59 protein-coding genes and 2 pseudogenes (2 of these 61 cut by a window edge) are annotated in these 55540 nt (G+C 61.8%); 28 read left to right on the top strand and 33 right to left on the bottom strand.

The window, feature by feature from the left end; translation table 11 throughout:
- Positions 1-193, top strand: the final stretch of a protein-coding gene (locus tag RGV59_RS00275; RefSeq protein ID WP_017847767.1) for a PAS domain S-box protein. Its footprint begins 275 nt before the window's first position; 193 of the gene's 468 nt are visible here — the last part of the coding sequence; its start codon lies beyond the left edge, outside the window; it ends in the stop codon at positions 191-193.
- A gap of 60 nt (positions 194-253) precedes the next feature.
- Entirely contained in the window at positions 254-859 is a 606-nt protein-coding gene (locus RGV59_RS00280; RefSeq protein WP_046488172.1) for a hypothetical protein, read from the top strand.
- A gap of 3 nt (positions 860-862) precedes the next feature.
- Here the strand turns inward: RGV59_RS00280 and RGV59_RS00285 are convergent, their stop codons facing one another.
- Entirely contained in the window at positions 863-1822 is a 960-nt protein-coding gene (locus tag RGV59_RS00285) for a MerR family transcriptional regulator (protein WP_126586656.1), read from the bottom strand.
- Between the two features lie 216 nt (positions 1823-2038).
- Here RGV59_RS00285 and RGV59_RS00290 point away from each other — a divergent pair, with 216 nt between their 5' ends.
- The 6 genes from RGV59_RS00290 to RGV59_RS00315 are packed head-to-tail and all read left to right on the top strand — an operon-like array spanning position 2039 to position 4971.
- Positions 2039-2599 (top strand): antibiotic biosynthesis monooxygenase, encoded by a 561-nt coding sequence (locus RGV59_RS00290; RefSeq protein WP_017847764.1) that lies wholly within the window; start codon positions 2039-2041, stop codon positions 2597-2599.
- 56 nt (positions 2600-2655) lie between these two features.
- On the top strand, positions 2656-3366 hold the full coding sequence (gene folM / locus RGV59_RS00295) for a dihydromonapterin reductase (RefSeq protein ID WP_017847763.1): 711 nt from the start codon (positions 2656-2658) through the stop codon (positions 3364-3366).
- 20 nt (positions 3367-3386) lie between these two features.
- Positions 3387-3947 carry a GTP cyclohydrolase I FolE gene (gene folE / locus RGV59_RS00300; protein ID WP_017847762.1) on the top strand — a complete coding sequence of 187 codons (561 nt, stop codon included), beginning with the start codon at positions 3387-3389 and terminating at the stop codon, positions 3945-3947.
- Positions 3948-3949: 2 nt separating this feature from the next.
- Entirely contained in the window at positions 3950-4321 is a 372-nt protein-coding gene (folX, locus tag RGV59_RS00305; RefSeq protein ID WP_026140129.1) for a dihydroneopterin triphosphate 2'-epimerase, read from the top strand.
- 22 nt (positions 4322-4343) lie between these two features.
- Positions 4344-4640, top strand: a complete 297-nt coding sequence (locus RGV59_RS00310) for a DUF1244 domain-containing protein (RefSeq protein WP_017847760.1) — start codon at positions 4344-4346, stop codon at positions 4638-4640.
- On the top strand, positions 4633-4971 hold the full coding sequence (locus tag RGV59_RS00315; protein WP_017847759.1) for a HopJ type III effector protein: 339 nt from the start codon (positions 4633-4635) through the stop codon (positions 4969-4971). Before RGV59_RS00310 ends, RGV59_RS00315 begins: the two co-directional genes overlap by 8 nt.
- Positions 4972-5180: 209 nt before the next feature.
- Here the strand turns inward: RGV59_RS00315 and trxB are convergent, their stop codons facing one another.
- Entirely contained in the window at positions 5181-6137 is a 957-nt protein-coding gene (gene trxB / locus RGV59_RS00320; protein WP_017847758.1) for a thioredoxin-disulfide reductase, read from the bottom strand.
- Between the two features lie 292 nt (positions 6138-6429).
- Between trxB and cysZ the strand changes: the two genes are divergently transcribed.
- The 4 genes from cysZ to RGV59_RS00340 all read left to right on the top strand — a co-directional run bounded on the left by cysZ (position 6430) and on the right by RGV59_RS00340 (position 10251).
- Positions 6430-7185, top strand: a complete 756-nt coding sequence (gene cysZ, locus RGV59_RS00325; protein WP_017847757.1) for a sulfate transporter CysZ — start codon at positions 6430-6432, stop codon at positions 7183-7185.
- Between the two features lie 680 nt (positions 7186-7865).
- On the top strand, positions 7866-9044 hold the full coding sequence (locus RGV59_RS00330) for a glycosyltransferase family 4 protein (protein ID WP_017847755.1): 1179 nt from the start codon (positions 7866-7868) through the stop codon (positions 9042-9044).
- 264 nt (positions 9045-9308) lie between these two features.
- Positions 9309-9830, top strand: coding sequence for a hypothetical protein (locus RGV59_RS00335; protein WP_108524594.1), 522 nt, complete (start codon positions 9309-9311; stop codon positions 9828-9830).
- A 241-nt stretch (positions 9831-10071) separates the two neighbouring features.
- Positions 10072-10251: a hypothetical protein gene (locus RGV59_RS00340; protein WP_032804636.1), complete on the top strand. Its 180-nt coding sequence runs from the start codon at positions 10072-10074 to the stop codon at positions 10249-10251.
- Positions 10252-10300: 49 nt separating this feature from the next.
- Here the strand turns inward: RGV59_RS00340 and RGV59_RS00345 are convergent, their stop codons facing one another.
- The 7 genes from RGV59_RS00345 to rplU all read right to left on the bottom strand — a co-directional run bounded on the left by RGV59_RS00345 (position 10301) and on the right by rplU (position 15988).
- Positions 10301-11404, bottom strand: coding sequence for an NADH:flavin oxidoreductase (locus RGV59_RS00345; RefSeq protein ID WP_057005287.1), 1104 nt, complete (start codon positions 11402-11404; stop codon positions 10301-10303).
- 219 nt (positions 11405-11623) lie between these two features.
- A complete protein-coding gene (locus tag RGV59_RS00350; RefSeq protein WP_017847752.1) occupies positions 11624-12106 on the bottom strand; it encodes a glutathione peroxidase in 483 nt (160 codons plus the stop codon).
- Between the two features lie 101 nt (positions 12107-12207).
- Complete coding sequence (locus RGV59_RS00355; protein WP_017847751.1) at positions 12208-12672, bottom strand: CreA family protein; 465 nt, start codon at positions 12670-12672, stop codon at positions 12208-12210.
- 16 nt (positions 12673-12688) lie between these two features.
- Positions 12689-13807, bottom strand: coding sequence for a glutamate 5-kinase (gene proB / locus RGV59_RS00360; protein ID WP_057005288.1), 1119 nt, complete (start codon positions 13805-13807; stop codon positions 12689-12691).
- 139 nt (positions 13808-13946) lie between these two features.
- Complete coding sequence (gene cgtA / locus RGV59_RS00365) at positions 13947-15170, bottom strand: Obg family GTPase CgtA (RefSeq protein ID WP_017847749.1); 1224 nt, start codon at positions 15168-15170, stop codon at positions 13947-13949.
- Between the two features lie 193 nt (positions 15171-15363).
- The gene (gene rpmA, locus RGV59_RS00370) at positions 15364-15639 is read right to left on the bottom strand and encodes a 50S ribosomal protein L27 (RefSeq protein WP_007901871.1); all 276 of its coding nucleotides are present in this window, start codon (positions 15637-15639) and stop codon (positions 15364-15366) included.
- A gap of 34 nt (positions 15640-15673) precedes the next feature.
- Positions 15674-15988: a 50S ribosomal protein L21 gene (gene rplU, locus RGV59_RS00375; protein WP_017847748.1), complete on the bottom strand. Its 315-nt coding sequence runs from the start codon at positions 15986-15988 to the stop codon at positions 15674-15676.
- A 239-nt stretch (positions 15989-16227) separates the two neighbouring features.
- Between rplU and RGV59_RS00380 the strand changes: the two genes are divergently transcribed.
- From RGV59_RS00380 to RGV59_RS00390, 3 genes are all read left to right on the top strand, one after another.
- Complete coding sequence (locus RGV59_RS00380; RefSeq protein WP_017847747.1) at positions 16228-17196, top strand: polyprenyl synthetase family protein; 969 nt, start codon at positions 16228-16230, stop codon at positions 17194-17196.
- Between the two features lie 196 nt (positions 17197-17392).
- The gene (locus RGV59_RS00385; protein ID WP_017847746.1) at positions 17393-17734 is read left to right on the top strand and encodes a zinc ribbon domain-containing protein YjdM; all 342 of its coding nucleotides are present in this window, start codon (positions 17393-17395) and stop codon (positions 17732-17734) included.
- A 158-nt stretch (positions 17735-17892) separates the two neighbouring features.
- A complete protein-coding gene (locus tag RGV59_RS00390) occupies positions 17893-18150 on the top strand; it encodes a hypothetical protein (protein ID WP_003194088.1) in 258 nt (85 codons plus the stop codon).
- 135 nt (positions 18151-18285) lie between these two features.
- Here RGV59_RS00390 and RGV59_RS00395 read toward each other — a convergent pair whose 3' ends face one another.
- Positions 18286-18903 (bottom strand): FKBP-type peptidyl-prolyl cis-trans isomerase, encoded by a 618-nt coding sequence (locus tag RGV59_RS00395; RefSeq protein WP_017847745.1) that lies wholly within the window; start codon positions 18901-18903, stop codon positions 18286-18288.
- Positions 18904-19182: 279 nt separating this feature from the next.
- Between RGV59_RS00395 and RGV59_RS31635 the strand changes: the two are divergent.
- Positions 19183-20247: pseudogene (locus RGV59_RS31635) on the top strand (methyl-accepting chemotaxis protein); the annotation flags it as partial.
- Positions 20248-20505: 258 nt separating this feature from the next.
- Positions 20506-21102, top strand: a pseudogene (locus tag RGV59_RS31640) (methyl-accepting chemotaxis protein); the annotation flags it as partial.
- Positions 21103-21742: 640 nt separating this feature from the next.
- Here RGV59_RS31640 and RGV59_RS00405 read toward each other — a convergent pair.
- Genes RGV59_RS00405 through RGV59_RS00420 form a run of 4 tightly spaced genes read right to left on the bottom strand, consistent with a single transcriptional unit; the run spans position 21743 to position 25828 of the window.
- Positions 21743-22111 carry a glyoxalase superfamily protein gene (locus tag RGV59_RS00405; RefSeq protein ID WP_017847743.1) on the bottom strand — a complete coding sequence of 123 codons (369 nt, stop codon included), beginning with the start codon at positions 22109-22111 and terminating at the stop codon, positions 21743-21745.
- A gap of 29 nt (positions 22112-22140) precedes the next feature.
- On the bottom strand, positions 22141-23604 hold the full coding sequence (locus RGV59_RS00410; protein WP_126586658.1) for an N-acyl-D-amino-acid deacylase family protein: 1464 nt from the start codon (positions 23602-23604) through the stop codon (positions 22141-22143).
- A gap of 1 nt (position 23605) precedes the next feature.
- Positions 23606-24466, bottom strand: coding sequence for a MurR/RpiR family transcriptional regulator (locus tag RGV59_RS00415; protein ID WP_046488199.1), 861 nt, complete (start codon positions 24464-24466; stop codon positions 23606-23608).
- A gap of 12 nt (positions 24467-24478) precedes the next feature.
- Positions 24479-25828 (bottom strand): gluconate:H+ symporter, encoded by a 1350-nt coding sequence (locus RGV59_RS00420; protein ID WP_198718519.1) that lies wholly within the window; start codon positions 25826-25828, stop codon positions 24479-24481.
- 248 nt (positions 25829-26076) lie between these two features.
- Between RGV59_RS00420 and RGV59_RS00425 the strand changes: the two genes are divergently transcribed.
- Entirely contained in the window at positions 26077-26457 is a 381-nt protein-coding gene (locus RGV59_RS00425; protein ID WP_017847739.1) for a lysozyme inhibitor LprI family protein, read from the top strand.
- 132 nt (positions 26458-26589) lie between these two features.
- On the opposite strand, the gene RGV59_RS00430 is transcribed toward RGV59_RS00425, so the two are convergent.
- The 5 genes from RGV59_RS00430 to RGV59_RS00450 all read right to left on the bottom strand — a co-directional run bounded on the left by RGV59_RS00430 (position 26590) and on the right by RGV59_RS00450 (position 31654).
- Complete coding sequence (locus RGV59_RS00430) at positions 26590-28035, bottom strand: SulP family inorganic anion transporter (protein WP_079444687.1); 1446 nt, start codon at positions 28033-28035, stop codon at positions 26590-26592.
- Positions 28036-28250: 215 nt separating this feature from the next.
- Entirely contained in the window at positions 28251-29144 is an 894-nt protein-coding gene (locus RGV59_RS00435) for an NAD-dependent epimerase/dehydratase family protein (RefSeq protein ID WP_126586660.1), read from the bottom strand.
- Positions 29145-29247: 103 nt separating this feature from the next.
- Positions 29248-30144, bottom strand: a complete 897-nt coding sequence (locus RGV59_RS00440; protein ID WP_126586662.1) for a LysR family transcriptional regulator — start codon at positions 30142-30144, stop codon at positions 29248-29250.
- A 30-nt stretch (positions 30145-30174) separates the two neighbouring features.
- Positions 30175-30765 carry an NAD(P)H-dependent oxidoreductase gene (locus RGV59_RS00445; RefSeq protein WP_017847735.1) on the bottom strand — a complete coding sequence of 197 codons (591 nt, stop codon included), beginning with the start codon at positions 30763-30765 and terminating at the stop codon, positions 30175-30177.
- 124 nt (positions 30766-30889) lie between these two features.
- The gene (locus RGV59_RS00450; RefSeq protein ID WP_126586664.1) at positions 30890-31654 is read right to left on the bottom strand and encodes a sulfite exporter TauE/SafE family protein; all 765 of its coding nucleotides are present in this window, start codon (positions 31652-31654) and stop codon (positions 30890-30892) included.
- A 184-nt stretch (positions 31655-31838) separates the two neighbouring features.
- On the opposite strand from RGV59_RS00450, the gene RGV59_RS00455 reads away from it, so the two are divergent.
- The gene (locus tag RGV59_RS00455; protein ID WP_126586666.1) at positions 31839-32735 is read left to right on the top strand and encodes a LysR substrate-binding domain-containing protein; all 897 of its coding nucleotides are present in this window, start codon (positions 31839-31841) and stop codon (positions 32733-32735) included.
- On the opposite strand, the gene RGV59_RS00460 is transcribed toward RGV59_RS00455, so the two are convergent.
- Complete coding sequence (locus RGV59_RS00460) at positions 32681-34087, bottom strand: amino acid permease (RefSeq protein ID WP_126586668.1); 1407 nt, start codon at positions 34085-34087, stop codon at positions 32681-32683. The genes RGV59_RS00455 and RGV59_RS00460 overlap by 55 nt on opposite strands.
- A 521-nt stretch (positions 34088-34608) precedes the next feature.
- Positions 34609-35859, bottom strand: a complete 1251-nt coding sequence (gene kynU, locus RGV59_RS00465; RefSeq protein ID WP_126586670.1) for a kynureninase — start codon at positions 35857-35859, stop codon at positions 34609-34611.
- A gap of 144 nt (positions 35860-36003) precedes the next feature.
- On the opposite strand from kynU, the gene RGV59_RS00470 reads away from it, so the two are divergent.
- A complete protein-coding gene (locus tag RGV59_RS00470) occupies positions 36004-36477 on the top strand; it encodes an Lrp/AsnC family transcriptional regulator (RefSeq protein WP_017849466.1) in 474 nt (157 codons plus the stop codon).
- 127 nt (positions 36478-36604) lie between these two features.
- On the opposite strand, the gene catA is transcribed toward RGV59_RS00470, so the two are convergent.
- The 3 genes from catA to RGV59_RS00485 are packed head-to-tail and all read right to left on the bottom strand — an operon-like array spanning position 36605 to position 39006.
- The gene (gene catA / locus RGV59_RS00475) at positions 36605-37534 is read right to left on the bottom strand and encodes a catechol 1,2-dioxygenase (protein WP_126586672.1); all 930 of its coding nucleotides are present in this window, start codon (positions 37532-37534) and stop codon (positions 36605-36607) included.
- 41 nt (positions 37535-37575) lie between these two features.
- Positions 37576-37866, bottom strand: coding sequence for a muconolactone Delta-isomerase (gene catC / locus RGV59_RS00480; RefSeq protein ID WP_017849468.1), 291 nt, complete (start codon positions 37864-37866; stop codon positions 37576-37578).
- Positions 37867-37878: 12 nt separating this feature from the next.
- A complete protein-coding gene (locus tag RGV59_RS00485) occupies positions 37879-39006 on the bottom strand; it encodes a muconate cycloisomerase family protein (protein ID WP_126586674.1) in 1128 nt (375 codons plus the stop codon).
- A gap of 114 nt (positions 39007-39120) precedes the next feature.
- Here RGV59_RS00485 and RGV59_RS00490 point away from each other — a divergent pair, with 114 nt between their 5' ends.
- A complete protein-coding gene (locus tag RGV59_RS00490; RefSeq protein WP_046488219.1) occupies positions 39121-39996 on the top strand; it encodes a LysR family transcriptional regulator in 876 nt (291 codons plus the stop codon).
- Positions 39997-40129: 133 nt separating this feature from the next.
- Here the strand turns inward: RGV59_RS00490 and RGV59_RS00495 are convergent, their stop codons facing one another.
- Positions 40130-41122 carry an AraC family transcriptional regulator gene (locus tag RGV59_RS00495; RefSeq protein WP_046382074.1) on the bottom strand — a complete coding sequence of 331 codons (993 nt, stop codon included), beginning with the start codon at positions 41120-41122 and terminating at the stop codon, positions 40130-40132.
- A 312-nt stretch (positions 41123-41434) separates the two neighbouring features.
- On the opposite strand from RGV59_RS00495, the gene antA reads away from it, so the two are divergent.
- The 4 genes from antA to RGV59_RS00515 all read left to right on the top strand — a co-directional run bounded on the left by antA (position 41435) and on the right by RGV59_RS00515 (position 45950).
- Entirely contained in the window at positions 41435-42826 is a 1392-nt protein-coding gene (gene antA / locus RGV59_RS00500) for an anthranilate 1,2-dioxygenase large subunit (RefSeq protein ID WP_126586676.1), read from the top strand.
- On the top strand, positions 42826-43317 hold the full coding sequence (gene antB, locus RGV59_RS00505; RefSeq protein ID WP_017849473.1) for an anthranilate 1,2-dioxygenase small subunit: 492 nt from the start codon (positions 42826-42828) through the stop codon (positions 43315-43317). Before antA ends, antB begins: the two co-directional genes overlap by 1 nt.
- Before the next feature lie 151 nt (positions 43318-43468).
- Positions 43469-44476 (top strand): anthranilate 1,2-dioxygenase electron transfer component AntC, encoded by a 1008-nt coding sequence (gene antC / locus RGV59_RS00510; RefSeq protein ID WP_126586678.1) that lies wholly within the window; start codon positions 43469-43471, stop codon positions 44474-44476.
- Between the two features lie 73 nt (positions 44477-44549).
- Positions 44550-45950: an amino acid permease gene (locus tag RGV59_RS00515; protein WP_046488225.1), complete on the top strand. Its 1401-nt coding sequence runs from the start codon at positions 44550-44552 to the stop codon at positions 45948-45950.
- A gap of 144 nt (positions 45951-46094) precedes the next feature.
- Here the strand turns inward: RGV59_RS00515 and kynA are convergent, their stop codons facing one another.
- Both kynA and kynB read right to left on the bottom strand, forming a co-directional pair.
- A complete protein-coding gene (gene kynA, locus RGV59_RS00520) occupies positions 46095-46967 on the bottom strand; it encodes a tryptophan 2,3-dioxygenase (protein WP_017849477.1) in 873 nt (290 codons plus the stop codon).
- The gene (kynB, locus tag RGV59_RS00525) at positions 46964-47614 is read right to left on the bottom strand and encodes an arylformamidase (protein WP_104904462.1); all 651 of its coding nucleotides are present in this window, start codon (positions 47612-47614) and stop codon (positions 46964-46966) included. The genes kynA and kynB overlap by 4 nt, the downstream gene beginning before the upstream one ends.
- 384 nt (positions 47615-47998) lie before the next feature.
- Here kynB and RGV59_RS00530 point away from each other — a divergent pair, with 384 nt between their 5' ends.
- Complete coding sequence (locus RGV59_RS00530; protein WP_010566207.1) at positions 47999-48343, top strand: cupin domain-containing protein; 345 nt, start codon at positions 47999-48001, stop codon at positions 48341-48343.
- 50 nt (positions 48344-48393) lie between these two features.
- Here the strand turns inward: RGV59_RS00530 and mmsB are convergent, their stop codons facing one another.
- Positions 48394-49281: a 3-hydroxyisobutyrate dehydrogenase gene (gene mmsB / locus RGV59_RS00535; protein ID WP_017849480.1), complete on the bottom strand. Its 888-nt coding sequence runs from the start codon at positions 49279-49281 to the stop codon at positions 48394-48396.
- Between the two features lie 15 nt (positions 49282-49296).
- Positions 49297-50814, bottom strand: a complete 1518-nt coding sequence (locus RGV59_RS00540) for a CoA-acylating methylmalonate-semialdehyde dehydrogenase (RefSeq protein WP_017849481.1) — start codon at positions 50812-50814, stop codon at positions 49297-49299.
- A gap of 131 nt (positions 50815-50945) precedes the next feature.
- Here RGV59_RS00540 and RGV59_RS00545 point away from each other — a divergent pair, with 131 nt between their 5' ends.
- Both RGV59_RS00545 and RGV59_RS00550 read left to right on the top strand, forming a co-directional pair.
- Positions 50946-51893: a LysR family transcriptional regulator gene (locus tag RGV59_RS00545; RefSeq protein ID WP_046382067.1), complete on the top strand. Its 948-nt coding sequence runs from the start codon at positions 50946-50948 to the stop codon at positions 51891-51893.
- Positions 51894-52226: 333 nt separating this feature from the next.
- Positions 52227-52517 carry a DUF3077 domain-containing protein gene (locus tag RGV59_RS00550; RefSeq protein WP_017849488.1) on the top strand — a complete coding sequence of 97 codons (291 nt, stop codon included), beginning with the start codon at positions 52227-52229 and terminating at the stop codon, positions 52515-52517.
- A 143-nt stretch (positions 52518-52660) separates the two neighbouring features.
- On the opposite strand, the gene RGV59_RS00555 is transcribed toward RGV59_RS00550, so the two are convergent.
- From RGV59_RS00555 to recD, 4 genes are all read right to left on the bottom strand, one after another.
- The gene (locus tag RGV59_RS00555) at positions 52661-53152 is read right to left on the bottom strand and encodes an OmpA family protein (protein WP_126586680.1); all 492 of its coding nucleotides are present in this window, start codon (positions 53150-53152) and stop codon (positions 52661-52663) included.
- 4 nt (positions 53153-53156) lie between these two features.
- Complete coding sequence (locus RGV59_RS00560) at positions 53157-54419, bottom strand: diguanylate cyclase domain-containing protein (RefSeq protein WP_046382064.1); 1263 nt, start codon at positions 54417-54419, stop codon at positions 53157-53159.
- A complete protein-coding gene (locus RGV59_RS00565) occupies positions 54416-54991 on the bottom strand; it encodes a YfiR family protein (protein WP_026140348.1) in 576 nt (191 codons plus the stop codon). The genes RGV59_RS00560 and RGV59_RS00565 overlap by 4 nt, the downstream gene beginning before the upstream one ends.
- Before the next feature lie 143 nt (positions 54992-55134).
- Positions 55135-55540 carry the 3' portion of an exodeoxyribonuclease V subunit alpha gene (gene recD, locus RGV59_RS00570; RefSeq protein WP_046488236.1) on the bottom strand. The gene runs 1664 nt beyond the window's last position, so 406 of the gene's 2070 nt are visible here — the last part of the coding sequence; the start codon falls outside the window, past its right edge; its stop codon occupies positions 55135-55137.

Consider the following 55540-nt stretch of genomic DNA (forward strand, 5'->3'; position numbering starts at 1 on the left):
CTTCTGGAACGAACTGTCGCTTTCAACGGTGTACAACCATGCCGACAAGCAGACCTATTTCGTCGGCGTGCAAAAGGACGTGACCTTGCAGGTCAAGGCCCAGCAGCGCGTCGCGCAATTGGAGGCGGAGTTGGCGCAGGTCAAGGCCGAGCTGGCAGCGATCAAGGCGACGAGCGGGTCTAACAAAACTTAGAAAATGCTGTCATTAGAGCGGATAATGGCGTTTTAACACTCTCCACCTTGAGCAAGATCAATGCAACGCGACGCGCTTCTGACTCAGGACGAGTTGGATTTCATTCAGGACATGCAGCACAACCCCCAGCTCAACCTGCGGGATGCATCGTCGAGCCTGACCGTCAACGGCGCTGCGCAGCTTCGCGATTTGCTCACTCGGCTGGCCGCCCACGATCACGTCACCCTCCAGGCGCAATTCGACAACCAGCAACTCACCTTCCCGCTGCAGTTGGTGGAAGACGAGTTTCATGCCGTGCATTTACGCCTGGGCGTGCCGAGCATTTTTGAAGACGGGCCGATGATTCGTCCGTGGCGCCTGGCTCTTGAAACGCCGGTGGCGCTGGAAAATGTCAGGGGCAACCCGAGTGCGCTGTGGGTGCATGAGGTTTCGTTCAAGGGCGTGCTGGTGGAGATCCGTGGCCGGATCAAGACGCCGAAGACCTTTGCCCTGTGGTTCAGCCCTTCCGGCTATGAACGCATTGCGCTACGCGGCACGCTGGAGCGGGAAACCGCACGGGGACTATTTGCCTATCGCCTGGGCCAGAGCAACCCGGATGAGACCGAGCGCCTGCGCCAATTCATCCTGCACCAGCACCGCCTGGTACATCCGCAGATGCACGCCTGACCTTCAGGTATCCAGGTTACCGCTGAGAAATTGCTGCAAGCGCCGTTGCATCAAGCGTCCTTCATTGCCCAGGCAGCCAACGGCGGAGCCCGTCAGATCGGCCTGGGCCAAGTCCGACGCGGCACCGGCAAGAAACAGCGGGCAATCGAGGGTCAACGCCAGGCGGTTCAAACGCCCGGCCAACGCTTGGGTGTGTGAGTAATTGGAGAAGAGGACCAGCGCCTCGGGTTGCGTCTTTTCACACACCAGCGTCAATTCATCGAAAGGCTGCCCCATCCCCAGCACCTTCACGGCCAGATCGTCTCGACCGATCAACAGCCCCGCCACCAGCAATTCCAATTTACGGCACTCGCCGGGAATGGCCGCGAGCAACACCCGTGGCGCCGCTGACGCACACGCCAGTTGCAAACGCTGCAACACCCGCACCCGCAGGAAGTTGTCGAAGAACAGCCATTCACTGGCTTGGCCGAAGCGCCCCTGATGACGCAACAGGTCGTTCCAAAGAGGCATCAGGATGTCCTGGAACGCCACGTTGAGCGGGTAGGTGGCGATCACCTGGTTGTACAGTTGCTCCAGTTGACGATCATCGAACGCGCCCACGGCCAGCACCAGGCGCGCCTGCCATTGCGGCCATTCGCCTTGCTCGACCGTGTCGTGCTCGACACGCACGGCGGCGGCCTGCTGATCGTCACGCGCAAGGATCTTGCCCACTTTGCTCACGGCCACGCCACGTTCGATCCAATCGACAATGCGATGAACCGTTTGAATATCGGCCCTGGAGTACAGACGATGCCCGCTTTCGGTGCGCGTGGGTTGAATCAGGCCGTAACGCCGCTCCCAGGCGCGCAGGGTGACCGGGTTGATGCCCGTCAATCTCGACACGTCACGAATCGGAAACAACTCATCGGAATCGGCAGGGCTGGGGGCGGTAGATTCGCGAACAGGAGCAGTGATTTCGGGCATCAGAGGTCATGAACGTCCGTTTGAAAGTGAGTCCCATTTAACGCCTTTACCGCGATGTATATCAAGGTGTGTGCCTATCGGACCGATGTCGCTGGCGTATTTCTGCAAAACAGGAATAATCCTTGCTTACCGATAAAGCGTCGCTGCAACACCCCCGCAGCGTCGTCTGTGCGCCACCTACCCGGTTCAGCGCACCCGTCTATTTGGAGATACACAATGTCTACCTCACCCGTCACCCTGATGGTTGCGCGCCGCGTGGCCAAGGGCCGCTATGAAGAGCTGATGGCCTGGCTGCGCGAAGGCGAGCGACTGGCCACTGACTTCCCCGGCTACCTGGGCTCCGGCGTCCTCGCACCACCGCCCCTTGATGATGAATTTCAGATTATTTTCCGCTTTGCCGACGAAAAAACCCTGCATGCCTGGGAATTTTCCGCGTCACGCAGCGCGTGGCTGAGCCGTGGCAGCGAGCTGTTTGCCGACCCGTCCGAGCATCGCGTGCGCGGCATCGATGGCTGGTTCGGTGCAGTAGGTACACGGCCGCCGCGCTGGAAACAGGCGGTGGCGATCTGGCTGGCGTTTTTCCCGGTGTCGTTGCTGTTCAACTTCGGCCTGGGACCATTGCTCGGCGGGCTGGACCTGTTCAGCCGCGTGCTGGTCAGCACCTTGGCGCTCACTCCGCTGATGGTCTACTTGTTCATTCCACTCTCGACCCACCTGCTGGCCAACTGGTTGCACCCTTCGCCGCCACGCGCCAAGGCCAGCGAAGCCGCGGCGTGAGTACAGGGGGGCTCGTCACTGGTATGATTTGACCCTGCCAGCGACTCGAGCCTCCCATGACTGCAACGAACGCCCCGATCCTGATCACCGGCGCCGGCCAGCGCGTCGGCCTGCATTGTGCCGAACGCCTGCTCGACGAGGGCCACTCGGTGCTTTTCAGCTACCGCAGCGAACGCCCCGGCGTGCAGGCGCTACGCGAGCGTGGCGCGATCGGCGTGTTTGCCGACTTCTCCAGCGAAGCCGGGATTCTTGCGTTTATCGCCGAGTTGAAGCGTCATACCCAAAGCCTGCGCGCGATCATCCACAACGCTTCGGCCTGGATCGCGGAAACCCCGGGCGACGAAAGCCGTGCCTTTACCGACATGTTCAGCGTACACATGCTTGCGCCGTACCTGATCAACCTGCATTGTTCACCCTTGCTGCATCGCTCTTCACCCGCCGACATCGTGCATATCAGCGATGATGTGGTGCGCAAGGGCAGCCGCCAGCACATCGCCTACTGCGCCACCAAGGCCGGGCTCGACAGCCTCACGCTGTCGTTTGCCGCGCAGTTTGCGCCGCTGATCAAAGTCAACGGCATCGCCCCGGCGATGGTGATGTTCAACGAAGGCGACGACGCGGCCTACCGTGCCCAGGTACTGGCCAAGTCGGCACTGGGCATCGAGCCCGGGCCCGAGGTGATTTACCAGAGCGTGCGTTACCTGCTGGACAACCCCTACGTCACCGGTACCACCCTGACCGTCAACGGTGGGCGGCATATCAAGTAAGCCGTTTGTGAGGATGTTGTATGACCTTATCCCTGCCCCACCACTATCGCGAGATCCTTAAAGGCCTGGGTGAAGACCCGGAACGCGAAGGCCTGCTCGACACCCCCAAGCGTGCCGCCAAAGCCATGCAATACCTGTGTCATGGCTACGAGCAAAACCTCGAAGAGATCGTCAACGGTGCGCTGTTCGCCTCCGACAATGACGAGATGGTGATCCTCAAGGACATCGAACTGTACTCGCTGTGCGAGCACCACCTGCTGCCCTTTATCGGCAAGGCTCATGTGGCCTATATTCCGACCGGCAGGGTGCTGGGCCTGTCGAAGCTGGCGCGCATCGTCGACATGTTCGCGCGGCGCCTGCAGATCCAGGAAAACCTCACGCGGCAAATCGCCGACGCCATCCAGGACGTGACCCAGGCCTCCGGCGTGGCGGTGGTGATCGAAGCCAAGCACATGTGCATGATGATGCGCGGCGTGGAAAAACAGAATTCAACCATGAACACCTCGGTGATGCTCGGCGCGTTCCGCGAGTCGAACACCACGCGCATGGAGTTCCTGCAACTGATTGGACGGAGCAAGTAGCAATGCCACAACTTCAACCAGGCATGGCGCGCATCCGGGTCAAGGACCTGTGCCTGCGCACCTATATCGGCATCAACGAGGATGAAATCCTCAACAAGCAGGATGTGCTGATCAACCTGACCATCCTGTATGCCGCCCAGGACGCCGTGCGCGACAACGATATCGACCACGCGTTGAATTACCGCACCATCACCAAGGCGATCATTGCCCACGTCGAAGGCAACCGCTTCGCCCTGCTGGAGCGCCTGACCCAGGAACTGCTGGACCTGGTGATGAGCAACGAGTCGGTGCTGTATGCCGAAGTCGAAGTGGACAAGCCCCACGCGCTGCGCTTTGCCGAATCGGTTTCGATTACCCTGGCGGCCAGCCGCTAACCCCTGGATTTACGTGAGCCCTATGACCGATCAACAACGCCTCGAACTCGAAGCCGCCGCCTTTCGGCGGCTGGTCGCACACCTGGACAGCCGCAAGGATGTACAGAATATCGACCTGATGAACCTCGCCGGCTTCTGCCGCAACTGCCTGTCCAAGTGGTACAAGGCCGAGGCCGACGAGCGCCAGATCGCGCTGAGCCTCGATGACGCGCGTGAAGTGGTGTACGGCATGCCGTATGCCGAGTGGAAAGCCCAATACCAGCAAGAAGCCAGCGCCGAACAACAGGCGGCGTTCGCCAAAGGAAAACCCCATGACTGACCTGAACACCCTGCGCGCCAGCCTCGACAGCGGCGAACATCTCTTCGCCGACACCTTGGCCTTCGTTGCCGCCGGTTACGACTACCAGCCGCAAGCCTTCACCAACGGCACCGTGGAAAACGCCGCCGGGCAGAACGAAGGTTCGTGCAAGACCCTGGGCCTGGCCTTGCTGGAAGGGTTGAGCGACCAGCACGCCTTGTTGGCGTTTGGCGAGCATTACCGTTCGGTGGTCGCCACGCCTGAGGGCAGTGACCATGGCAATATTCGGGCGTTGATCGCGCACGGGTTGGCGGGTGTGAAGTTTGACCAGCAACCACTGACTCGCCGCTGATCCAACGTGCAAACCCGATTTAATGTGGGAGCTGGCTTACCTGCGATGGCGGCGGTAAATCCTGCATAGACGTTGGCTGACACACCGCTATCGCAGGCAAGCCAGCTCCCACAGTGATTGGATTACCAAATTGAGATAGCGATGGATCATCAAATCCCGCGCAAAAAAAACCGGCTTTCGCCGGTTTTTTCATTTCAGCGGGTTCAGACCTAAGCGTTCTGCAAACCGTCGAGGTAACGCTCGGCATCCAGGGCCGCCATGCAACCGGCGCCGGCCGAGGTGATGGCCTGGCGGTACACGTGGTCAGCCACGTCACCGGCGGCGAAGATGCCTTCGATGTTGGTCGCCGTGGCATTGCCTTCGCGACCGCCCTGCACCACCAGGTAACCGTCTTTGGCGTCCAGCACGCCTTCGAACAGCGAAGTGTTCGGCGTGTGGCCGATGGCGATGAACACGCCGTCGACTGTCAGCTCGTCGAAGCTGCCGTCGTTGTTTTTCAGGCGCGCACCGGTCACGCCCATGTTGTCGCCGAGGACTTCATCCAGGGTGGCGTTGAGCTTGAGGATGATCTTGCCTTCAGCGACACGCGCGTGCAGCTTGTCGATCAGGATCTTCTCGGCGCGGAAGGTCTCGCGACGGTGAATCAGGGTCACGGTGCTGGCGATGTTGGCCAGGTACAGCGCCTCTTCCACGGCCGTGTTGCCACCGCCGACCACGGCGACCGGCTTGTTGCGGTAGAAGAAACCGTCGCACGTCGCGCAGGCGGACACGCCCTTGCCCATGAACGCTTCTTCCGACGGCAGGCCCAGGTAACGGGCGCTGGCGCCGGTCGCGATGATCAGCGCGTCACAGGTGTAGACGCCGCTGTCGCCGGTCAGGCTGTAAGGCTTTTTCGAGAAGTCGACCTGGTTGATGTGGTCAAACACGATCTCGGTTTCGAAGCGCTCGGCGTGCTCTTTCATACGCTCCATCAGCACCGGGCCGGTCAGACCGTGGACGTCGCCCGGCCAGTTGTCGACTTCAGTGGTGGTGGTCAACTGACCGCCCGCCTGCATGCCGGTGATCAGCAGTGGCTTGAGGTTGGCTCGGGCAGCGTAGACGGCAGCGCTGTAACCGGCAGGGCCGGAACCGAGAATAATCACTCGCGAATGACGGGTATCAGACATGACTCGCTCCTGTCGACCGCCCGGACAACAAGGCGGCTGGAATAAAAAAGGACCGCGAAGCACTTGGGGAAGGCTTGAACTCGCAGATCCTGAAAATAATGGGTGCAGCGTATAGAGGGGGGCAAGATTAAGGAAATACGGAATAACAATCCAGCTCATAGGCAGTATCTATGCAGCAGGCCCAGTTGATCGACGCGTTTGTTTCTGCTGATGTCCTGGCATTGCGCATGCTTTCGTCCTGAAGGCAAAGCCGGTAAGGTCGGCGCGTTCGTCATTCTGCTCGGAGTTCTCCATGCCCGCCCCTGTTCTTTCCGGTCCGCAATACCTGCGTGAAGGCCTCAAACTGGTGTTGAGCCCCGGCCTGCGCCTGTTTGTGCTGCTGCCGCTGGCGATCAACCTGGTGCTGTTCGTCGGCCTGATCTATTTCGCCGGCCATCAGTTCAGCCTGTGGGTCGACGCGTTGATGCCGACGCTGCCCGGCTGGCTGAGTTTCCTCAGCTATATCCTGTGGCCGCTGTTCGTGGTGCTGGTGGTGTTGATGGTGTTTTTCACCTTCACCATGCTCGCCAATGTCATCGCTGCGCCGTTCAACGGTTTTCTCGCGGAGAAAGTTGAAGTGGTGGTGCGTGGCACCGACGATTTCCCGCCGTTCAGTTGGGCCGAGCTGGTGGCGATGGTCCCGCGCACCCTGGCGCGGGAGATGCGCAAGCTGGGCTACTTCCTGCCGCGGGCCATCGGCCTGTTTATCCTGTCGTTCATTCCGGTGGTCAACCTGATCGCCGCGCCGTTGTGGCTGCTGTTCGGCGTGTGGATGATGGCGATCCAATACATCGACTACCCGGCCGACAACCACAAGCTGGGCTGGAACGAAATGCTCGCCTGGCTGCGCCAGAAACGCTGGCAGAGCATGAGCTTCGGCGGCAGCGTCTACCTGGTGCTGCTGGTGCCGGTGGTCAACCTGCTGATGATGCCGGCGGCGGTGGCCGGGGCGACGTTGTTCTGGGTGCGCGAGCAAGGTGCCGAGACGGCGTTGAACACACCGCGATAACGGTACGCTGGCCGGTCGACCGTTGCCGGAACTGATTGTTTTTTGAGGCCACACAACCTGAGCCGACCTTGGGGCAACCGAGGTCGGCAACCAAACCCGTGACAACAGGAGCCTCACAATGATCAGCACGCTTCCCAACCTGCCAACAAACACAGGACTCAGGATCGACCCGCCTCCCATCGGGCCATCCCCCACCCCGCCAACAAACCCAGCACCCAGGCCCGGCCAGCGTCCCAAATGGCAGCCATCCCGCCCCCGTCAAGAAACCCAGCACCCAGGCCCGACGCGCCTCCCAGCGGGCCACCCCGCACCCCACCCAGCGTCCCGCCATCAAAACCAGGACCCTGGTCCGGGCCACTGCTTCCCGACTATCCATCCAGGGACCAGAATACAAAACCAACAGACAGTAGCTCGATCAGCGTGCCCCCAAACGCGAACGGGACTCTGAACCCTGGTGACCGTGAATTCGGCCCGCAAAATAAAGTGCTCGGTGTGCAAGATACGAGCTATGTCACGCCGTCTAAAATCACCTTCTGAGCCCCCCAGGCCAGCGATCTGCACAGAGCCGAAGGGCTCTGTGCTTAAAGGATTGGCGCATTGCCGCCTGCCGCCAATGCCCGTCATAAATCCATCATCTGTATGACACATCGGCGACACAGCCCACAGCGACACTGTGGGTCATGACGACAGCTTCGCTTCACATCACTCTGATTACCGAAACCTTCCCGCCAGAGATCAACGGGGTGGCCAATACATTGGGTCGCCTGTGCGAGGGTTTGCGCGCGCGCGGCCATCAGGTCGAACTGGTGCGCCCGCGCCAAGGCATTGACCAAAGCCGCCCCAGCGACAACGAATTGCTGCTGTGCCGCGGTTGGCCGTTGCCCGGCTATCCAGGCCTGCAATGGGGCCAGTCGTCGATGCACAAGCTGCTGCGCCGCTGGACACGCCAACGCCCGGATGTGCTGTACATCGCCACAGAAGGACCGCTCGGGTTGTCGGCACTACGTGCAGCGCGTCGCTTGGGGATCAGCGTGGTCAGCGGTTTTCACACCAATTTCCAGCAGTACTCGAACCAGTACGGCCTGAGCATGTTGAGCCGCGTGGTCACGCACTACCTGCGCTGGTTTCATAACCGCTCGACCTTGACCCTGGTACCCAGCGCCAGCCAACGCCTGGAGCTGGAGCGCCGCCACTTCGAACGCCTGGGGATGTTGTCGCGCGGGGTCGACAGCCAGTTGTTCCACCCGGCCAAGCGCGATAACGCCTTGCGCGAAAGCTGGGGCCTGGGCAATGACGATATTGCAGTGCTGCACGTCGGGCGCCTGGCGCAGGAAAAGAACCTGGGCATGCTCAAGCGCTGCTTCGATGCCTTGCGCAGTACTTATCCACAGCGTCGCCTGCAACTGATCGTGGTCGGCGACGGACCGCAACGCGCGCTGCTCGAGCACGACCTGCCGCACGCCATATTCTGCGGCACCCAGCGCGGCGAAGAACTGGCGCGACACTACGCCTCGGGAGACCTGTTCCTGTTTCCCAGCCTGACCGAAACCTTCGGCAACGTGGTGTTGGAAGCCATGGCCTCCGGACTCGCGGTGGTGGCATATGACCAGGCGGCCGCGACCCAGCATATCCGCCACGGTTACAACGGCGTGCTGGCGATGCCCGGCGATGAGGAAGCGTTCTGCGACGCGGCCAATTGGCTGCTGGAAGATCGCGAGCATTTGCGCAGGGCCCGCCTCAATGCGCGCCATCATGCCAGTCACCAGGGCTGGCCGGCGATCATCGAGCAGTTCGAGAACCAGTTACGCGATGTGTGCGCAGAACCGTTGGCCGCTCCAACGCAGCCTTATGTTCGTTGAACGATCTGCGAATAACGTCAGTTAGTTCGCCTTCCCTCCAGCCTTCCCCCTGAATAACGGCTTCATCATTAGGATTTTTTACCTGAAGCCATCGGAGTCGGCACGCCACAACAGGATATTTCCGGAACGTCGCGCGATTTATCGCCACCTACATGACACCTGCCAAGGAAGAGGTGTCTGTCTCTGGACGCACTCAAAAAAGGCAGGTCATTCATGATGAAACATTAATTAGAGAGCACTATGTCGACACTGATAAATGGATCAATGGCGCTGCGATTCCAACCGTTCAACACGCCCACTCAAGGGCCGACAGACACCTGCCCATCCAACAGCGCCCAGTACGATCACGGACGACCGTCACACCCACAGCCCTATAACGCGAACCACGGCTGGAACCGCCCGCAGCCGGCACGTCCGGGCAACCAGTGGCAACGCCCGCAACCGTCGCGCCCTGGAAACGATTGGCAGCCGCCGCAGAACGACTGGCAGCGCCCGCCACAGAACGGCGGCTATCGCCCGCAACCCACACACCCTGGAAACAACTGGCAGCCGCCGCAGAATGACTGGCAGCGTCCGCCGCACAACGACGGCTATCGCCCGCAACCCACACGCCCGGAAAACAACTGGCAGCCGCCGCAGAATCAATGGGAACGTCCGCACAACGGCAGCGGCTATCGCCCACAGTTCACTGACCGCCCGTCAACGCATGACGGTCAAGCATCCTACGCCACCACGCAATATGCAGCGGTCCATTCCGAACGGGCGGAAGATGCCTACTACGGTTAATCCGGATAGGCCAACAACAAGACAATAGGCCTTGAAAAACCCAACGCGCTGAAAACCGGCGGGAGGCCGGGCGCTGTCTACCCGGCCTCCCGCCCGAGCTAGCGGACCGTGTTGCACACCGATTGCCATAGGTTGCGCAAGGTTTACTCGATATTTCCCCCTGGAACGGCGAACGGTGGATGACCAATCATAGATACCTGCTGCTAACGCAGGTCCCTTAGATCAATGGAGACCCTGAGATATGGCAATTTACGGAATGGGAGTGCGCAATGGCATCAACATGCCAACCGCAGAGTGGACGCGTCAGCAACAATGGCTGGATCAGTCTCGAGCAGCACCGCCCACTTATGACCAGGCTGCGCGCCAAGACGGGCACAAGACCGATCACCGCCAGGAGCTGCGCAAGTCAGTAGAGTATTGACCGCTCCAACTGAACAGCTCCCGGTGGCAACCACCGGGAGCCCGGCCCGTTACACCAGGGTCGTCAACGCCTCACGACTGAACGGCAAGATGTCGCCCTCGCGGTGTTCGCGGACCTTCACCGCCCAATCCGGGTCCACCAGCAGGGCACGGCCGACGGCGACCAGGTCAAACTCATCGTTGTTCAAACGCTCCAGCAGCTTCTCCAGGCTGGCCGGTTGCGCAACCTTGTCAGTGTTGACCATAAACTGCAGGAACTCGCCATCCAGGCCGACGCTGCCGACAGTGATGGTCGGCTTGCCGGTGAGCTGGCGGGTCCAGCCGGCCAGGTTGAGGTTGGAACCTTCGAACTCCGGCTCCCAGAAGCGCCGGGTAGAGCAGTGGAAAATATCCACGCCGGCGTCGGACAGCGGCTTGAGAAACTCGCCCAAAGCCTCGGGGGTTTGCACCAGGCGCGCGGTGTAGTCCTGCTGCTTCCACTGGGAAAAACGCAGGATGATCGGAAAATCCGAGCCGACGGCGGCACGAATGGCCTGGATCAGTTCGATGGCAAAACGCGAACGGTTGGCCAGGCTGCCGCCGTATTCGTCGCTGCGCTGGTTGCTGCCTTCCCAGAAGAACTGGTCCACCAGGTAACCATGGGCGCCGTGGATCTCCACGCCGTCCATGCCGATGCGCTGGGCGTCCCTGGCCGCCTGGGCGAAGGCGGCAATCACGTCCTTGATGTCCTGATGGGTCATGCCGTGGACAACCACGTTGCCATCCTTGAGTTTTTCCATCGGTCCGTAGGCCGGTACGCTGGCATCCGGCTCGGTACCGATGCGGCGCACGCTGCCCACATGCCACAACTGCGGGACGATCTTGCCGCCTTCGGCATGCACGGCATCGACCACTTTCTTCCAGCCCGCCAGCGCCGCTTCACCATAGAAGTGCGGGACATTGGGATAGCCGTTGGACGCCGGGTGATCGACCACGGTGCCTTCGGTGATGATCAGGCCCACACCCGCCGCGGCACGGCGGCGGTAGTACTCGATGACCTTGGAATTGGGGACGCCGCCCGGGGAAAACGAACGGGTCATCGGCGCCATTACCACACGACTCGACAGTTGCAGCGTTCCGAGGTGGAACGGTTTGAACAAGGCTTGGACAGGCATGGCAACACTCCACGAAAGACGGTTTTTATGATGCCGATAATATGGCGCGTGCAGCGTGCTGAGTAGCACTATTGATCAGGGTGATTAAGGCTTAGAAATGCCGGACACCTGTAGGAGCGAGCTGGCTCGCGAAAATCGTCAACGATAACGCGTTCATACTGGATCAACGCGGTGCGCCTGGATTTTTCGCGAGCATGCTCACGCCTACAGGTCAGGGGATCAGCTCAGGGCTTTTTCGATGGCCTGGACGACGGCCGGATCATCCGGTGCCGTTCGCGGCGAGAAACGCGCAAGCACCCGCCCGTCTTTGCCCAGCAGGAATTTCTCGAAGTTCCAGGTGATGTCCCCGGGGAACTCGGCGCCCTCGCCCGCCAATAAGCGGTACAACTGGTGACGCTCAGGGCCGTTCACATCGAGTTTGCTGCCCAGCGGAAAGCTCACCCCGTAATTGAGGCTGCAGAATTCCTGGATGTCTTTCTCGGTCCCCGGTTCCTGGCCCGCAAACTGGTTGCAGGGCAGGCCGAGTACGGTAAACCCCTGGTCCTTGTACTGCTGATAGAGGTTTTCCAACGCCGCGTATTGCGGGGTCAAGCCACATTTGGAGGCCACGTTGACCACCAGCACAACTTTGCCCTTGAAGGGCGCCAGTGGCAGCTCTTGTCCGTCCAACGCTTTGAGTTTCAGGTCGTGGAAAGCACTCATGACGAACTCCAGATATCCCATGTTCTTTGCATTGCGGCTCTTCGAGATTACAACCCGCAAGCCTGCAATCATAGACGCCGATTACAAAACTCGCCTGCGGATCACTGCGCGGTCGGCCACGGCAAAATCGGAATCGCGGTAACGGCGTTCTGCGGGCTGCCTTCGATCAGGCGGTCGCTGTAGACCAGGTACACCAGGGTATTGCGCTTCTTGTCGAGGAAGCGCACCACCTGCATGGTCTTGAACACCAGCGACGTGCGTTCCTTGAACACTTCGTCGCCATCCTTGAGTTCTCCCTTGAAGCGGATCGGCCCGACCTGGCGGCAGGCAATCGACGCCTCGGAGCGGTCTTCGGCCAGGCCCAGGCCGCCTTTGACGCCGCCGGTCTTGGCGCGGGACAGGTAGCAGGTCACGCCATCGACCTTGGGGTCATCGAAGGCTTCGACCACGATCCGGTCGTTGGGGCCGACAAACTTGAACACCGTCGACACCTGGCCGATCTCTTCGGCCGACGCCAGCAACGGCATGGCCAACAGCAGGCCGAGCAATCCCTTCATCACACGCATCGTGTATTCCTTTCGTTTAAACCAGAATCAGGTTGTCGCGGTGGACCAGTTCCGGTTCCGCCATGTAACCCAACAGACCGACAATCGCCTCAGACGACTGCCCGATGATTTTCTGCGCTTCCAGCGCGCTGTAGTTGGCCAGGCCGCGGGCGATCTCACGACCGTCCGGCGCCACGCACACCACCATCTCGCCACGGCGGAAGCTGCCCTGCACCAACTTGACGCCCACCGGCAGCAGGCTCTTGTGACCCAGGGACAACGCCGCCACGGCACCATCGTCGAGTACCAGGGTGCCGCGGGTCTGCAAATGCCCGGCCAGCCACTGCTTGCGCGCGGCCAGCATGCCGCGTTCCGGCGACAGCAGCGTACCGATGCGCTCACCGGCCTTGAGGCGGTCGAGCACGCGCTCCAGGCGCCCGCCGACGATGATCGTGTGGGCACCGGAACGCGCCGCCAGGCGCGCCGCACGCAGTTTGGTCTGCATGCCGCCACGGCCCAGCGCGCCGCCGACGCTGCCGGCCACGGCGTCCAGCGCGGGGTCATCGGCGCGGGCTTCGTAGATCAATTTGGCGTCGGGGTTGGTGCGCGGGTCGGCGTCGAACATGCCGTCACGGTCGGTGAGGATCACCAACAGATCGGCTTCCACTAGGTTGGCCACCAGGGCGGCCAGGGTGTCGTTGTCGCCAAAACGGATTTCGTCGGTGACCACCGTGTCGTTTTCGTTGATCACCGGGATCGCCTTGAGCTCCACCAGCGCGCGCAACGTACTGCGGGCGTTGAGGTAGCGCTTGCGGTCGGACAGGTCGTCGTGGGTCAGCAGGATCTGCGCGGTGTGAAGGCCGTGCTCGGCGAAGCTGGATTCCCAGGCTTGCACCAGGCCCATCTGACCGATGGCGGCAGCGGCTTGCAGTTCGTGCATCGCGCTGGGTCGCGCGGTCCAGCCGAGGCGGCTCATCCCGGCGGCAACCGCTCCGGACGAGACCAGCACCAACTCGACGCCGGCCTCATGCAAGGCCACCATCTGCTCGACCCACACGCTCATGGCTGCGCGATCCAGCCCTTTGCCATCCGCCGTCAGCAACGCACTTCCGATCTTTACGACCCAGCGCTGCGCACCTGTCACTTTGCTCCGCATCATCTTCAACCTTAGTTAGAGGGCGGGACGCGACCCAGCGCCGCCCATAACGTTATTCGTGACTACATTCGTGACTGCAGGTATCCCCAGATACCAAAACGCCGCTCGAGTGAGCGGCGCTTAAGTTTACTGCAACGAATCAGTCGCGCACGTAAATGATTTCCGGACCGTCTTCATCATCCACGTCTTCTTCGTCCCAATCATCGTCGCCGATGTCATGGACCGACTTCACGCCGCTGCGGCGCAAGGCACGCTGGTCGTCCAGGGCTTGCAGCTGGGCGCGGGCTTCGTCTTCGATGCGCTGGTCGAGCTCGGCGAGTTCGGCCTTGAACACCGGGTCGGCCGCCAGGCGGTCGGCGCGGTCTTCCAGGTAACGCATGATGTCGCGGGTCAGGCGCTCGGTGCCTTCTTTGGCGATAGCCGAGATCACGTAGACCGGACCGGTCCACTCCAGGCGATCGACGATTTCCTTGACGCGCTCCTCGTGCTCTTCCTCGAGGATCTGGTCGCACTTGTTCAGCACCAGCCAGCGATCACGCTCAGCCAGGGACGGGCTGAACTTGGTCAGTTCGTTGACGATCACTTCGGCGGCGTCCGGTGCGCTGGTGTCATCCAGCGGCGCCATGTCGACGAGGTGCAGCAGCAAACGGGTACGCGACAAGTGCTTGAGGAAACGGATACCCAGGCCGGCGCCTTCGGAAGCCCCTTCGATCAGGCCGGGAATGTCGGCGATCACGAAGCTTTTCCAACGGTCGACGCTGACCACGCCCAGGTTTGGCACCAGGGTGGTGAACGGGTAGTCGGCGACTTTCGGCTTGGCGGCCGAGACCGAGCGGATGAAGGTACTTTTGCCGGCGTTCGGCAGGCCCAACAGGCCCACGTCGGCCAGTACTTTCATTTCCAGCTTGAGGTCACGCTGCTCGCCCGGCTTGCCTGGAGTGGTCTGGCGTGGCGCACGGTTGGTACTGGACTTGAAACGGGTGTTACCCAGACCGTGCCAGCCGCCCTGCACAACCATCAGCTTCTGGCCGGCCTTGGTCAGGTCGCCGATCACTTCCTGGGTCGCGGAGTCGATGATCGTGGTGCCGACCGGTACGCGCAGCACCATGTCTTCACCTTTTTTACCGGTGCAATCGGTGCTGCCGCCGTTGGAACCACGCTCGGCATCGAAGTGCCGGGTGTAACGGTAGTCCACCAGGGTGTTGAGGTTTTCGTCGGCCATCATGTAGATGGAACCGCCGTCACCGCCGTCACCGCCGTTGGGGCCACCATTTTCGATGAATTTTTCGCGACGGAAACTCATGCAACCGTTACCGCCGTCGCCTGCTTTTACTCGGATGGAAACTTCATCAACGAACTTCATAACAAAACGCCTCTCGCCGCACGGACGAGCTTAAGAAACCAAGACATAAGACTCTTGCAAAAATGAGCGCAGCGACCTCAATCAACGACCGCAAATCCAGCGCTTGAGCTCATTACAAACAGCTTTGCAAGAGACTCACTCCACAAACGAAAAAGCCCCGTCGCGAGACAGGGCTTTTCCAGCAACTACGTAATTATGCCGCGACGACGTCAGTCTTCGGGACGATGCTCACGTAACGGCGACCGAAGGCGCCTTTTACTTCGAACTTGATCACGCCGTCGATTTTAGCGAACAGAGTGTGATCTTTACCCATGCCAACACCGTAACCGGCGTGGAATTGGGTGCCGCGCTGACGCACGATGATGTTGCCCGGAATGATAACCTGGCCGCCATACATCTTCACGCCAAGGCGTTTGGCTTCTGAGTCGCGACCGTTACGGGTACTACCACCAGCTTTTTTGTGTGCCATGAGTCAATTCTCCTAGTGAGGAATTAGGCTGAAATTAAGCCTGAATACCGGTGATTTTGATCTCGGTGTACCACTGGCGGTGGCCCATACGCTTCATGTGGTGCTTACGACGACGGAACTTGATGATGCGGACTTTATCGTGACGACCTTGGGAGATCACTTCAGCCACAACGGTAGCGCCAGCAACAACTGGAGCGCCAATGTTCACGTCATCGCCATTGGCGACCAACAGAACGCGATCAAAAGTCACGGAGTCGCCGGTAGCGAGTTCCAGTTTTTCGATCTTCAGGTATTCACCTGGGGCGACCTTGTATTGCTTGCCACCAGTAACAATTACTGCGTACGACATGGTATTTCTCCGATAATCCTGCTCACCCAGCGCTTTATAAGAAGAGGTATTGGCTGGCATGGCTGCATGGGATGGACGTCCCGAATGCAATTGCGTAAGGCAGGTGCTGCCCAGGAAGTTCAGGGTGCGCGATTGTACGCAAGGCGCGGATACGTTGCAAGAGGCCGTCTATCGCGCCTTGACACTGCGGGGTCAGGGTCCTAGCATGCCGCGCAACCCTTCTGGAGCGACTGTCGCTGATGCAACCCCAAGCTTTCTACCGCGCGGTCGCGGACGATTTTAGCGCCGTCGACGGCATCATCAAGCAGCAGCTGACGTCTAAAGTGCCGCTGGTCTCCAAAATTGGCGACTACATTACGTCGGCGGGCGGTAAACGCCTGCGTCCTTTATTAGTGTTGCTGTGCGGCAAGGCCCTGGGCCGCGAAGGCGATGACCTGCGCCTGCTGGCCGCCACCATCGAGTTCCTGCACACCGCGACCCTGCTGCACGACGACGTGGTCGACATGTCCGGCATGCGCCGTGGTCGCGAGACCGCCAACGCGATGTGGGGCAACGCCCCGAGCGTGCTGGTCGGCGACTTCCTGTACTCGCGCTCGTTCGAAATGATGGTCGAACTGGGCTCGATGCCAGTGATGAAGATTCTTTCACAGGCCACGCGCATCATCGCCGAAGGCGAAGTGTTGCAGTTGTCGAAGGTGCGTGACGCCAGCACCACCGAAGAAACCTACATGGAAGTGATTCGCGGCAAAACCGCGATGCTCTTCGAAGCCTCGACCCACAGCGCCGCCGCCCTGTGCCAAGCCACGGCCGAGCAGGCCGAAGCCCTGCGCACCTTCGGCGACCACCTGGGCGTGGCGTTCCAACTGGTGGACGACCTGCTCGACTACCGTGGCGACGCCGAGACCCTGGGCAAGAACGTCGGCGACGACCTGGCCGAGGGCAAGCCGACCTTGCCGCTGATCTACACCATGCGCGAAGGCACGCCGGAACAGGCGGCCCTGGTACGCAAGGCGATCCAGAAAGGCGGGATCGAAGACCTGGAAAGCATCCGCGCCGCCGTGGAAGCCTCCGGCGCCCTGGACTACACCGCCCACCTGGCGCGTGACTACGTGGCCCGTGCGATCAAGTGCCTGGACGCCCTCCCCGCCAGCGAATACCGGGACGCCCTGGTCGAGCTGAGCGAGTTCGCGGTCGCGCGCACGCACTAGAAATACCAAATGTGGGAGGGGGCTTGCCCCCGATAGCGGTGGATCAGTCAACTTATGCTTAGACTGAAATACCGCCATCGGGGGCAAGCCCCCTCCCACATTTAGTTTGTATTACCAATCCAAGACCGCGCCCTGTCTCCCTACAATTCCCTATATAATGTGCGACTTTAGCCATCCTGACCTTTAAGGAGCTTTAGTGAGCACGTTGCCACCCTGCCCGAAATGCAATTCCGAATTCACCTACGAAGACGGCGCCCAACTGATCTGCCCGGAATGCGCCCATGAGTGGTCCGCCACTGGCGAGGCCGAAGTGGCCAGCGATGAAACCGTGAAGAAAGACTCTGTAGGCAACGTCCTGCAGGACGGCGACACCATCACCGTGATCAAAGACCTCAAGGTCAAGGGCACCTCCCTGGTGGTCAAGGTCGGCACCAAGGTCAAGAACATCCGCCTGTGCGACGGCGACCACGATATCGACTGCAAGATCGACGGTATCGGCCCGATGAAACTCAAGTCCGAGTTCGTCCGCAAGGTCTGATCCTGCTGCTTCCATCCCGCGCCCGCCGCGGGATGGCGTTTCGCCCTGGCTGTTGATCCCTCGCACGACCCACGCAGAAAAATCCGCAAACCGCCAATAGGCACTTGCTATTCTACGAATAAGAATTATTCTCATTGAAACCCATCAAGGAGAACGACATGACTTATTTGATAGATGCCTGGCTGGACCGCCCACACCCTTACCTGCGCATCCTCCATCGGGAAACCGGGGAAGTCTGTGCGGTGCTGGAGGAAGAAGCGCTGAACGAACTGCAGGACCAGGGCGACCTGGACGTGAATGGCCTGAGTTCCAGTGAACCCGGTGTACTGAAGGAAGTGGTGCGCAACCTGTTTCTGTTCTGCTATGCCCGAGCATTGCGCCCGGCGACGGAACTCAATGGCAAGTTTCACCCATGAGCGACCGCGCAAAACCCTGTAGGAGCGAGCTTGCTCGCGAAGAACGCACAAGCAACGCGTTCATCCAGGATGCTCGCGTCATCGTTGACGTTTGTCGCGAGCTAGCTCGTTCCTACAGGTAATCAAAAGCAGGTCTTACAGAACGTCGAGCAGCTCGACGTCGAATACCAGAACGCTGTGCGGCGGAATGCTGCCAACGCCTTGAGCGCCGTAAGCCAGTTCGCTTGGCACGAACAGGCGCCATTTGCTGCCGGCATTCATCAGTTGCAGGGCTTCGGTCCAGCCGGCGATCACGCCGCCAACCGGGAATTCCGCAGGCTGGCCGCGCTCGTAGGAGCTGTCGAACACCGTGCCGTCGATCAGGGTGCCGTGGTAGTGAGTACGCACTTGGTCTTCACGGGTCGGCTTGGCGCCTTCACCGGCAGTCAGCACTTCGAATTGCAGGCCGGAAGCCAGAGTGGTGATGCCGTCACGCTTGGCGTTTTCCGCCAGGAACGCCAGGCCCTCGCCTGCAGCCGCTTCCGCCTTGGCAGCCGCTTCGGCTTGCATGATTTCGCGGATGACCTTGAAGCTCGCGGCCATTTGCTCTTGATCAACACGGCTTGGCTTGCCGGCGAACGCGTCGGTCAGGCCGGCCAGGATTGCGTCCAGGCTCACGCCCGGTGGCGGGTTGTCGCGCAGTTGGTCGCCCAACTGACGGCCGATACCGTAGCTGACGCGGGTTTCGTCGGTGGACAGATTAACTTCGGACATGAAGAGGCTCCGCTGTAGGGCAGCGCTGAAAACACGGTTTTCCCGCACCGCCCAGAACTAAAAGGGCCAGCAGACTAGCACAGAATGTGCGTGCGGGATGAGCGCCGCCCACGTCATGCCTGCCTGGCGCCGGTAGTCGGTGATGCAGGGCTCCGTGCATCGCGCAGGCTAATTAATCGTTTCAGTTTCCCCTGTGCCCGCCGATATGGCCTAAACACCTTGGCTGGCTCAAACAACAACACCGTCCAGCAGACAAACATCATTTTTGCGGAGCACTCGATGAACAGCTGGTTCGGTAACATCAGCGTCAACCTCAAACTGGGCCTGGGCTTCGGCCTGGTGCTTGTCCTCACCTCGATCCTGGCGCTGACCGGCTGGACCAGCCTCGGCGGCCTGATCGACCGTAGCAACTGGATGAGCGACATCACCCAGCTCAACGCCTCCCTGACCAAGCTGCGCATCGTGCGCCTGCAATACATGCTGGCCAACGGCGATGAAAGCGTGGCGCAGAACGTACAAACCAGCCTGGATGCCTTCGTCGCCCAGCAGCAAAAACTCCTGGACAGCTTCAAGAGCCCGGACAACGTCAAGCTGCTCAACGAGCAGAAAGCTGTCATCACGGCGTATCAGCAATCGCTGAACAAAATGCGTGAGGCCTACCGTGCCGGCAATGCTGCGCGCCAGGTCATGGGCGATAAGGCCGACATCGCCAACGCCCAGATCGACGCACTGGACAGCAGTGTGCAGCAGACGCCCGACAACCCCGAGCGCTTCACCCAGTACCAGGCCGTGACTCATGCCAAACAAGAGTTCCAGTTGGCCCGCTACGAAGTGCGCGGCTACACCGGCAACGTCAACGCCGACACCGAAGCCCGCGCCGCCGCCCAGATCGAAAAAGCCATCAACGGCTTGAAAGGCCTCGGCGCGGCGTTCGGCGGTAGCCAACAGGTCGCGCTCAGCGCCCTGGAAAGCGCGCTCGGCGCCTATCGCAGTGCGGTGCAGAACTACAAGGCGGCTAACGCCAATATCGTCGCCGCGCGCGCCGAAATGACCACCCAAGGGGCGGATATCGTCACCATCAGCGACAAGCTCTACGACATCCAGCTCACCCGCCGCGACGCCGAAAGCGCCCAAGCCCGCAGCCTGCAATTGATCAGCACGCTGCTCGCGTTACTGGTCGGCATCGTCGCGGCACTGGTGATCACCCGCCAGATCACACGCCCGATCCAGGAAACCCTGGCCGTGGTCGAACGCATTGCCTCCGGCGACCTGAGCCACAATATCCAGGTCACCCGCCGCGATGAACTGGGCGTACTGCAACAAGGCATCCAGCGCATGGGCACGACCCTGCGCGAGTTGATCAGCGGCATTCGTGACGGCGTGACCCAGATCGCCAGCGCCGCCGAAGAGTTGTCGGCCGTGACCGAACAGACCAGTGCCGGGGTGAACAGCCAGAAGATCGAAACCGATCAAGTCGCCACCGCCATGCACGAAATGACCGCCACCGTGCAGGAAGTCGCACGCAACGCCGAGCAAGCCTCCCGGGCCGCTGCCGATGCCGATGGACAAGCCCGCGCAGGCGACAAGGTAGTGGCCGAAGCCATCGCCCAGATCGAACGCCTGGCCGCCGAAGTAGCGCGTTCCACCGACGCCATGAGCCATCTGCAACAAGAGAGCAACAAAATCGGCAGCGTGATGGACGTGATCAAGGCCGTGGCCGAGCAGACCAACCTGCTCGCGCTCAACGCCGCGATTGAAGCAGCGCGTGCCGGTGAAGCCGGTCGCGGCTTTGCCGTCGTCGCCGACGAAGTGCGTGGCCTGGCCCAGCGCACGCAGAAATCCACCGAGGAAATCGAAGGCCTGGTGGCCGGCTTGCAGAACGGCACCCAGCAGGTGGCCGCGGTGATGAACAACAGCCGCAGCCTCACCGACAGCAGTGTCGAGCTGACGCGCAAGGCCGGCGTATCCCTGGAAAACATCACCCGCACGGTGTCGAATATCCAGTCGATGAACCAGCAGATTGCAGCGGCAGCCGAAGAGCAAAGCGCCGTGGCCGAAGAAATCAGCCGCAGCATCATCAACGTGCGTGACGTGTCGGAACAGACCGCCACCGCGAGTGATGAGACGGCCAAATCGAGCGTGGAACTAGCGCGCTTGGGCAGCCAGTTGCAGCAGATGGTCAGCCACTTCCGGGTGTAAAAACCAAAAAGCCGCCTCGGTCTGCACCGGGGCGGCTCCACTTCTCAGACCTTAACGGTCATCGAAGCTGTCTCGCAGGAATGTCCATACGTGATAAACACGCAGGGCATTCACGACGAGGTTCCACGCACGTCGTGCAAACTTAGACATACTCGGCCCTCCATGAGTTGGGCCTTACCTCCAGCGCACTTACCGGAACATGTGAGCCTTTGGATGCGGGTCAACGCTTCCTGTGAGGCGGCTGGGTTTTGGTTCCTCCCGCATGAATCCGGCACGGATTACTAGCCCGTGGCGTTCGGTCCATAATTCCGCGCGCATACCCAACCACCTCAAAACGACATACATGGAACGGAGGTGATACTAACCAACATCTCGATCAAAGGTGTGACAAGTGACGATAAAACCTGATGTGATGATCAGCTAATTTATTGCCAATTTTTGCAGCTAGTGTTGAGTAAACTCAAAGTGCAAGCGTTGAAAAAAACCGACAATCGTCAAGCCTTGCGTGATGCGATAACCGGCATTAATATCTGTTGGGTGGGTCAACGCTTCCTGTTAGAACGCAACCCCAGCCACTCACTGGGTTTGCACAAAAAAACCGCCCTACTAAGGCGGTTTTTTATTGCCTGCGATTTACCCCTCAGCCCTCGCCTTCCTCGACAAACACCAGCCGATTGCCAAACGGATCGTGGATGCTCATCTCCCGCGAACCCCAGGGCATTTCTTCAACGCCTGGCTTGGCAAAACGATAGTCCTTGCCCTGCAATTGCTGCTGATAGGCGTCTACACCCTGCGCCTGAATCCGCACCGCCGCACCCGGCGATGCATCGCCATGGTGCTCGGACAAATGCAGTACGCACTCACCCAACGACACCTGCAGATACAACGGAAAATTCGCCTCGAAGCGATGCTGCCAATCGACCTTGAACCCAAGGAAGTCGACATAAAACTCCAACGCCTTGGCCTCGTCGAAAATCCGCAGGATGGGGGTGACTTTTCCTAAGTGCATGGCAACCGCTCCGTGTGTAAGAGCGCCCACTATAGAGTCGAAAACCCAGCCCGCAAATCCCCACTGCGCGCCAGGAACCGCCCCGGCCGCTGACCATTCGGCTGCCCGTCGCTGTAGCTCAACACGCCGTTGACCCACACGCCATCAATCCCTTCTGCCGCCTGCTGCGGCGCCTTGAAATCCGCCACATCGCGCACGCGCAACGGATCGAACAGCACCAAGTCGGCCCAGTGCCCTACACAGATTTCGCCCCGCTCCGACAAACCGAACCGCGCCGCCGACAAGCCGGTCATCTTATGCACCGCCGTGTGCAGCGGGAACAGCCCGACGTCCCGACTGAAGTGGCCCAACACCCGCGGAAACGCGCCCCACAAGCGCGGATGCGGGAACGGATCTTCGGGCAACCCATCCGACCCGACCATCGACAGCGGATGCGCAAGGATACGGCGCACATCCGCTTCGTCCATGCCGTAATACACCGCCCCCGCCGGTTGCAGGCGACGGGCCGCGTCCATCAGCGAAACATCCCACTCGGCGGCGATCGCCTGCAAGTCGCGCCCGCCCATTTCCGGGTGCGCGGTCGACCAGGTGATGGTGATGCGAAACGCATCGGTGACTTGCTTGAGATCCAGGGTCGAAGAACTCGCCGCATAGGGGTAACAATCACACCCCACCGGATGGGTTTTCGCCGCCTGCTCCAGCGCCGCCAACAGCTGCGGACTACGCCCCCAGTTACCCGCGCCGGCACATTTGAGGTGGGAAATGATCACCGGCACCTGAGCATGCCGACCGATCAGAAACGCCTCGTCCATGGCCGCCAGCACCGGCTCGAACTCACTGCGCAGATGGGTGGTGTACACCGCGCCGAACGCCGTCAGTTCTTCGCTCAGTTGCAGCACTTCATCGGTCTCGGCATTGAACGCGCTGGCGTAGGCCAGGCCGGTGGATAAGCCAAGGGCGCCATCCTCCAGGCTTTCGCGCAACTGCGTGCGCATCGCGGCGATTTCATCGAAAGTGGCACTGCGATGCAGGTCGTCCATATGGTTGCTGCGCAGCGCCGTGTGGCCGATCAGCGCCGCGACGTTGACCGCCGGCTGGGCGCGTTCCACGGCGGCGCGGTAATCGGCAAAACGCGGATAGGTGAACGCTTCACGCGGGCCCAGCAGGTTCATCGGGTCCGGCGGCTCACCGCGCAAACTCACCGGCGAGGCGCTGATACCGCAGTTGCCGACAATCACCGTGGTCACGCCCTGGCTGAGCTTGGGCAGCATCTGCGGCTGACGGATCACCACCGTGTCATCGTGGGTGTGTACATCGATAAACCCCGGCGCCAACACCCGGCCGCGGGCGTCGATCACCTGTGTGGCCAGCGCGGCCGACAAGTCGCCGATCGCCTCGATACGCCCGTCGCGCAGCCCCACATCGGCGACATACCCAGGCGTGTTGCGGCCATCCATGATCAGCGCCTGGCGGATCAGCGTGTCGTACTGCATATCAGTCTCCCAGCGGCAGGCTGTCGGGCCCGCCGCGATAGTCGTCGAGGGCCAGCTTGATGCGGCGCAGGCGTTCTTGGTTGTCGTCCGGCATGGCCAGCGCCAGCTCGGTGGCGAGCAGGTCGATGGCCAGCAGCATGCCGTAGCGCGCCGCCGTGGGTTTGTAGATGAAGCTGGTTTCGGCCGGTTGCAGCGCCAGTACCACATCCGCCAGCCCGGCCAGGGGTGAAGCGGCCAGGGTGATGGCGACGATGGGCGTGTCGTAGTTGCGCGCCAGGGCCACCACGTCCAGCAACTCCGGGGTGAGGCCGCTGAGCGAACAAACGATCAGCGCCTGCTCGGGCCCCAGCGTCGCCGCCGTGACGCGCATCATCACCGGGTCATGGCAGGCGGCAATCGGATAGCCCAGGCGCACCAGACGCACTTGCAACTCCTCGCTGCACAGGCTCGACGGGCCGCCCATGCCGAACGCGTGGATCATCCGCGCCTTGCCCAGCAGGCTGACCGCATCGACGAAGCCGGCCTGATCGAACCCCGACAAGTGCTGGCGCAACGTCGCTTCGATATCGCCGAGAATCTGCCGATGAAACCCCGACTGCTCAGGCTTGCCCGCCGGGTCGAGGAAGCGGCTGCCCACGCCACTGGCCTGGGCCAGTTGCAGGCGCAAGTCGCGCAAATCCCGGCACCCGACGCTGCGCGCAAACCGCGACAACGTCGCGGTGCTGACCTCGGCGCGTTGGGACAACGCCTCCAGGCTAGCCGACGCGGCAAAGCCCACGTCATCGAGCATCAGCTTGGCGATACGCCCTTCGCCAGCACTGAAAGACGCCTGGCGGGCGCGGATCTGGTAGAGGATGTCCATGGAGGCTCCGGGTTACAGGACGCAGGACAGACCATACGTCAGACCGAAGGCGACCAGCGAAATCAGGGTCTCCAACACGGTCCAGGTCTTGAAGGTCTGGATCACAGTCATATTGAAGTATTCCTTGATCAGCCAGAAGCCGCCGTCGTTGACGTGGGAAAAGATCACCGAACCCGCCCCGGTCGCCAGCACCAGCAATTCAGGGTGTGGATAACCCAGGCCCAGCGCAACCGGCGCAACCACCCCGGAAGCGGTGGTCATGGCCACGGTGGCCGAGCCGGTGGCGATACGCATCAACGCGGCGAACAGCCAGCCCATCACCAGCGGCGACAGGTTGAACGCATGGGCCAGGCCGAGGATTTCGTTGGTCACGCCGGCGTCCACCAGAATCCGGTTCAACCCGCCGCCCGCGCCCACCAGCAAGGTGATACTCGCGGTCGGCGCCAGGCATTCGTTGGTGAACTTGAGGATCGACTCGCGGTTGAAACCCTGCGCCAGGCCGAGGGTCCAGAAACTCACCAGGGTCGCCACCAGCAGCGCGATCACCGAGTTGCCGATAAACAACAGGAACTGGTTGAAACCGCTGCCGGGCGTGGAAATCAGATTGGCCCAGCCGCCGATCATCATCAGCACCACCGGCAACAGAATGGTGCCCATGGTCAGGGCGAAACTCGGCAAACGGCTGCGTGGCTCGCGCTCGATGAACTGGCGCTCCAGCGGGTTTTCCGCTGGCAGGTGAATGCGCGGCACGATGAACTTGGCGTACAGCGGGCCGGCGATGATCGCCGTGGGAATGCCGATCAAAATCGCATAGAGCACGGTCTGCCCGACCGAGGCGTTATACGCCAGCACCGCCATCATCGCCGCCGGGTGCGGCGGCACCAGCGCATGCACCACCGACAGGCCGGCAACCATCGGCAAGCCGACCATCAGGATCGACACCCCCACACGCCGCGCCACGGTAAAGGCGATCGGCACCAGCAACACAAAACCGACCTCGAAAAACAGCGGCAGCCCCACCAGAAAGGCAATGCACACCATCGCCCAATGGGCGTTGCGCTCGCCGAACCGGTTGATCAGCGTGCGCGCCACCTGCTCGGCGCCGCCGGATTCAGCCATCATCTTGCCGAGCATGGTGCCCAGCGCGACCACCAGGGCGATATGCCCCAGGGTTTTGCCGACGCCCGCTTCGTAGGAGCCCATGATGGTGTCCGCCGGCATCCCGGCCATCAGCGCCAGGCCGATGGACACCAGGGTGATGACGATAAACGGGTTGAGTCGGTAACGTGCAATCAGCACGATCAAAGCAATGATGGCGATGGCGGCGTATGCCAATAGCCCGAAGCCCGGTGATGCGGCCATGCGGTACTCCTCGGAAAGGGTCACGTCGAATTGGTTGTGAAACTCATAAATCATTACCGAGGAGCATTTTCAATTTTTATGAAAGTAATTTTCGCCCACAGATAAGCGCTGTCGCGTTGGGACATGCCCAACGGCCGCGCATGAAAATTCGGGGGGTGTTCTTACATCAAATTCAGAAAAGACCGGAAACTCAACGCGCACGCTTGAGTCTTAAAATGCGCCCCCACGAACATCCAGGACACTCGATCATGACCCGCACCTCTCTCACCGCCTGCGCCCTGCTGCTCGCCCTGTGCGGCAGCGCGTCGGCCGCCGACAACGCCGCACTGAAGAAATGCATGGACAGCGCCAACACGACCGTGGACATGGTCAAGTGCAACACCCAACAGGCCAAGGTGCAGGACAAACGCCTGAACACCGCCTACCAGACCGCCCTCGCCGCCCAGGAAGGCGCGCGCAAGCAGCAATTGCAGGACGTGCAGCGCCTGTGGATCAAATACCGCGATGCCAATTGCGCCTTTGCCGGCAGTGCCACCGGCGGCAGCATCGATCAGGTCAACGGCTCCGCCTGTGTGCTGGACATGACCCAGACCCGCGCCCAGGAACTGGAAGACCTGGTCGGGCCGTAATGAATGAAAACCCTCGCCCTCCCGTAGGAGCGAGCTTGCTCGCGAAAATCGTCAACGATGACGCGTGTTGTCTGGATAGACGTGGCGCTCTCGGGTTTTTCGCGAGCAAGCTCGCTCTTACAGGGGTTGCGGTCAGTCGTGATGGACCTTGGCGCGCTTGAGCAGCTTCTTGCAGCGCTCGGACAAATGCAGCACGCGCAGATGCTTGCCGGCCTTGCTGTAACGCTCGCGCAAGGTCATCAGCGCGGCAATCGCGGAGTAGTCGACAACGCTCAGGTGGCGGCAATCCAGCGTCACCGCGGCCGGGTCGTTGGCCGGGTCGAATTGATTCAAAAACGGCGTGGTCGAGGCAAAGAACAACGTGCCATGCACGCGGTAGAGTTTGCTGCCGTCCGCTTCCAGATATTCATCGGCGTACAGTTCACGCGCCTGTTGCCAGGCGAAGTTCAGCGCTGCGATTACGATCCCGCAGAGCACCGCCGTGGCCAGGTCGGTGAACACGGTGATCACGGTCACCGCGATGATCACCAGCACGTCATTGAGCGGCACCTTGTTGATCACCCGCAGCGACGCCCAGGCGAAGGTCTGCTGCGACACCACGAACATCACCCCGACCAGCGCCGCCAGCGGGATGCGCTCGATCAGCGGTGACAGAAACAGAATGAACAACAGGATCATCACCCCAGCCAAGACCCCGGACAAACGTCCGCGTCCGCCGGAGCTGAGGTTGATCACGGTTTGCCCGATCATCGCGCAACCGCCCATGCCGCCGAACAGGCCCGAGAGCATATTCGCCGCGCCCAGGGCCATGCTTTCGCGGTCGGGGTAGCCGCGGCTCTCGGTGATTTCGTCGGTGAGGTTGAGGGTCAACAGGGTTTCCAGCAGGCCGACCATCGCCATCAGAAACGCGTAGGGCGCGATGATGCCGAGGGTATCCAGGCTCCAGGGGATCTGCGGCAGTGCGAAGCTCGGCAGGCCACCGGCGATGTGGGCCATGTCGCCCAGCGTGCGCGTCGGCAAGCCCAGCAGGTACACCGCCAGGCCCACGCCGAGGATCGCCACCAGAGCGGGCGGCACGGCACGGGTCAGGCGCGGCAACAGGTAGACGATGGCCATGGTCACCAGCACCAGGCCGCTCATCACATACAGCGGCGTGCCGCTGAGCCAGGTATCACCGCTCTTGAAATGCTCCAACTGCGCCAGGGCAATGATGATCGCCAGGCCGTTGACGAACCCCAGCATCACCGGGTGCGGCACCATCCGCACCAGCTTGCCCAGGCGCAGCAGGCCGAAGACCAGCATAATCAGCCCGCCCAGCAGCACCGTCGCGAGCAAATACTCCACGCCGTGTTGCACCACCAGCGCGACGATCACCACCGCCATCGACCCTGCGGCGCCAGAGACCATTCCCGGCCGCCCGCCGAACAATGCCGTGAGGGTGCAGATGATGAACGCGCCGTAGAGCCCCATCAGCGGGTTGAGGTGTGCCACCAGGGCAAAGGCGATGCACTCGGGCAGCAAGGCAAAAGACGTGGTGAGGCCGGCCAGGGCGTCGGCGCGAAGACGGGTGAGGTTCATGAGGTACCGGGCATTGCGGGGAATAAGGCGGGGAATGGTACGGAAATGCGGTCGGTGGTGCCAGTGAAGCGTCAGGGCAGATTGACCGGGATGCCCCGTTCGCGGGCAAGCCCACTCCCATGGTTTGATCGGTGCACCCGTTATCGAGGTGTGAACACCGTCAAATGTGGGAGTGGGCTTGCCCGCGAAGGGTACACCACGGTCTCACGCCGACATCAGACCATCTCGCGGCGAATCCACTCCACCACCGATGTGCGCTTGGGCACCCATCCCAACAATTCACGGGCATGCTTGCCGCGCACCCGGCTGTTGGAGCCCAGGCCGTAATTGGCCATTTCATAGCCCCATTCGGCTTCTGCGTCGGCCAACGGCCAGTCCTGCGGCTTGCCCAGGTTCAGGGCTTCGGCGATGGCGGTGGTCATGTCGATGAACGCCGCTTCACCGCTTTCCACGAAGTAGAACGTGCCCGGCACATTCTTCTCCAGCGCCAGCAGATAGAGCGCGACCACGTCCTCGATATGCACATTGGACCAGATGTTCTGCCCCGTACCGACATGGCGCACCACCCCGCTCTTGCGCGCCTGCTTGAGCAAGCGCGGCAGTTGCACGCTGTCGCGCTTCACGCCCAGGCTGTGGCCGTAGATCAGGGTGTTGCAGATCACCGCCGAGTTCACCCCGTCTTGGGCGGCTGCCAGGATCAGGTTGTCGATGGCGACACGTGCGGCCTTGTCGACGGTCGGTTCCGGCAGGTGGTCCTCGAAGTAGATGATATCGCTGGCCTTGCCGCCCGATGCATCGCCGACGATGCTCGAACCGCTGGTGTGCAGGAACGGTTTGTTCGAACCTTTCAAGGCGGCCAACAGCGTTTCCACCGCCGCGCGATGGTCGCTGCTGGCGGCGTTGATCACCGCGTCGGCCTGCCTGGCCTGTTCGGTCAACACCGCACGGTCGTCCAGGGTGCCGATGACCGGGGTGATGCCCAGGGCCGTCATCTCGGCGGCTTGCTCGGCGCTGCGCACCAGGCCCGTCACATGGTGGCCGGCCTTGACCAGGCCGGTGGCGATGGAGCCGCCGATAAATCCGGCGGCGCCGGTAACGAATACGTTCATGGAGGTCTCTCCTGACTGAGTAAGTGATGGGCCCAGTATCAAGCCCCCATCCCTGGCGAATAAGACCGTGTTGCCCAATTCAATCTTGCGCGCAGGTCACGAATCAGCAGGCGTACCGCGCCAGCTTGGCCTGGATGAAGTCCAGGAAGCATTGGATGCGCAAGGCCAGTTGCGAGTTGCGGTAAAACACCGCGTGGATCGGCTGGCGATAACCGCTGTTGAAGGCTTCCAGCAGCGGCACCAGGCGCCCGGCGTCGATGTCGTCGCTGGTCATGAAGTTCGACAGGCAGCCAATGCCCTGCGCTTCAAGCGCCAGCTGGCGCACGGTTTCACCGCTGGACGCAGCAATGCCGGGCTCGATCAGCCAGCGGTCGCCCGCCACGTGGCGCAACGGCCAGTGGTTGAGCGTCTCGGTCTGGGTGAAACCGAGCAAGGTGTGCTCGGCCAACTCGGCGACCGTGGTCGGCGTACCGTACTGCTTGAGGTAAGCGGGGCTGGCGAGGATATGCAGCGGGGTGCAGCCCAGGGACCGCGCATGTAGGGTGGAATCGGCCAGCGCGCCGATACGAATCGCAATGTCGGTGCTCTGCTCCAACAGGTCGATGATCAAGTCATCACTGTTCAACTCCAGCTGGATCTCTGGGTACAGCCCGCGAAACTCGGCGATGTACGGCACGATCCCATGCAGCATGAACGGCACGGCGGCGTTGATGCGCAAGCGCCCCGCCGGTTTTTTCTGGCGCGACGACAAGCGTTCCTCCAGATCATCCATCTGCGCCAGGATCACCTTGGCCTGTTCGAAGAAGTACTTGCCCTCCTCGGTCAGGTCCATGCGCCGCGTGGTGCGGTTGATCAGCGTGGTGTCGAGCTTGGCTTCCAGGCGCGACAAGGTGCGGCTGACCGCCGATGGTGTCTGCCCGACCTGCTCCGCCGCTGCCGAAATCGAGCCGCACTCAATCACGTTGACGAAGATCTGTAGCTCATCGGATCGGGCTTTCACAGGCTGTCCTCTTTCTCGGTTCAGCGCAGCTTACACCGAGAGGTCGAACACCTGCGCCAGATGCTGCTCGTAGCGCGCCACATCGGCGTCGATGGCCGGGCGCTTCATGACGTCCACGCAGAGGAACGTCGGCAAGGCCGTCATGCCGAGGAACTCATTGGCCTTGTGAAACGCGAAGTACACCGCGTCCACGCCTTTGCCCTCAAAGAAATCGCTCGGGTCGTCGAAGGCTTGCTGCGGGGCGTTCCAGGTCAGCGACAACATGTATTGCTTGCCGTGGATCAGGCCGCCGCTGCCGTATTTCTGCGAGGCGTCGGAACGGGTACGGCCATCGCTGGCGTAGAGGCTGCCGTGGCCTTCGGTGAAGACTTCGTCGATGTACTTCTTCACGATCCATGGCGCGCCCATCCACCAGCCGGGCATCTGGTAGATGATCACGTCGGCCCAGAGGAATTTGGCGACTTCTTCGGCCACATCGTAGCCTTCATCAATATGCGTGACCTTGACGTCGATACCGCCACGGTCGAGCACAGCCACGGCAGCGTCATGCAGGGTGGTGTTGTAGCGACCGTCGGAGTGGGCGAATTTTTTACCGCCGTTGAGCAGCAGGACTTTTTTCATGGGGGGAGCGCCTTGAGATTAAAAATGTCTGAAGGCAGGGTATCGATGTGCCTTGCGCGGAATAAGCCTTGGCGCGGCAAAATACATTTGACTAAAAATCACGAATCAAACTCTATTATTGCCTTTATCCACTGATCAACAGATGCGCGCCCAACAGCGCCATGCCGATAAAAAACACCCGTTTGAACAACACGGCACTGATCCGTTGGCGCAACGCCTGCCCCAGCCACATGCCCAACAAGGCCGGCGCCAGCGCCAACAACGAGGCATTGATCTCACCGCCGCCGAGACTGCCGCGCCAGGCCAACCCAGCCGCCAGCGCCAGTGTCGATACACTGAACGACAGCCCCAATGCCTGCACCAACTGATCGCGATTCAACCCCAGCGCCTGCAGATACGGCACCGCCGGAATCACGAAGACGCCGGTGGCCGAGGTGATCAGGCCGGTGACCAGCCCACACACCGGCGCCAACCAACGCTCGGTCGCGGGCGTCACCTTGAATGCGGGCAGGAACAGCCCACTCAACGCATACACCAGCAAGGCCGCGCCCAATGCGCGCACCACCCCGGCGCCACTGCCCATTCCCAGCCACAGCGTGCCCAACCCGGTGCCGAGGACAATCAACAGCAACAGCGGCCACAAGCGCTTGAGCAACACGCTCAAGTGGCCGCCGAAAGCCAGTTGCCAGAGGTTGGTCACCGTCGAAGGGATGAGCAGCAACGCCGCAGCCTGCGTCGGCAACATAGCCAGGCCGAGCAAGCCCATGGCGACGGTGGGCAGGCCCAGGCCAATCACACCTTTGACGGTGCCGGCCAGCAGGAAGGTGCCGATCACCAGCAGGGTCAGGGCGGGGCCGAGGTTTTGGTAGAACGCGAGGAATGTCTGCATGGCGGGATTGTGAGGGCTTTCGCCGGGGTTGGAAATTCGCCATATACTGAGGCAGCCTCTTGTTTTGCGTGAGGCTGATGCCGCCATCGCGGGCAAGCCCACTCCCACTGTTGAAATGCATTCCAAGTGTGGGAGCGGGCTTGCTCGCGATAGCGCCAGTCCAGCGAAAGGAAATCTTCCAGCCATGCACTTTGACCTGATCGACCTGCGCCTCTACCTGCACGTCCTCGATGCCGGCAACATCACCGCCGGTGCCAGCCGCAGCCACTTGTCCCTGGCCGCCGCCAGCGCGCGCATCCGCGCGATGGAAGCTGCGCTCGGGGTTGAATGCCTTGAACGCGGCCGCCGTGGCGTCACGCCGACGGCTGCGGGCCAGGCCTTGGCGCGTCATGCCCGGCTGTTGCTGCAACAGGCCGAGCACCTGCAACAGGACCTGGCGGAATACGCCAACGGCGTCAAAGGCCAGGTGCGCCTGCTGTGCAACACCACCGCCCTCAGCGAATACCTGCCGGAACTGCTCGCGGATTTCCTGCGCGACCATCCCAACCTGGACATCGACCTGCAGGAACTGCCCAGCCTGCGCATCACCCAGGCCTTGCGCCAGGGCACCGCAGACCTCGGGATCATCTCCGACGCGGTGGACACCCACGGCTTGCAGACCCTGGCGTTTCGCGACGATCCGCTGGTGCTGGTCATGCCGCTGGAGCATCCGTTGGCGGCAAGTACGGTGAGTTTTATCGACAGCCTGCATTACGACTATGTGGGCCTGGCCGCCCACAGCGCGCTGGCGGTGTACCTGGAAGAACAGGCGTTGCACGCGGGGTTTCGCTTGCACACGCGGATCCGCGCCGAGGGTTTTGACGGCGTGCTGCGCATGGTCGCACGCGGCGCGGGCCTGGGGATCGTGCCCCAGGCGGCGCTGGCGCGCTGGCCGTTGGCGCAGCGCGTCAAGGCCCAGCCGTTGCGAGAAGCTTGGGCCTGTCGAACGCTGCTGTTATGCGCGCGCTCGTTCGAACACCTGCCGGGTTATGCCAGGGCCTTGCTCGACGCCTTGGCCCTGCCCTTGCGGAAAAATCCGTAATACACCGCCGACAGAATCAGCAGGAACGGCACGCCGAACACCAAGGTCATCTTGAACGCATCGGTGAAATACGTAGTGATCATCACCGCGCCCATCAGCACCAGGCCCAGCAGCGTACTGTAGGGAAACAGGCGCAGCTGGAACGACAACTTCGCCCCGCCATGACGCTTGCGATAACGGCGGAAGAACAGGTGCGTCAGGAAGATCATGAACCAGGTGAAGATCGCGCCGAACATCGAGATCGCCATCATCAGCGTGAACGAGCTTTCCGGGTAGACCACGTTAAGCAAGGTCGCCAGGCCGATGCCCGAACTGGACAGCAACAAGGCGTTCAGCGGGATGCCGCTCTTGCTCAACGCACCCATGGACTTGGGCGCAAAGCCGGCGCGGGACAGGCTGAACATCATGCGCGTGGTGATGTAGAGCTGGCTGTTCATCGCTGACAGCGCCGCGATCAGGATCACGAAATTCATCACCCCGGTGGCGCCGGGAATGCCGAGGGTCTGCATCACTGTGACGAACGGGCTCTGCGTCTGCCCGGCCTGGTTCCACGGCACGATGGCCAGCATCAGCGCCAGGGTCAGCAGGTAAAACACCACCAGGCGCGCGATGGTCGCGCGAAAGGCTTTCTTCACCGCCTGCTCCGGGTCGGCCGCTTCACCGGCGGCGACGGCGATCATCTCTACGCTCAAGTAGCTGAAGATCGAGACGATCACTGCGATCCACATACCGCTCAAGCCATGCGGGAAAAAGCCGTCGTGGGCCGTGTAGTTCTGCACCCCGTACTGCGGGTTACCGGAGCCGAACACCACGTACACCGCGAGGAGGATGAAACCGACGATGGCGCTGATCTTGATCGTCGAAAACCAGTATTCGAAGTTGCCGAAGGTTTTCACGCTGATGGCATTGAGCAGGATCAGCACGCTGGAGAACGACACGATCCACACCCACTCCGGCACGTTGGCGAACCAGTACTTCATGTACATCGCCACCGCCGTGACCTCGGCGCCCACCGCCAGCACAATCGCCGCCCAATAGGCGTAGCGCACCAGGAACCCGGCCAGCGGGCTGATGTAGAACTCGGCGTAGGCCCCGAAGGAGCCGGAGGTGGAATGGGCCACCGTCATCTCCGCCAGGCAGCCCATCAGCAGCAAGGTGATCAACGCTCCAATGGCGTAACTCAGCAGCACGCTGGGCCCGGCATAGCCGATGGCATAGGCGCTGCCCATGAACAGCCCGGTGCCAATGGCGCCACCGATGGCGATCATGCTCATCTGGCCGGAAGTGAGCTGGCGCCTCAGGCCCAGTTCGCGGTGGGTGATTTCTGCAAAGCCGTCGTTTGGCGTGGTCACGTGGTGTGCCCCTTATTGTTGTGATTGCACGATTTGTCTGTTGCCGCAGATCCCTGTGGGAGGGGGCTTGCTGGTGATAGCAGTCGTTCAGTCGATACCTAGGTGACTGATCCGCCGCCATCGGGGGCAAGCCCCCTCCCACATTGAGCGTGCGTCAGGCACTCAATGGATGTACACCGCAGACCCCATATAGCAGTCTTTCAGTTGATACCTAGGTGACTGATCCGCCGCCATCGGGGGCAAGCCCCCTCCCACATTGAGCCTGCGTCAGACACTCAATGGATGAACACCGCAGCCCCCATATAGCAGTCTTTCAGTTGATACCTAGGTGACTGATCCGCCGCCATCGGGGGCTAGCCCCCTCCCACATTGAGCCTGCGTCAGACACTCAATGGATGAACACCGCAGCCCCCCTGTGGGAGGGGGCTTGCCCCGATGGCGGTGTGTCGGTCGCCGGATTCACACGCTGATACAGCGCTATCGGGAGCAAGCTCCCTCCCCCCATTGTTGTCGGTGTTTGTTCAGGTGACGCTGTTACGGACCTTGAATTGCGCCTGGTCCCAGGTGCGGTTGTCGAGGATCTCACCGAGGATTTCCACGGCGTCCCACACTTCGGTAAAGCAGGTGTACAGCGGCGTAAAACCAAAACGCATGATGCGCGGCTCGCGGTAGTCGCCAATCACTCCACGGGCAATCAGTGCCTGGATCACCGCATAACCTTCAGGGTGTTCGAAGCTCACATGGCTGCCGCGTCTGGCGTGCTCACGCGGGGTGATCAACACCAGGCCGTGGGCGGCGCAGCGGGCTTCAACCAGTGCGATAAACAGGTCGGTCAAGGCCAGGGATTTGCCGCGCAGGCTGGCCATGTCGGTCTGCTCGAAAATCTCCAGGCCGCATTCCACCATGGCCAGCGAGGTGATCGGCTGGGTGCCGCACAGGTAACGGGCGATGCCGGCACTCGGTGCATAACGCGTCTCCATGGCGAACTGCCGGGTATGCCCGAACCAGCCCGACAACGGCTGGCGCACCACGTCCACCAGCGCCGGGTTGACCCACACGAACGCCTGGGAACCAGGGCCGCCATTGAGGTATTTGTAGGTGCAACCGATCGCATAATCGGCGCCGGCCTGGTGCAGGTCGATGGGCACCGCACCTGCCGAATGCGCCAGGTCCCAGAGGCTCAGCGCGCCGCACTCGTGGCTCAACGCGGTGAGCGCGTGCATGTCGTACATGTAGCCGGTCTTGTAGTTGACGTGGGTGAGCATCACCACCGCCACGTCCGGGTCGATGGCCTGGGGCAGTTCGTCCGGGCTGTTGACCAGGCGCAGCGAATAGCCCTGTTGCAGCAACTCGGCGAGGCCTTCGGCGATGTACAGGTCGGTGGGGAAGTTGCTCGCTTCGCTGACGATCACCTTGCGCTGCGGCGCGCGTTGGCGCTGCACGCTCAAGGCGGCGCTGAGCACCTTGAACAGGTTGATGGAAGTGGTATCGGTGATCACCACTTCGCCCTCCCCCGCGCCGATCAACGGTGCCAGGCGATTGCCCAGGCGCTGGGACAAGTCCGCCCAACCCGCGCTGTTCCAGCTGCGAATCAAGCCATTGCCCCACTCCTCGGCGATCACCTGCTGCGCCCGCGCAAGCGCGGCCACCGGACGTGCGCCGAGGGAGTTGCCGTCAAGGTAGATCACCCCCTGCGGCAAGGCGAACTGGTGGCGCAGCGGCGCCAACCGGTCCTGGTCGTCAAGGGCTTGGCAATGGCTTCGAGTGATCATGGGCTGTCCTGGTTTTTATAAGTGAAGATGCCGTAAATAATGAGCGAAGTTTTAGAGAATTTTCGTGCAAAGTTGTGGGCAACAGGCTAATTAAGCTGTAGGAAATTCGAAGTTCAACCGAAAACACGCGGATTTATTCTAAGCATGATTCTCGACGCCACCGACCTGCGCCTCCTGCATTTCCTGCAACAGGACGGCCGTATCAGCAACCAGGAACTCGCGGAAAAAGTCGCGCTGTCGCCCTCCGCCTGCCTGCGCCGTCTGCGCCTGTTGGAAAGCGAAGGCATCATCAGCGGCTATCGGGCGGTGTTGAATGCCGAGCGGTTGGGGATCGAACTCGAGGCCATCGTCCACCTGTCGGTGCGCCAGGACGTGGAGGACTGGCACGAGACGTTTATCCAGAAGGTGCAAGGCTGGCCGGAAGTGGCCAGCGCCTACGTGATCACCGGCGCCAGCAACTACGTGCTGCGGGTGCAGGCGCGCAACCTCAAGCACTTTTCGGACTTTATCGTGAACCACCTGAACCGCACGGCGGGGGTGATGGATATCCGTTCGGAGATCGTGTTGCAGAAGATCAAGGATCGCGATGAAGTGTTGGACCTGGTGTTGCGCAAATAGTCAGCCACGCCACAAAACAATGTGGGAGGGTGGCTTGCCCCCGATAGCCGTGTGTCAGTCACTTAAATGTTTACTGATCCGCCGCTATCGGGAGCAAGCTCCCTCCCACATTTTTTGACCGTGCTGATCAATCTTCCAATGCACGCACCCGCTGCATGCGCTTTTGCTCCAGCGGCGCATCGGCAAGCTGCACCTCGAAGTCAAAATCGATCTGCGCAAAGCGCCCTTCCACACCCAGTTCCCGCGCCAGCTGCTGATCGTCGCTGAAGCGAATTTCGGCAATCAATTCATCCCGTGTCGCGTAGGCAAAATCATCGTGCAGGTACGGGTCGTCCGACAGGTTGATCTGCGTGGTCAGGTGCCGATGCCCCGGCGCCGAGATGAAGAAGTGAATATGCGCCGGCCGCTGCCCGTGGCGTCCCAACTGATTGAGCAACTGCTGGGTCGGCCCGGTCGGCGGGCAGCCATAACCCGACGGCACGATGCTGCGAAAACGGAAGTTGCCGTGGGCATCGGTCTCGATGCGGCGGCGCAGGTTGAATTCCGACTGCGCGGTGTCGAACCAGGAATAAGTGCCGCCGGTATTGGCCTGCCACACATCGACAATCGCCCCGGCCAACGGTTTGCCCTGCGTGTCCCGTACCTGGCCGCGCATGAACAGCGGCACGCCCGGGTCCTGGCCGTCGTCCAGGCGCGCTTCGTATTTCGACAGCGGCGCCCCCGCCACATACAGCGGGCCTTCGATGGTGCGCGGGGTGCCGCCGGTTTTGCCGGTCTCTTCGTCGGCGGCGTCCATCAACAGGTCCAGGTAATGCTCCAGGCCGAGCCCGGCGGCGAGCAAACCGGCTTCCTGGTGTTGGCCCAATTCGTTGAGGTAGTTGACCGCCGCCCAGAACTCTTCGGGGGTGACTTCCAGGTCTTCGATGATGTTCACCGTGTCCCGCAGGATCCGGTAAATCAGCGTCTTGGTGCGCGGGTTGCCGCTTTCGCTGCGGTGGCCGCTGGCTTCATCGAGAAACTGTTGGGCGTGGGCAGTCTGGGACAGTCGGATGGACATGGTGCAATCCTCATCTTGTAATTATTGGGGATAAAACAGGCTCAGCGGTCGTCCGCGTGGATCGACGACGGGTGCCGGCACAGCGCATTCACTTCGATGGCCATGTAGGGATAAAGCGGCAGTTGCATCAGCAGGTCGTGCAGTTCCTGCACGCTGTCGACATCGAACACGCTGTAGTTGGCGTAGAGCCCGGCGATGCGCCACAGATGGCGCCATTTGCCCTCTTGCTGCAGGCGCTGCGCCAGGGCTTTTTCGTCGGCCTTGAGGCTGGCGGCACGTTCGGGGTTCATGTCGACGGGCAGGTGTACGCTCATTTTTACGTGGAACAACATGGCAGGCGCCTCTTAGTGGTTGTCACGACGGAAGAACGCCAGGCGCTCCTCATCGATGGCCAGGCCCAGGCCCGGTGCGGTGCTGACATGCAGCTGGAAATCGCGGTACACCAGCGGCTCGGTGAGGATGTCTTCGGTGAGCAGCAGCGGGCCGAACAGCTCGGTGCCCCACGCCAGTGTGTCCAGGGTGAGAAACGCATGGGCCGAGGCCAGGGTGCCGAGGCCGCCTTCGAGCATGGTGCCGCCGTACAGGCCGATCCCGGCCGCTTCGGCAATCGCGGCCGTGCGCAACACCGCGCGCGGGCCGCCGTTTTTGGCGATCTTGAGGGCGAACACCGAAGCCGCGCCTTCGCGGGCCAGGTTGAAGGCGTCCTCGACACATTCGATGGATTCGTCGGCCATGATCGGCACCGGGCTCGACATCTGAAGCCGAGCCATGCCGCCGCGGTTGTTGCGCGAGATCGGCTGTTCGATCAGGTCGATAGCGTTGTCGCCGAGCACCTTGCAGGCGCGCAGGGCGACGGCTTCATCCCAGGCCTGGTTGACATCGACGCGCACGCTGGCGCGCTCGCCCAGGGCTTTTTTGATCGCGATCACATGGGCCAGGTCGGCACTGACCTCACCGGCGCCGATCTTCAATTTGAAGACGCGGTGACGGCGCAGGTCGAGCATCTTCTCGGCTTCGGCAATGTCCTGCTCGGTGTTGCCGCTGGCCAGGGTCCAGGCCACCGGCAACGCATCGCGCACACGGCCGCCGAGCAGCTCGCTGACCGGCAGGTGCAGGCGTTTGCCCAGCGCGTCGAGCAAGGCGCTTTCGATGGCGGACTTGGCGAAGGTGTTGCCGCGAATGCTGCGCGCCAGGCGCAACATGGCGGCATTGATGTTGTTCGCGTCCTGGCCGATCAGCAGCGGGGCGAAGTGGCGGTCGATGTTGATCTTGATGCTGTCGGGGCTTTCGTTGCCGTAGCTCAGGCCGCCGATGGTGGTGGCTTCGCCGTGGCCTTCGATGCCGTCGGCGCAACGCAGGCGGACGATCACCAGGGTCTGGTTCTGCATCGTGTGCATCGCCAGCTTGTGCGGGCGGATAGTGGGGAGGTCGACGATGATGGTTTCGATCGACTCGATGGCACAAATCGGCATGGCTATACCCGTTGGGTTCTTTATAGATTTGAGCCGATTCTGTGCCGCATTTTTCCTGGCTTCCAATATAGAATTGGTCTCGCACAATACCTTCAAGGTATCAAAGGAGCTGTCATGGAACTGCGACATCTGCGCTATTTCCAGGTGCTGGGCGAGACCCTCAACTTCACCCGCGCCGCCGAACGCCTGCACATCGCCCAGCCGCCGTTGAGTCGGCAGATCCAGCAATTGGAGGATGAATTGGGCGTAATACTGCTCGAGCGCGGCCGACCGCTGCGGCTGACCGAGGCCGGGCGGTTTTTCTATGAACACGCCACTGTGCTGCTGGAGCAGTTGGGCAAGGTCTGCGACACCACCCGGCGTATCGGCCAGGGCGAGAAGACCTGGCTGGGCATCGGCTTTGCGCCGTCGACCTTGTATGGCGTGCTGCCCGAGCTGATTCGGCGGCTGCGCAACCACGACGCGCTGGAACTGGAACTGGGGCTGTCGGAAATGACCACCTTGCAGCAGGTCGAAGCGCTCAAGGCCGGGCGGATCGACGTGGGCTTCGGGCGGATTCGCATCGATGACCCGGCCATCGTCCAGCGGGTGCTGGTCGAGGACCGTCTGGTTGCGGTGTTGCCCGCCGGCCACGCCTTGCTGGGCGCGCCCGCCACCCTCGCCCAATTGGCCGCCGAGCCGTTTGTGCTGTACCCCGGCAACCCGCGGCCCAGTTATGCCGACCATGTGATCGCGCTGTTCGACGCCCACGGTTTGAGCCTCAAGGTGGCGCAGTGGACCAACGAGTTGCAGACCGCCATCGGCCTGGTCGGCGCGGGCATGGGCGTGACGCTGGTGCCGGCGTCGGTGCAGGTGCTGCATCGCGCGGACATCGCCTACACGCCGGTGGTGGAAGCCACCGCGACCTCGCCGATTATTCTCAGCCGGCGGGTGAATGATCAGTCGCCGGGGCTGAATCATTGTTTGCAGTTGGTTGAAGAACTGATCTGAAATCTCCCAGGCACTGCAAATCTAATGTAGGAGGGGGCTTGCCCCCGATGGCGGTGTGTCAGTCAGTATATGTGTTGGCTGTCACACCGCTATCGGGGGCAAGCCCCCTCCTACATTTGATCTGCGGTGTTTTTTAGACAGTGCGCAGGCGCTTGCGCTGCAAAGTTTGGCTCGGCGACTCATCGAACAGCTTGCGATACTCCGCCGAGAACCGCCCCAGGTGGGTGAAGCCCCAGCCCAGGGCAATCTCGGAGATGGTGCGGGTGGAGCCGTGTTCGAGGATCTCCTGGCGCACCGCCCCCAGCCGATACTTTTTCAGGTAAGCCATCGGCGACAGCGCGAAGTATTTGCGAAACGCATCGAACAGCTTGAACCGCGAGACCCCGGCGGCGGCTTCCAGGTCTTCCAGATGCACCGCTTCGCGGGCGTTGTCGTGAATGTGCTGGCGGGCGCGGATCAAGTAGTGCGGCAGCTTCACGCCAAGCACGTCGCGCAATTCCTCTGAATAATTATTCGGCTGGGCGAGGATCAGGCCCTTGATCAACGAGCTTTCCAGGTCGCGGGTAAACGCCGCCTGCTCGTACAACTCGCTGCTGCGCGCAAGCTCTGCGATGAAATAACGCGCCATGCGCCACCACGAGGCCGGGGCGCCGTCCACCGCATCCATCACCGGTTCGAAACGCAGCGGCGCCTCGATCGGCCGTTGCAGCAACCCTTCCAGCGACTCGCTCATCGCCGCCCGCGTAATCACCACCTGCAACTTGCGGCAATCGCCGGAAATCGCCAGCACCTGGTGCTCGTTGGGCGAGATGATCACGCCTTGATCGCGGTTGGAACTCAGGCGCTCGCCGTTCTTGCTCAACTCCTGCTCGCCTACCAGAGGCAGGCTCAGGCTGTAGCTGCTGAAGTGTTCGGCGTCCTCGATGTCGATGGTCACGTCGGTGCCGTATTCGATCACGCCCAGGGTGGTGGCGCGGGACTTGAACACGTTGGCGCTGTGATGGAAACGCAGGCGCTCGGGCGTGGCCGTCGCCAGGCGGTGCGGCCCGCAGATGCCGGACATCCAGCTGCGGGCGCCCTCCAGGTCGAAGCGTTCGATACGGATATCGCGTGTATGGCTACTCATCAGGCTGCACCCACGGCGGTTAGGCGGTTGCGCGCTCTGGCGGCGCGTCGTGACAGATCGACAGCAAGTTCTGCGCCACGGCGGCAGTCTCGCTGCTGGGTGGATAACAACGCTCGACTATGTGGATAAACCACCGACTTCTGCGCGCACCGCCCTGCATGACAGTAGCGCATTGCGTCACCGCCCTGCACCGGCGTGGGTATTTCATGCCCAACTATCCGGCCCGCCTTCGCCCATTAAGCGGATAGCCCGCCGTCTCGGCGCAGTCGCTTAATGGCTGACCCGTTCAGCCATTATCAAAAGGTGCGTCCCATGAGTGGTGCAAGAAGCGTCGAGCAATGGAAAAGCTTCATCGACAGCTGCCTGGATTTCCGCCCCGCCGATGAAGTGTTCCGCATCGCCCGCGACATGTTCACCGAGCCGCAACTGTTCGACCTGGAGATGGAACTGATCTTCGAGAAGAACTGGATCTACGCCTGCCACGAAAGCGAACTGGCGAATAACCACGATTTCGTGACGATGCGCGCCGGGCGCCAGCCGATGATCATCACCCGCGACGGCGACGGCCAGCTCAACGCGCTGGTCAACGCCTGCCAGCATCGCGGCACCACCCTCACCCGCGTCGGCAAGGGCAACCAGTCGACCTTCACCTGCCCGTTCCACGCCTGGTGCTACAAGAGCGATGGCCGGCTGGTGAAGGTCAAGGCGCCGGGGGAATACCCGGAAGGTTTCGACAAGGCCACGCGCGGCCTGAAAAAGGCGCGCATCGACAGCTACAAAGGCTTTGTGTTCATCAGCCTGGACGTGAACGGCACCGACAGCCTGGAAGACTTCCTCGGCGACGCCAAAGTGTTTTTCGACATGATGGTCGCCCAGTCCGCCACCGGTGAGCTGGAGGTGCTGCCGGGCAAGTCCGCCTACACCTACGACGGCAACTGGAAGCTGCAGAACGAAAACGGCCTGGACGGTTATCACGTCAGCACTGTCCACTACAACTACGTGGCCACGGTGCAGCACCGCCAGCAGGTCAATACCGCGAATGGCACCGCGGCCGGCACGACGCTGGACTACAGCAAACTCGGCGCCGGCGACGCGGATACCGACGACGGCTGGTTCGCCTTCAACAATGGCCACAGCCTGTTGTTCAGCGACATGCCCAACCCCACGGTACGCTCCGGCTACGCCACCATCATGCCGCGCCTGGTGGCAGAACACGGCCAGCCAAAAGCCGAGTGGATGATGCATCGCCTGCGCAACCTGAACATCTACCCGAGCCTGTTCTTCCTCGACCAGATCAGCTCGCAGTTGCGCATCATCCGCCCGTTGGCGTGGAACAAGACCGAGATCATCAGCCAGTGCCTGGGGGTGAAGCACGAGTCCGACGCCGACCGGGAAAACCGCATCCGCCAGTTCGAGGACTTCTTCAACGTCTCGGGCATGGGCACGCCGGACGATCTGGTGGAGTTTCGCGAGGCCCAGCGCGGTTTCCAGGGCCGCCTGGAGCGCTGGAGCGATATATCACGCGGCAGCCACCGCTGGGCCACCGGGCCAACGCCGGACAGCGAAGCCCTCGGCATCCAGCCCGCCATGACCGGCACCGAATTCACCCACGAAGGCTTGTACGTCAACCAGCACCGCAACTGGCAGCAGTTCCTGCTCAACGGCCTCGACCAACGCGCGCTGAAGCTGCGGGAGGTGGAATGATGAATGCGCCATTGCAGTACCGGATCGAGCAATTTTTCTATCGCAAATCCGAGCTGTGCGACGCCCAGGACTGGGACGCCTACGTGCAGCTGTTCGACCCGCAGAGCGAATTCCACCTGCCGCAATGGGACTCCGAACACGTCTACACCCGCGACCCCAAGCGCGAAATGTCGCTGATCTATTACGCCAACCGCTCGGGCCTGGAAGACCGCGTGTTCCGCCTGCGCACTGGCAAGGCGGCGTCGGCCACGCCCATGCCGCGCACCTTGCACCTGATCCACAACGTGCGTATCGCCGAGCAGGCGGACGGCACACTGGAGGTGCGCTTGAACTGGCACACGCTGTTCTATCGCCTGGCCACGTCGGAGCAGTTCTACGGCCACGCGACCTATCGCCTCAAGCCGCATGGCGACAGCTGGCTGATCACCCGCAAGCACGCGTTGTTGCTCAACGACACCATCAACTCGGTGCTGGATTTCTATCACCTGTAACGCTGGCGAACGCCCCCTTGTAGGAGCGAGCTTGCTCGCGAAGGACGTCAACGATGACGCGGGCATCCTGAATGTACGCGGCGTCCTTGAGTTTTTCGCGAGCACGCTCGCTCCTACAAGGGTTCACACATGAACCCACGGAGTACTGGGGATGAATCACAAAGTGGCCTTCAGTTTTGCCGACGGCAAGACGCTGTTTTTCCCGGTGGGCGCGCATGAAATCCTGCTGGATGCGGCCCTGCGCAATGGCATCAAGATTCCGCTGGATTGCCGCGAAGGCGTGTGCGGCACCTGCCAGGGCCGCTGCGAGAGCGGTGAATACAGCCAGGACTATGTGGACGAGGACGCCCTCTCCAGCCGCGACCTGCAACAGCGCAAGATGCTCAGTTGCCAGACCCGGGTGAAGTCGGATGCGACGTTCTACTTCGACTTCGATTCCAGCCTGTGCAACGCACCGGGGCCGGTGCAGGTGCGCGGCACGGTGAGCGAGGTGCGGCAGGTCTCGACCGGCACGGCGATCCTGCAAGTGCAGCTGGACCAGGCGCTGGACTTTCTGCCGGGCCAATACGCCCGCCTGGCGGTTCCGGGCACCGACAGCTGGCGCGCATATTCCTTCGCCAACCGGCCGGGCAATCAGCTGCGGTTTCTGATCCGCCTGCTGCCCGACGGGGTGATGAGCAACTACCTGCGCGAACGTTGCCAGGTCGGCGATCCGCTGCTGATGGAGGCGCCGCTGGGTGCGTTCTACCTGCGCCATGTCAGCCGACCGCTGGTGCTGGTCGCCGGCGGCACCGGGTTGTCGGCGTTGCTGGGCATGCTCGATGAACTGGCGGCCAACACCTGCGAACGGCCGGTCCACCTGTACTACGGCGTGCGCGGCGCCGAGGACCTGTGCGAAGCGGCGCGCATCGAGGGTTACGCGTCCACGCTCGCGGATTTTCGCTACACCGAAGTACTGAGCGACCCGCCGCCCGCATGGCCCGGCAAGCGTGGCTACCTCACCGAGCATTTCGACCTGGCCGAATGGCGGGACAGTTCGGCCGATATGTACGTGTGCGGGCCCCCTCCGATGGTCGAATCCATCCAACAATGGCTGGTGGATCAGGCACTTGATGGCGTTCAGTTGTATTACGAAAAGTTCACGCAGAGTAATATCTGACCCCTCAGCACTTCTGAGGGGTTGGGCGCGGCGTGCAATCAACCCCAAGAAAAACAAGTAGAAGGGAATGTTAATGGCGGATGACATGGTTAACCCGGTAGGCCTCAAGCGTGGCCTGAAGAACCGGCATATTCAGCTGATTGCCTTGGGCGGCGCGATCGGTACGGGGCTGTTCCTCGGCTCGGCCGGCGTGCTCAAGTCGGCGGGGCCGTCGATGATCCTCGGCTACGCGATTGCCGGTTTTATCGCGTTCCTGATCATGCGCCAGCTCGGCGAGATGATCGTCGAAGAGCCGGTAGCCGGTTCGTTCAGCCACTTTGCCCACAAATACTGGGGCGGTTACGCGGGCTTCCTGGCGGGCTGGAACTACTGGGTACTCTACGTGCTGGTGGGCATGGCCGAACTGACGGCCGTGGGCAAGTACATCCAGTTCTGGTGGCCGGAGATTCCGACCTGGGTCAGCGCACTGGTGTTCTTTGTCGCGGTGAACCTGATCAACACCCTGAACGTGAAGTTCTTCGGTGAGACCGAGTTCTGGTTCGCGATCATCAAGGTGGTGGCGATTGTCGGCATGATCGTGCTCGGCTGCTACCTGTTGTTCAGCGGCACCGGCGGCCCGCAAGCATCGATCAGCAACCTGTGGAGCCACGGCGGTTTCTTCCCCAACGGCGGCATGGGGTTGTTAATGTCCATGGCGTTCATCATGTTCTCGTTCGGTGGCCTGGAGCTGGTGGGCATCACCGCCGCCGAGGCCAGCGAGCCGCGTAAAGTGATCCCGAAAGCGATCAACCAGGTGGTGTACCGCATCCTGATTTTCTACGTCGGCGCGCTGACCGTGCTGCTCTCGCTGTACCCGTGGGATCAACTGCTGCAAACCCTCGGCGCGTCGGGCGATGCCTACAGCGGCAGCCCGTTTGTGCAGATCTTCTCGCTGATCGGTAACGACACCGCCGCGCACATCCTCAACTTCGTGGTGCTGACCGCGGCGCTGTCGGTGTACAACAGCGGCGTGTACTGCAACAGCCGCATGCTGTTCGGCCTGGCCGAGCAAGGCGACGCGCCGAAAGCGCTGATGAAACTCAACAAACAAGGCGTGCCGCTGCGGGCCCTGGCGATTTCGGCGCTGGTGACACTGCTGTGCGTGGTGGTCAACTACGTCGCGCCGCACAGCGCGCTGGAGTTGCTGTTCGCGCTGGTGGTCGCCTCGCTGATGATCAACTGGGCGCTGATCAGCCTGACCCACATCAAGTTCCGCAAGGCCATGGCCGAGCAAGGCGTGGTGCCGTCGTTCAAGACCTTCTGGTTCCCGTTCAGCAACTACCTGTGCCTGGCGTTCATGCTGATGATCATCAGCGTGATGCTGGCGATTCCGGGCGTTCGCGATTCGGTGTATGCGATGCCGGTTTGGGTGGGGGTGATCTACATTGCCTACCGCTTGCGGATCAAAAACGCGAAAGTGGCAGTGACGCAATAACCTAGGTGGGAGGGAGCTTGCTCCCGATGGCGGTGTGTCAGTCAGTGGATGTGTTGGCTGTCACACCGCTATCGGGGGCAAGCCCCCTCCCACATTTTTGGTTGCATTCCAAATGAAAAGCCCCGGTGATCCGGGGCTTTTTGTTTAGAGCGTGGAACGTACTCGCCACAGCTCGGGGAACAGCACCGTGTCGAGCATCTTGCGCAGGTAACCCACGCCCTCGGTGCCGCCGGTGCCGGGCTGGAAGCCGATGATCCGTTCCACCGTGGTCACATGGCGAAAGCGCCATTGGCGGAAGGAGTCTTCCAGGTCGATAAACTTTTCGGCCAACTGGTACAGGTCCCAATAACGGCTCGGGTCGCGGTAGACCTCGCGCCACGCCGCTTCCACGGAGGCATCGTGAACCGTCGCCGCCGTCGGGTCGCGTTCGCCGCGTTGCGGGTCGATCGTCAGGCCGGCCTTGACCATCAGGTTGATCGCCTCGTCGTACAGCGACGGCGTGGCAATCGCCACCTGCAGTTCTTGCAACAATTGCGGGCGATGGGCGTGAGGCCGCAACAGCGCCGGGCTTTTGTTGCCGAGGATGAATTCAATCTCACGGTACTGGAACGACTGGAACCCGGACGATTGGCCGAGGAACGGGCGAATCGCCTTGTACTCCGACGGGGTCATGGTCGCCAGCACCGCCCAGGCGTGTACCAGTTGATCGAAGATCCGCGAGACCCGCGCCAGCATCTTGAACGCCGGCGGCAACTCGCCCAGGCGCAGGTGTTCGCGGGCGGCCTTGAGTTCGTGGAGCATCAGTTTCATCCACAGCTCGGAGGTCTGGTGCTGGATGATAAAGAGCATCTCGTTGTGGTCCGGCGACAGCGGGTGCTGGGCGCTGAGGACTTTGCCCAGGTCCAGGTAGTCGCCGTAGCTCATGGACTCGGAAAAATTCAACTCGGCGTTATGCCATTCTTCCGGCGGTTGCTGATCGGCATGCTTATAGTCTGGAGAGAAGGGACATTGGCTCATCGTGCGGGCTCCACAAGCGGGCGCAGGATTGCGCGGACAGGGCTGGCGTCGAGGTGGGCAAACCGCAGCGGCAGCGCGATCAGTTCATAGTCGCCCTCCGGCACGTCATCGAGCACGATGCCTTCGAGTATCGCCATGCCATGGCGGGCCACGGCGTTGTGAGAATCCATGGTCTTGGACTGTTGCGGGTCCAGGGACGGCGTGTCGATACCGACCAGGCGCACGCCCAGGCTGGCGAGCAGCTCGATGGTCTGCGGAGCGATGGCGGTGAAGTTCGCATCCCATTCGGTCAGCGGCGCCTGTGGATAAGTGCGCAGCAACACACGTTCCGGCAAGTTATCCACACGCCCTTGCAACTGCTGCGGCTGCACCAGCGCGCCGCTGTCCAGGCAATGCAACACGCGGCACGGGCCCATGTACACGTCCAGCGACACCTCGCCGATCGGCGCGCCGTCTGCGCTGTAATGCAGCGGCGCATCGACATGGGCGCCGGTGTGCGGCGACAAGGTAACGCGCCCGACATTCACCGGGCACTCCGGGCCGAACTGCCACACGCGCTCTTCCTGGAACGGCGTATCCCCCGGCCAGGTCGGGGTCGCCGTACTCAAGGGCGGGCTGATGTCCCACCACGTTTTTATTGGGTTCATATCAAGGCTCTCGGTCGTGACTGAAGTGAATGATACGAGGGCCAGTCGTGAATTTTCTTGCGAATTCCTGCGACAAGCGGGAAATCTTTCGCACTTAATGCGAAGAAACGGCTTATCTACGCTCAAAAGTGTCGCCTAGCCACAGTGGAGCTGCCACCGAGGGTCAATGTGGGAGGGGGCTTGCCCCCGATAGCAGTGTGTCAGTTGACACATGTGCTAGCTGATCCGCAGCCATCGGGGGCAAGCCCCCTCCCACATGAACTTCGCGGTTCCCGGACAATCGCAGTCCCTGCGCTTCTGGGCATCCCGATGTCGAGTTCAGACCACTGGCGCAACGCCCAAGGCCTTAGGGTGCATCTTTCCATTCCCTGCCTCGGAGTCATCATGTCCAAGCCCATCACCGTACTGCGCGACACCCACCCCTTGCCGGTCCTGGATGCCTGCAAATGGGAAAAGCTCGAAGGCGACCCGCACACCGTCAACCTCAACGCCTACACCAGCGAAGACGGCAGCAAGATCATGGGCACCTGGATCTGCACACCGGGCAAGTGGTACGTGGAATACGTGAAGTGGGAATACTGCCATTTCCAGGAAGGCTACTGCGTGATCACCCCAGAAGGCCTGGAGCCGATCCATTTGCGCGCGGGGGATATCTTTGTGGTGGAGCCGGGGATGAAGGGGACGTGGGAAGTGGTCGAGACGGTGCGTAAGTATTTTGTGTTTGCCTGAACCGCAATAAATAGTGGCGAGGGAGCAAGCGCCCTCGCCACAGGCGGTATCTATTTGGGCTTGCGGTAGCTGTTGATGATCGCCGAGAAGTCCTTGCCCCCTTCCCCGCGCTGGCTCATCGATTGATACAACTGCTGGGCCACAGCACCGAGGATCACCGGCTGGTGCGCCTGGCGCGCAGCTTCGGTGGCCAGCCCCAGGTCCTTGAGCATCAGGTCGGCACCGAAACCACCGGTATAACCCCGCGATGACGGCGCGGTTTCGATCACGCCCGGCCACGGGTTGTACGTGTCGGAACTCCAGCAGCGCCCGGTGGAGCTGTTGATGATGCCAGCCAGCACCTGGGTGTCGATGCCCAGCGCATCGCCCAGGGCCATCGCTTCGCTGACGCCGACCATGCTGATGCCCAGCAGCAGGTTGTTGCAGATCTTGGCGATCTGGCCGGTACCGACGTCGCCGCAACGCACAATGTTGCGGCCCATCTGCGCCAGCACCGGTTGCAGGGTGGCGAACAAGTCCGCGCTGGCGCCGACCATGAAGGTCAGCGTCCCGGCTTGCGCGCCGCCAGTGCCGCCGGAGACCGGCGCATCGGCGACGGCCACGCCTTGCTTGGCTGCCGCCGCCGCGACATCGCGGATGGTCTGCGGGTCGATGGTGCTGCAATCCACTGCCGGCACGCCTTGGCCGATACCGGCCAAAACGCCGTCTTCACCCAGCCAGACACTGCGCACATGGGCAGCGGCCGGCAGCATGGTAATCACCAACTCGGCACCGGTGGCCGCATCGCGCGGTGAACCGCTGATGCTGCCGCCCAGTTCGGCCAGTTCCTTGAGTACCGCCTGGTTCAGGTCGAACAGGTTCAGCGCGTGGCCGGCCTTGATCAGGTTGCGGGCCATGGGCGCGCCCATGTTGCCCAAGCCGATAAATGCAATCTTCATGCTCGTCTCCCGGAATCAGCGCAGGTTGATGGTGGTGTTGACGCCATCGTTGACCGTGTCGTCATCGAACCAGCGGCTGGTGACGGTTTTGGTCTGAGTGTAGAACTGCACCACTTGCTTGCCATACGGGCCGAGGTCGCCGAGCTTGGAACCGCGCGAACCGGTGAAGCTGAAGAACGGCACCGGCACCGGGATCGGGATATTGATGCCGACCTGGCCGACGTCGATTTCGCTCTGGAACTTACGCGCCGCCGCCCCGCTCTGGGTGAACAGGCCGGTACCGTTGCCGAACGGGTTGGCGTTGACCAGCGCGATGGCCTCATCGAGGGTGTCGACTTCCAGCACCACCAGCACCGGGCCGAAGATTTCCTGGGTGTAGATCTGCATGTCGGTGGTCACGCCCGAGAACAGCGTCGGGCCGACGAAGTTGCCTTGCTCGAAGCCCGGCACTTGGACATCACGCCCGTCCAGCTCCAGCTTGGCGCCTTCTTTCACGCCGCTTTCGATCAGTTCCAGAATGCGCGCCTTGGCACGCTTGGAAATCACCGGGCCGACATCCGTGCCCGCTTCGCTGCCGGCATTGACCTTGAGCTTCTGCGCCAACGCCTTCAGATCGGGCAGCCATTGCTTGGAAGCGCCCACCAGCACCACCACCGAAGTGGCCATGCAACGCTGGCCCGCCGCGCCGAAACCGGCACCGACCAGGGCGTTGAGGGTGTGTTCGCGGTTGGCATCCGGCAACACCACCGCATGGTTCTTGGCGCCCATCATCGATTGCACGCGCTTGCCGTGTTTGCCGGCCAGGTCGTACACATGGGTGCCCACGGCGGTCGAACCGACGAACGACACTGCCTTGATGTCTTTATGTGTGCAGAGCGCATCCACCACGTCCTTGCCGCCGTGTACCACGTTGAGCACGCCGGCCGGCACACCGGCTTCCAGCGCCAGCTCCACCAGCAGCATCGTGGACAGCGGGTCTTGCTCGGAAGGCTTGAGGACGAAGGTGTTACCGCAGGCAATCGCCATCGGGAACATCCACAGCGGAATCATCGCCGGGAAGTTGAACGGAGTAATCCCGGCGCACACGCCGATGGGTTGGCGCAGGGTGTAGGTATCGACACCACCGGCGACGTTTTCAGCGAACTCGCCCATTTGCAGGGTGCCGATGGAGCAGGCGTGCTCCACCACTTCCAGGCCACGGAAGATATCGCCCTCGGCATCGGCAATGGTCTTGCCCTGCTCGGCGCTGAGGACCACGGCGATGCGCTTGGAGTGCTCGCGGATCAAGGCTTGCAGCTTGAGCATGATACGCATGCGTGCGCCGATCGGGGTCAGCTTCCAGGTCTGGAAGGCGCGATGGGCGGCGTCGATGGCAGCGTTGACTTCTTCAGCGGTGGCAAACGGGACTTTGGCCAGCACTTGCTGGGTCGCCGGGTTGACGATGTCTTGCCAGTGGGTGGTCTTGGACTCGACCCATTCACCGTTGATCAACAACTTGACCTGTTGCACGGAAATATCGGCAGATGCGTTCATGTGGTCTCCAATTTGTATTTATAGGCAGAGAACCAAGGCGTTGAATCGCCTTGAGGATGAGGCGTTCGGACTGTTTTTGGAGTATAGATGTGCAAACTTCTAATAAGAACGCACATAAAAGCCGGTCCAATATGCAAAAAAACATCACATCACTGGGTTCCCTGAACTGGGACGACCTGAAGTTTTTCCTCGAAGTGGCCCGCACCCGCAAGGCCAGCGTCGCCGCCAAGCGGCTGGCGGTGGACTACACCACCGTGTCGCGGCGCATCAGTTCACTGGAAGTATCACTCGGCACCCTGCTGTTCGAAAAATCCCGGACCAGCGGTTTCGTCCTCACCAACGAAGGCCAGCGCTTGCTCGGCTACGCCGAATCCATCGAAAGCACCTTGCACATGGCCTGCGAACAAGTCTCCGGCTCCGGCGTGGCGCTGTCCGGGCATGTCCGCATGGGCTGCACCGAAGGCTTCGGCAGCTTCTTCGTCACCCCGCAGTTGAGCCACTTCGTCGACACCTACCCGGCGATCTCGGTCGACATCCTGCCCCTGCCCCACTTCATCAGCCTGTCCAAGCGCGAAGCCGACATCGTCATCGCCCTGGAACGCCCGGAACACGGGCCGTATGTGTGCTGCAAACTGTGCGACTACAAGTTGCAGCTGTACGCGACCCAGGACTACCTCGACCAACACCCACCCATCCACCGCCCGACGGATCTGGCCGAGCATCCGTTCATCAGCTACGTCGACGACCTGGCCTTCAGCTCGGAGCTGTTGTACCTGGCCAACGTAGTCCCCGGCGCCAGCGCCAGCCTGCGCAGCACCAGCGTGATCGCGCAGTACGTGGCGGCGCAGCAAGGACGGTCGATGGCGATTCTGCCGTGCTTTTTGGCGGCGCAGGATCCACGGCTATTGCCGGTGCTCGGGGAGCAGATTGCGGTTACGCGGCAGTTTTGGATGTATTGCCGGGAGGATTTGAGGAAGTTGAAACGGATTACGTTGTTGTGGGACTACATACGCGAGGTGACGGAGCAGAATCGGGGGTTGTTGATGGGGGAGACGCGGGAGATGCGGTTTGCGGATTAAAGGGCCAGCAACGACGATTCGCTTTAAATTGCAGGACGATTCCTAGAGAATCTCCAGCCTATTGCGCCATAGAATTTGAGTGTCTAGCCTCCTCGGGTCGCTGCAAAACAGCGGTTGGGTTTAGCGACCCGAGAAACGTAGGTATGACCTCCTCAACTACTTTGGCTGGCATTTTTTGCCAGCTTTATCGTGTTATGGCGGCTGTGCGCGGGAGACCTTCGGGGTCTACCGGGTTCCTAGGTTACCGGTTCGCTAACCTGCGTACAGCTGCCACCTCTCCATGTTTAGCGACATGCCGTGGCGGTTTCTACTTCTTAACCTAAGAGAAACACCATGACCAAAATCGTCCCCGATCCACCGCTTTCTGCCTTCACCACCCTCGGCGTCGTCACCTTCGGCGACTACGGCGAAAACGAAAAACCACTGTTCCGCGTCAACGCGGGCATGCCGCTCGGCGAAGCGCTGGAACACGCCTCTACCCTGCTTTACTACGCCAAGAAACTCGCGATGGAAGCCGCCATGGATGTGCGCGGCGAGCAATACGCCTGGGCGGCGCATTATCTGTGTGAGATGGGCAAGGCGGTGGTGGATGACTTGACGCAGGCGCTGACGCCGAGCAGTTAAGCGAACACGGTATAAATGTGGGAGGGGGCTTGCCCCCGATAGCAGTGTGACAGCCAACACATCTACTGGATGACACACCGCCATCGGGGCAAGCCCCTCCCACATTTGGATTGCATTTCATACATTGGAACGGGCGAAGTCGCTTAGTCGGTACTTACCACAATCGACACCCGCCGATTCTCGGTGCGCCCTGCGGCGGTGTCGTTGGCGGCCACCGGCTGGCTGCTGCCCAGGCCGCGCAGTTGGATGTTTTCCTCCTTCATCCCCACGCGGGTCAGCACCGTGGCCACGCTTCTGGCGCGGCGCAGGGACAGTTGCTGGTTATAGCTCTCTTTGCCCGAGGCGTCGGTGTGGCCGTCTACCCGCACGCGGTCGATGCCCACGTCCAGCAACGCCTTGCCGATGCGCTCGACGATGTCCGTGCTGGGGGCGTTGAGGCTTTCGACGTCGCTGCCGAACAGCACTTTGCCCGACAGGCCGAACGCCCAGCCGTCGTCGGTCAGTTCGAAGCCTTGTTGCTTGAGGACGGCGACTTGCGCCGGACTCAGGCCTTTGGGAGGGGGTGTCTGGCAGCCGCTCAGGGCCAGCAGGGCCACGAATAAGGTGATAAACACAACGCGTGCAGTCGAGAACAAGGGATCAACTCCTGTGGTGAACGTTGACGACGGGGAGCTCCGCCTCCGCCGTTTGCTGGCCGCCCAGTGACAACCGTTTGGCCTGGTACATCGCCGCATCGGCGGCGTTGAGCAGGGCGCCGGGGGTGACGCCATGATCGGGGTAGATGGCGATGCCGATACTCAGGGAGGTCAACACGTGGGTGTCGCCCGGCACCGGAATCGGTATGTCCATGCTGGCAATGATCTTGTCGGCGATGCGCTGGGCATCTTCTAGTTTGTGCAGCGGCGAGAGCAGGATGGCGAACTCGTCGCCGCCCAGGCGTGCCACCAGGTCGTCTTCGCGCAATTGCGCGCGCACGCGCGTGGCAACCGCCACCAGCACCGCATCGCCGGCGGCGTGACCGAAGTTGTCGTTGATGTCTTTGAAGCGGTCACTGTCGAGAAACAGCACCGCCACCCGCTCGTTGGCCTTGGCGGCGCTGCGCAGGGCACGGATCAGGCGGCCTTCGAAGAACGCGCGGTTGGGCAGGCCGGTCAGGCTGTCGTGATTGGCCTGGTGGGCAAGGCTTTCGTTTTCGCTTTGCAGGTGGTTTTGCCAGGCTTGCATTTCTTCCAGCAGGGCATTGAAGTCGTTGCCCAGGCTGTCGAGTTCGGCGATTTGTGCCCGTGGCACGCGGCGGTCGAAGTCGCGCTCGATGCGCGCGGCGTGGGCCACCGCCGCGAGGCTGTGCAACGGCCCGGTAATCCCCTGCAACAGGCGCCGCGCCAAATGCACGGCGACCCAGGCGCTGAGGACGGTGCAGATCAGAATCCCGGCCAGGCCGCTGAGCAAAAAGCGCAACAGGCTGGCGCCGTGACCGGTCAGGTGAATGCTGCCGATGGTGCGCCCCTGGTGAACGATCGGCTGGCTGATCGGCTGTTCGAGCAGAGAATGGGCCAGTTGCAGCTCGACCCGGGACAACATCCCGGTGTCCGGCCGTAGCCACTGCGCCAGCAGCCGGCCGTTGGCGTCGAAGACTTGGGCCTGGGCCACTTCTTCGGTGGAGGCGATCAGGCTGAGGGCTTCGGTGGCCGCCGCACGGTCGTTGAACACCACAGCCGCTTCCACGGTGTAATTGATGGAGCGTGCGATCAGGTGCAGGTTGTGCTCGGCATACACGCGCAGCGCCAGCACCCCGAGCAAGGTCAAGGACACACTGGCCAGCGTCACCGCCACCAACGCCAGGATCAAGTGCCCGCGGCCGATGACCGAGCGCAGGGTCGGTTGCGCTTTCGTCCATCTCATGACGCAGGCGCTCGACGGCGCGACAGCTGCAACACGCTGGGGTGAATACGCACGCCGCTGCGGGCCACGGAGTCGAGGTTGACCTCGAACGACACCTGCTCATCGCCCACCCGCAGGCAGAACAGACTGCCGACGGTGCATTGGTCGCCGCCTTCGCTGATGCTCAGCACCGGGTGGCCCATCAACGACGCAAACAAGCGGCTGCGCTCATCGGCATTGAGTTCGCCGATGTACACAGCGTCGCAGGCATTGACGATATCGGGGTTGTCGGCCAGCAGGCGCTGCACCACCACCGGGCGACCGGTGGCTTGGGTGGTGCCTTTGACCAGGTCGTCGGTGTATTGGGTCGGCCCGACGACGCACAGGCGCAGTTGCGCCGGTTCCACCGGCCAGCGCGCATAACTGAGGATACCCAGCACCACCTGGGTCACCGCCTGGGCACGGGAGTCGGCCATGCCCACGGGGCTGGCCGTCTGGGCAAAAGCACGCGGCGCGAGCAGGCACAGCACGGCCACCAGTAACATGCGTCTCCAGCTCAAGCGATGCTCTGTGGACGAGACAGCCACGTTCATGCAGCGATTCTCTCAGGTGTCAACGAGGGGTGATGCCGCAACGATAGCACAGCGGCGGAAAGCCCCGCGAGGCTACGCCTCGAAGGGTCCCGCTATTTTTTCAGAAAAATATGACACTCAAATCCGAAATACCAAATGACCGATCAGTCAGGTTTCCCGGGCTCATGCCCCAACTCCAGCATCAACCCGCTCAAGCGCTTGACCTTGCGCCGCACGGCTTCTTCGAACACCCCGCCGCGTGGCTCGATCAGGCTGAACCAGCGCTTGGCGCGGGTGATGCCGGTGTAGATCAGTTCTTTGGTGAGCACCGGGTTCAGCGCATCCGGCAGGATCAACGCGGTGTGGGTGAACTCGGAGCCCTGGGATTTGTGCACGGTCATGGCGTACACGGTTTCCACATCGTTGAGCCGGCTGGGCAGCACAAAGCGCACGCCGCCCTGGCCGTCGTTACGCGGGAAGGCCACGCGCAACACGTGGGGGCCGCCGGCGCTTTCGGGCAATTTCAGGGCGATGCCGATGTCGCCGTTCATCAGGCCCAGGCCGTAATCG

It is taken from the genome of Pseudomonas sp. FG1 (genome assembly GCF_034313875.1).
Classification (GTDB): Bacteria; Pseudomonadota; Gammaproteobacteria; order Pseudomonadales; family Pseudomonadaceae; genus Aquipseudomonas; species Aquipseudomonas veronii.

Coding starts and splice junctions, on each gene's coding strand:
- RGV59_RS00280 (WP_046488172.1), top strand. CDS start 254: ATGCAACGCGACGCGCTTCTGACTCAGGACGAGTTGGATTTCATTCAG.
- RGV59_RS00285 (WP_126586656.1), bottom strand. CDS start 1,822: ATGCCCGAAATCACTGCTCCTGTTCGCGAATCTACCGCCCCCAGCCCT.
- RGV59_RS00290 (WP_017847764.1), top strand. CDS start 2,039: ATGTCTACCTCACCCGTCACCCTGATGGTTGCGCGCCGCGTGGCCAAG.
- folM (WP_017847763.1), top strand. CDS start 2,656: ATGACTGCAACGAACGCCCCGATCCTGATCACCGGCGCCGGCCAGCGC.
- folE (WP_017847762.1), top strand. CDS start 3,387: ATGACCTTATCCCTGCCCCACCACTATCGCGAGATCCTTAAAGGCCTG.
- folX (WP_026140129.1), top strand. CDS start 3,950: ATGCCACAACTTCAACCAGGCATGGCGCGCATCCGGGTCAAGGACCTG.
- RGV59_RS00310 (WP_017847760.1), top strand. CDS start 4,344: ATGACCGATCAACAACGCCTCGAACTCGAAGCCGCCGCCTTTCGGCGG.
- RGV59_RS00315 (WP_017847759.1), top strand. CDS start 4,633: ATGACTGACCTGAACACCCTGCGCGCCAGCCTCGACAGCGGCGAACAT.
- trxB (WP_017847758.1), bottom strand. CDS start 6,137: ATGTCTGATACCCGTCATTCGCGAGTGATTATTCTCGGTTCCGGCCCT.
- cysZ (WP_017847757.1), top strand. CDS start 6,430: ATGCCCGCCCCTGTTCTTTCCGGTCCGCAATACCTGCGTGAAGGCCTC.
- RGV59_RS00330 (WP_017847755.1), top strand. CDS start 7,866: ATGACGACAGCTTCGCTTCACATCACTCTGATTACCGAAACCTTCCCG.
- RGV59_RS00335 (WP_108524594.1), top strand. CDS start 9,309: ATGGCGCTGCGATTCCAACCGTTCAACACGCCCACTCAAGGGCCGACA.
- RGV59_RS00340 (WP_032804636.1), top strand. CDS start 10,072: ATGGCAATTTACGGAATGGGAGTGCGCAATGGCATCAACATGCCAACC.
- RGV59_RS00345 (WP_057005287.1), bottom strand. CDS start 11,404: ATGCCTGTCCAAGCCTTGTTCAAACCGTTCCACCTCGGAACGCTGCAA.
- RGV59_RS00350 (WP_017847752.1), bottom strand. CDS start 12,106: ATGAGTGCTTTCCACGACCTGAAACTCAAAGCGTTGGACGGACAAGAG.
- RGV59_RS00355 (WP_017847751.1), bottom strand. CDS start 12,672: ATGCGTGTGATGAAGGGATTGCTCGGCCTGCTGTTGGCCATGCCGTTG.
- proB (WP_057005288.1), bottom strand. CDS start 13,807: ATGCGGAGCAAAGTGACAGGTGCGCAGCGCTGGGTCGTAAAGATCGGA.
- cgtA (WP_017847749.1), bottom strand. CDS start 15,170: ATGAAGTTCGTTGATGAAGTTTCCATCCGAGTAAAAGCAGGCGACGGC.
- rpmA (WP_007901871.1), bottom strand. CDS start 15,639: ATGGCACACAAAAAAGCTGGTGGTAGTACCCGTAACGGTCGCGACTCA.
- rplU (WP_017847748.1), bottom strand. CDS start 15,988: ATGTCGTACGCAGTAATTGTTACTGGTGGCAAGCAATACAAGGTCGCC.
- RGV59_RS00380 (WP_017847747.1), top strand. CDS start 16,228: ATGCAACCCCAAGCTTTCTACCGCGCGGTCGCGGACGATTTTAGCGCC.
- RGV59_RS00390 (WP_003194088.1), top strand. CDS start 17,893: ATGACTTATTTGATAGATGCCTGGCTGGACCGCCCACACCCTTACCTG.
- RGV59_RS00395 (WP_017847745.1), bottom strand. CDS start 18,903: ATGTCCGAAGTTAATCTGTCCACCGACGAAACCCGCGTCAGCTACGGT.
- RGV59_RS00405 (WP_017847743.1), bottom strand. CDS start 22,111: ATGCACTTAGGAAAAGTCACCCCCATCCTGCGGATTTTCGACGAGGCC.
- RGV59_RS00410 (WP_126586658.1), bottom strand. CDS start 23,604: ATGCAGTACGACACGCTGATCCGCCAGGCGCTGATCATGGATGGCCGC.
- RGV59_RS00415 (WP_046488199.1), bottom strand. CDS start 24,466: ATGGACATCCTCTACCAGATCCGCGCCCGCCAGGCGTCTTTCAGTGCT.
- RGV59_RS00420 (WP_198718519.1), bottom strand. CDS start 25,828: ATGGCCGCATCACCGGGCTTCGGGCTATTGGCATACGCCGCCATCGCC.
- RGV59_RS00425 (WP_017847739.1), top strand. CDS start 26,077: ATGACCCGCACCTCTCTCACCGCCTGCGCCCTGCTGCTCGCCCTGTGC.
- RGV59_RS00430 (WP_079444687.1), bottom strand. CDS start 28,035: ATGAACCTCACCCGTCTTCGCGCCGACGCCCTGGCCGGCCTCACCACG.
- RGV59_RS00435 (WP_126586660.1), bottom strand. CDS start 29,144: ATGAACGTATTCGTTACCGGCGCCGCCGGATTTATCGGCGGCTCCATC.
- RGV59_RS00445 (WP_017847735.1), bottom strand. CDS start 30,765: ATGAAAAAAGTCCTGCTGCTCAACGGCGGTAAAAAATTCGCCCACTCC.
- RGV59_RS00450 (WP_126586664.1), bottom strand. CDS start 31,654: ATGCAGACATTCCTCGCGTTCTACCAAAACCTCGGCCCCGCCCTGACC.
- RGV59_RS00455 (WP_126586666.1), top strand. CDS start 31,839: ATGCACTTTGACCTGATCGACCTGCGCCTCTACCTGCACGTCCTCGAT.
- kynU (WP_126586670.1), bottom strand. CDS start 35,859: ATGATCACTCGAAGCCATTGCCAAGCCCTTGACGACCAGGACCGGTTG.
- RGV59_RS00470 (WP_017849466.1), top strand. CDS start 36,004: ATGATTCTCGACGCCACCGACCTGCGCCTCCTGCATTTCCTGCAACAG.
- catA (WP_126586672.1), bottom strand. CDS start 37,534: ATGTCCATCCGACTGTCCCAGACTGCCCACGCCCAACAGTTTCTCGAT.
- catC (WP_017849468.1), bottom strand. CDS start 37,866: ATGTTGTTCCACGTAAAAATGAGCGTACACCTGCCCGTCGACATGAAC.
- RGV59_RS00485 (WP_126586674.1), bottom strand. CDS start 39,006: ATGCCGATTTGTGCCATCGAGTCGATCGAAACCATCATCGTCGACCTC.
- RGV59_RS00490 (WP_046488219.1), top strand. CDS start 39,121: ATGGAACTGCGACATCTGCGCTATTTCCAGGTGCTGGGCGAGACCCTC.
- RGV59_RS00495 (WP_046382074.1), bottom strand. CDS start 41,122: ATGAGTAGCCATACACGCGATATCCGTATCGAACGCTTCGACCTGGAG.
- antA (WP_126586676.1), top strand. CDS start 41,435: ATGAGTGGTGCAAGAAGCGTCGAGCAATGGAAAAGCTTCATCGACAGC.
- antB (WP_017849473.1), top strand. CDS start 42,826: ATGAATGCGCCATTGCAGTACCGGATCGAGCAATTTTTCTATCGCAAA.
- antC (WP_126586678.1), top strand. CDS start 43,469: ATGAATCACAAAGTGGCCTTCAGTTTTGCCGACGGCAAGACGCTGTTT.
- RGV59_RS00515 (WP_046488225.1), top strand. CDS start 44,550: ATGGCGGATGACATGGTTAACCCGGTAGGCCTCAAGCGTGGCCTGAAG.
- kynA (WP_017849477.1), bottom strand. CDS start 46,967: ATGAGCCAATGTCCCTTCTCTCCAGACTATAAGCATGCCGATCAGCAA.
- kynB (WP_104904462.1), bottom strand. CDS start 47,614: ATGAACCCAATAAAAACGTGGTGGGACATCAGCCCGCCCTTGAGTACG.
- RGV59_RS00530 (WP_010566207.1), top strand. CDS start 47,999: ATGTCCAAGCCCATCACCGTACTGCGCGACACCCACCCCTTGCCGGTC.
- mmsB (WP_017849480.1), bottom strand. CDS start 49,281: ATGAAGATTGCATTTATCGGCTTGGGCAACATGGGCGCGCCCATGGCC.
- RGV59_RS00540 (WP_017849481.1), bottom strand. CDS start 50,814: ATGAACGCATCTGCCGATATTTCCGTGCAACAGGTCAAGTTGTTGATC.
- RGV59_RS00545 (WP_046382067.1), top strand. CDS start 50,946: ATGCAAAAAAACATCACATCACTGGGTTCCCTGAACTGGGACGACCTG.
- RGV59_RS00550 (WP_017849488.1), top strand. CDS start 52,227: ATGACCAAAATCGTCCCCGATCCACCGCTTTCTGCCTTCACCACCCTC.
- RGV59_RS00560 (WP_046382064.1), bottom strand. CDS start 54,419: ATGAGATGGACGAAAGCGCAACCGACCCTGCGCTCGGTCATCGGCCGC.
- RGV59_RS00565 (WP_026140348.1), bottom strand. CDS start 54,991: ATGAACGTGGCTGTCTCGTCCACAGAGCATCGCTTGAGCTGGAGACGC.